At 43.5% G+C, this 57,671-nt stretch carries 54 protein-coding genes, 1 tRNA gene and 1 riboswitch (2 of these 56 cut by a window edge); of the genes, 24 read left to right on the forward strand and 31 right to left on the reverse strand.

The features are described from left to right. Window positions 1-1,248, reverse strand: the 5' portion of a protein-coding gene (locus EMP01_RS10745) for a competence/damage-inducible protein A (protein WP_129021517.1). It extends 9 nt beyond the left edge of the window; the window shows 1,248 of its 1,257 coding nt (coding positions 1-1,248); the start codon lies at window positions 1,246-1,248; its stop codon lies beyond the left edge, outside the window. Window positions 1,249-1,340: 92 nt separating this feature from the next. Further along, complete coding sequence (locus EMP01_RS10750; protein ID WP_129021518.1) at window positions 1,341-2,576, reverse strand: DUF4465 domain-containing protein; 1,236 nt, start codon at window positions 2,574-2,576, stop codon at window positions 1,341-1,343. 53 nt (window positions 2,577-2,629) lie between these two features. After that, window positions 2,630-2,832: riboswitch (cobalamin riboswitch) on the reverse strand. A 145-nt stretch (window positions 2,833-2,977) separates the two neighbouring features. Here EMP01_RS10750 and EMP01_RS10755 point away from each other — a divergent pair. Together EMP01_RS10755 and EMP01_RS10760 are read left to right on the forward strand one after the other, a co-directional pair. Next, a complete protein-coding gene (locus tag EMP01_RS10755) occupies window positions 2,978-4,051 on the forward strand; it encodes an anhydro-N-acetylmuramic acid kinase (protein WP_129021519.1) in 1,074 nt (357 codons plus the stop codon). A 196-nt stretch (window positions 4,052-4,247) separates the two neighbouring features. Further along, window positions 4,248-4,868 carry a porin family protein gene (locus tag EMP01_RS10760; RefSeq protein ID WP_129021520.1) on the forward strand — a complete coding sequence of 207 codons (621 nt, stop codon included), beginning with the start codon at window positions 4,248-4,250 and terminating at the stop codon, window positions 4,866-4,868. 70 nt (window positions 4,869-4,938) lie between these two features. On the opposite strand, the gene EMP01_RS10765 is transcribed toward EMP01_RS10760, so the two are convergent. From EMP01_RS10765 to EMP01_RS10780, 4 genes are all read right to left on the reverse strand, one after another. Continuing rightward, window positions 4,939-5,502 carry a GNAT family N-acetyltransferase gene (locus EMP01_RS10765; protein WP_129021521.1) on the reverse strand — a complete coding sequence of 188 codons (564 nt, stop codon included), beginning with the start codon at window positions 5,500-5,502 and terminating at the stop codon, window positions 4,939-4,941. A gap of 12 nt (window positions 5,503-5,514) precedes the next feature. After that, a complete protein-coding gene (locus EMP01_RS10770) occupies window positions 5,515-5,805 on the reverse strand; it encodes an NIL domain-containing protein (protein WP_129021522.1) in 291 nt (96 codons plus the stop codon). A gap of 35 nt (window positions 5,806-5,840) precedes the next feature. After that, on the reverse strand, window positions 5,841-6,314 hold the full coding sequence (locus tag EMP01_RS10775; RefSeq protein WP_129021523.1) for a DUF4395 domain-containing protein: 474 nt from the start codon (window positions 6,312-6,314) through the stop codon (window positions 5,841-5,843). 26 nt (window positions 6,315-6,340) lie between these two features. Continuing rightward, a tRNA-Cys gene (locus tag EMP01_RS10780) sits at window positions 6,341-6,412 on the reverse strand. Between the two features lie 577 nt (window positions 6,413-6,989). Between EMP01_RS10780 and EMP01_RS10785 the strand changes: the two genes are divergently transcribed. The 3 genes from EMP01_RS10785 to leuS all read left to right on the forward strand — a co-directional run bounded on the left by EMP01_RS10785 (window position 6,990) and on the right by leuS (window position 11,207). After that, window positions 6,990-7,433, forward strand: a complete 444-nt coding sequence (locus tag EMP01_RS10785) for a GNAT family N-acetyltransferase (RefSeq protein WP_129021524.1) — start codon at window positions 6,990-6,992, stop codon at window positions 7,431-7,433. 114 nt (window positions 7,434-7,547) lie between these two features. Beyond that, window positions 7,548-8,246 (forward strand): outer membrane beta-barrel protein, encoded by a 699-nt coding sequence (locus EMP01_RS10790; protein ID WP_129021525.1) that lies wholly within the window; start codon window positions 7,548-7,550, stop codon window positions 8,244-8,246. A gap of 159 nt (window positions 8,247-8,405) precedes the next feature. Continuing rightward, window positions 8,406-11,207 carry a leucine--tRNA ligase gene (gene leuS, locus EMP01_RS10795; protein ID WP_129021526.1) on the forward strand — a complete coding sequence of 934 codons (2,802 nt, stop codon included), beginning with the start codon at window positions 8,406-8,408 and terminating at the stop codon, window positions 11,205-11,207. A gap of 235 nt (window positions 11,208-11,442) precedes the next feature. Here the strand turns inward: leuS and EMP01_RS10800 are convergent, their stop codons facing one another. From EMP01_RS10800 to EMP01_RS10830, 7 genes are all read right to left on the reverse strand, one after another. Further along, entirely contained in the window at window positions 11,443-12,186 is a 744-nt protein-coding gene (locus EMP01_RS10800; protein ID WP_129021527.1) for a hypothetical protein, read from the reverse strand. Between the two features lie 134 nt (window positions 12,187-12,320). Further along, window positions 12,321-12,941 carry a class I SAM-dependent methyltransferase gene (locus EMP01_RS10805; protein ID WP_129021528.1) on the reverse strand — a complete coding sequence of 207 codons (621 nt, stop codon included), beginning with the start codon at window positions 12,939-12,941 and terminating at the stop codon, window positions 12,321-12,323. Window positions 12,942-13,105: 164 nt separating this feature from the next. Then, on the reverse strand, window positions 13,106-13,435 hold the full coding sequence (locus tag EMP01_RS10810; protein WP_129021529.1) for an ArsR/SmtB family transcription factor: 330 nt from the start codon (window positions 13,433-13,435) through the stop codon (window positions 13,106-13,108). A 50-nt stretch (window positions 13,436-13,485) separates the two neighbouring features. Then, entirely contained in the window at window positions 13,486-18,192 is a 4,707-nt protein-coding gene (locus EMP01_RS10815; protein WP_129021530.1) for a translocation/assembly module TamB domain-containing protein, read from the reverse strand. Between the two features lie 161 nt (window positions 18,193-18,353). Next, window positions 18,354-18,851 (reverse strand): hypothetical protein, encoded by a 498-nt coding sequence (locus EMP01_RS10820; protein ID WP_129021531.1) that lies wholly within the window; start codon window positions 18,849-18,851, stop codon window positions 18,354-18,356. A gap of 87 nt (window positions 18,852-18,938) precedes the next feature. Beyond that, window positions 18,939-20,228: a phosphopyruvate hydratase gene (gene eno / locus EMP01_RS10825; protein WP_129021532.1), complete on the reverse strand. Its 1,290-nt coding sequence runs from the start codon at window positions 20,226-20,228 to the stop codon at window positions 18,939-18,941. Window positions 20,229-20,351: 123 nt separating this feature from the next. Further along, window positions 20,352-21,314 carry a beta-1,6-N-acetylglucosaminyltransferase gene (locus tag EMP01_RS10830; RefSeq protein ID WP_202616053.1) on the reverse strand — a complete coding sequence of 321 codons (963 nt, stop codon included), beginning with the start codon at window positions 21,312-21,314 and terminating at the stop codon, window positions 20,352-20,354. Window positions 21,315-21,478: 164 nt separating this feature from the next. Between EMP01_RS10830 and EMP01_RS10835 the strand changes: the two genes are divergently transcribed. From EMP01_RS10835 to EMP01_RS10855, 5 genes are all read left to right on the forward strand, one after another. Beyond that, window positions 21,479-22,207, forward strand: a complete 729-nt coding sequence (locus EMP01_RS10835; protein ID WP_129021533.1) for an NYN domain-containing protein — start codon at window positions 21,479-21,481, stop codon at window positions 22,205-22,207. 169 nt (window positions 22,208-22,376) lie between these two features. Continuing rightward, window positions 22,377-22,955, forward strand: coding sequence for a nitroreductase family protein (locus EMP01_RS10840; protein WP_129021534.1), 579 nt, complete (start codon window positions 22,377-22,379; stop codon window positions 22,953-22,955). Window positions 22,956-23,002: 47 nt separating this feature from the next. Beyond that, complete coding sequence (locus EMP01_RS10845; protein ID WP_129021535.1) at window positions 23,003-24,364, forward strand: dipeptidase; 1,362 nt, start codon at window positions 23,003-23,005, stop codon at window positions 24,362-24,364. 191 nt (window positions 24,365-24,555) lie between these two features. Further along, the gene (locus tag EMP01_RS10850) at window positions 24,556-24,729 is read left to right on the forward strand and encodes a lmo0937 family membrane protein (RefSeq protein ID WP_129021536.1); all 174 of its coding nucleotides are present in this window, start codon (window positions 24,556-24,558) and stop codon (window positions 24,727-24,729) included. A gap of 54 nt (window positions 24,730-24,783) precedes the next feature. Then, the gene (locus EMP01_RS10855; protein WP_129021537.1) at window positions 24,784-24,984 is read left to right on the forward strand and encodes a CsbD family protein; all 201 of its coding nucleotides are present in this window, start codon (window positions 24,784-24,786) and stop codon (window positions 24,982-24,984) included. Window positions 24,985-25,137: 153 nt separating this feature from the next. Here EMP01_RS10855 and EMP01_RS10860 read toward each other — a convergent pair whose 3' ends face one another. Both EMP01_RS10860 and EMP01_RS10865 read right to left on the reverse strand, forming a co-directional pair. Then, window positions 25,138-25,434, reverse strand: a complete 297-nt coding sequence (locus EMP01_RS10860; RefSeq protein WP_129021538.1) for a YciI family protein — start codon at window positions 25,432-25,434, stop codon at window positions 25,138-25,140. A 50-nt stretch (window positions 25,435-25,484) separates the two neighbouring features. Next, window positions 25,485-26,138, reverse strand: a complete 654-nt coding sequence (locus tag EMP01_RS10865) for a DsbA family protein (protein ID WP_129021539.1) — start codon at window positions 26,136-26,138, stop codon at window positions 25,485-25,487. A gap of 59 nt (window positions 26,139-26,197) precedes the next feature. Here EMP01_RS10865 and EMP01_RS10870 point away from each other — a divergent pair, with 59 nt between their 5' ends. The 5 genes from EMP01_RS10870 (at window position 26,198) to EMP01_RS10890 (ending at window position 29,511) form a co-directional block, all read left to right on the forward strand. Beyond that, the gene (locus EMP01_RS10870) at window positions 26,198-26,434 is read left to right on the forward strand and encodes a DUF3820 family protein (protein ID WP_129021540.1); all 237 of its coding nucleotides are present in this window, start codon (window positions 26,198-26,200) and stop codon (window positions 26,432-26,434) included. 41 nt (window positions 26,435-26,475) lie between these two features. Next, window positions 26,476-27,183: a hypothetical protein gene (locus EMP01_RS10875; protein WP_129021541.1), complete on the forward strand. Its 708-nt coding sequence runs from the start codon at window positions 26,476-26,478 to the stop codon at window positions 27,181-27,183. 6 nt (window positions 27,184-27,189) lie between these two features. Beyond that, window positions 27,190-27,687: a hypothetical protein gene (locus EMP01_RS10880; RefSeq protein ID WP_129021542.1), complete on the forward strand. Its 498-nt coding sequence runs from the start codon at window positions 27,190-27,192 to the stop codon at window positions 27,685-27,687. Window positions 27,688-27,763: 76 nt separating this feature from the next. Then, the gene (gene metK, locus EMP01_RS10885) at window positions 27,764-29,017 is read left to right on the forward strand and encodes a methionine adenosyltransferase (protein WP_129021543.1); all 1,254 of its coding nucleotides are present in this window, start codon (window positions 27,764-27,766) and stop codon (window positions 29,015-29,017) included. A gap of 53 nt (window positions 29,018-29,070) precedes the next feature. Beyond that, window positions 29,071-29,511: a hypothetical protein gene (locus tag EMP01_RS10890; RefSeq protein WP_129021544.1), complete on the forward strand. Its 441-nt coding sequence runs from the start codon at window positions 29,071-29,073 to the stop codon at window positions 29,509-29,511. Window positions 29,512-29,604: 93 nt separating this feature from the next. Here the strand turns inward: EMP01_RS10890 and EMP01_RS10895 are convergent, their stop codons facing one another. The 5 genes from EMP01_RS10895 to EMP01_RS10915 form a co-directional block, all read right to left on the reverse strand. Then, complete coding sequence (locus EMP01_RS10895; protein ID WP_129021545.1) at window positions 29,605-31,569, reverse strand: transglutaminase domain-containing protein; 1,965 nt, start codon at window positions 31,567-31,569, stop codon at window positions 29,605-29,607. A gap of 141 nt (window positions 31,570-31,710) precedes the next feature. After that, entirely contained in the window at window positions 31,711-32,511 is an 801-nt protein-coding gene (locus EMP01_RS10900; protein WP_129021546.1) for a class I SAM-dependent methyltransferase, read from the reverse strand. Beyond that, entirely contained in the window at window positions 32,508-33,017 is a 510-nt protein-coding gene (locus tag EMP01_RS10905; protein WP_129021547.1) for a GNAT family N-acetyltransferase, read from the reverse strand. The genes EMP01_RS10900 and EMP01_RS10905 overlap by 4 nt, the downstream gene beginning before the upstream one ends. 548 nt (window positions 33,018-33,565) lie before the next feature. Next, window positions 33,566-35,386, reverse strand: coding sequence for a helix-turn-helix transcriptional regulator (locus EMP01_RS10910; protein ID WP_129021548.1), 1,821 nt, complete (start codon window positions 35,384-35,386; stop codon window positions 33,566-33,568). A 286-nt stretch (window positions 35,387-35,672) separates the two neighbouring features. Further along, a complete protein-coding gene (locus tag EMP01_RS10915; RefSeq protein WP_129021549.1) occupies window positions 35,673-36,095 on the reverse strand; it encodes a type II 3-dehydroquinate dehydratase in 423 nt (140 codons plus the stop codon). 115 nt (window positions 36,096-36,210) lie between these two features. Between EMP01_RS10915 and EMP01_RS10920 the strand changes: the two genes are divergently transcribed. Further along, window positions 36,211-38,268: a M13 family metallopeptidase gene (locus EMP01_RS10920; protein WP_129021550.1), complete on the forward strand. Its 2,058-nt coding sequence runs from the start codon at window positions 36,211-36,213 to the stop codon at window positions 38,266-38,268. Window positions 38,269-38,354: 86 nt separating this feature from the next. On the opposite strand, the gene lipA is transcribed toward EMP01_RS10920, so the two are convergent. After that, on the reverse strand, window positions 38,355-39,320 hold the full coding sequence (lipA, locus tag EMP01_RS10925; RefSeq protein WP_129021551.1) for a lipoyl synthase: 966 nt from the start codon (window positions 39,318-39,320) through the stop codon (window positions 38,355-38,357). 139 nt (window positions 39,321-39,459) lie between these two features. After that, on the reverse strand, window positions 39,460-40,323 hold the full coding sequence (locus EMP01_RS10930; protein WP_129021552.1) for a hypothetical protein: 864 nt from the start codon (window positions 40,321-40,323) through the stop codon (window positions 39,460-39,462). 41 nt (window positions 40,324-40,364) lie between these two features. On the opposite strand from EMP01_RS10930, the gene EMP01_RS10935 reads away from it, so the two are divergent. Both EMP01_RS10935 and EMP01_RS10940 read left to right on the forward strand, forming a co-directional pair. Next, the gene (locus tag EMP01_RS10935; RefSeq protein ID WP_129021553.1) at window positions 40,365-40,787 is read left to right on the forward strand and encodes an OsmC family protein; all 423 of its coding nucleotides are present in this window, start codon (window positions 40,365-40,367) and stop codon (window positions 40,785-40,787) included. Window positions 40,788-40,794: 7 nt separating this feature from the next. Next, window positions 40,795-42,948 carry an FUSC family protein gene (locus EMP01_RS10940; RefSeq protein WP_161971317.1) on the forward strand — a complete coding sequence of 718 codons (2,154 nt, stop codon included), beginning with the start codon at window positions 40,795-40,797 and terminating at the stop codon, window positions 42,946-42,948. A 6-nt stretch (window positions 42,949-42,954) separates the two neighbouring features. Here the strand turns inward: EMP01_RS10940 and EMP01_RS10945 are convergent, their stop codons facing one another. After that, complete coding sequence (locus EMP01_RS10945) at window positions 42,955-43,227, reverse strand: YtxH domain-containing protein (RefSeq protein WP_161971318.1); 273 nt, start codon at window positions 43,225-43,227, stop codon at window positions 42,955-42,957. Window positions 43,228-43,384: 157 nt separating this feature from the next. Here EMP01_RS10945 and EMP01_RS10950 point away from each other — a divergent pair, with 157 nt between their 5' ends. From EMP01_RS10950 to EMP01_RS10965, 4 genes are read left to right on the forward strand one after another with little or no spacing between them, the layout of a single operon-like run. Then, window positions 43,385-43,702 carry a rhodanese-like domain-containing protein gene (locus tag EMP01_RS10950; protein ID WP_129021556.1) on the forward strand — a complete coding sequence of 106 codons (318 nt, stop codon included), beginning with the start codon at window positions 43,385-43,387 and terminating at the stop codon, window positions 43,700-43,702. Between the two features lies 1 nt (window position 43,703). Next, the gene (locus EMP01_RS10955) at window positions 43,704-44,267 is read left to right on the forward strand and encodes a hypothetical protein (RefSeq protein WP_129021557.1); all 564 of its coding nucleotides are present in this window, start codon (window positions 43,704-43,706) and stop codon (window positions 44,265-44,267) included. Then, window positions 44,268-45,002 (forward strand): (Fe-S)-binding protein, encoded by a 735-nt coding sequence (locus tag EMP01_RS10960; RefSeq protein ID WP_129021558.1) that lies wholly within the window; start codon window positions 44,268-44,270, stop codon window positions 45,000-45,002. It begins immediately after the preceding gene. A 21-nt stretch (window positions 45,003-45,023) separates the two neighbouring features. Continuing rightward, window positions 45,024-45,563 carry a peroxiredoxin family protein gene (locus EMP01_RS10965; RefSeq protein ID WP_129021559.1) on the forward strand — a complete coding sequence of 180 codons (540 nt, stop codon included), beginning with the start codon at window positions 45,024-45,026 and terminating at the stop codon, window positions 45,561-45,563. Between the two features lie 86 nt (window positions 45,564-45,649). Here the strand turns inward: EMP01_RS10965 and EMP01_RS10970 are convergent, their stop codons facing one another. From EMP01_RS10970 to EMP01_RS10980, 3 genes are all read right to left on the reverse strand, one after another. After that, window positions 45,650-46,684: an LLM class flavin-dependent oxidoreductase gene (locus EMP01_RS10970; protein ID WP_129021560.1), complete on the reverse strand. Its 1,035-nt coding sequence runs from the start codon at window positions 46,682-46,684 to the stop codon at window positions 45,650-45,652. Between the two features lie 205 nt (window positions 46,685-46,889). After that, the gene (bshC, locus tag EMP01_RS10975; RefSeq protein WP_161971320.1) at window positions 46,890-48,503 is read right to left on the reverse strand and encodes a bacillithiol biosynthesis cysteine-adding enzyme BshC; all 1,614 of its coding nucleotides are present in this window, start codon (window positions 48,501-48,503) and stop codon (window positions 46,890-46,892) included. Between the two features lie 122 nt (window positions 48,504-48,625). Beyond that, a complete protein-coding gene (locus EMP01_RS10980; RefSeq protein WP_129021562.1) occupies window positions 48,626-49,501 on the reverse strand; it encodes an NmrA family NAD(P)-binding protein in 876 nt (291 codons plus the stop codon). An 87-nt stretch (window positions 49,502-49,588) separates the two neighbouring features. Between EMP01_RS10980 and EMP01_RS10985 the strand changes: the two genes are divergently transcribed. After that, window positions 49,589-49,936 carry a winged helix-turn-helix transcriptional regulator gene (locus tag EMP01_RS10985; protein WP_129021563.1) on the forward strand — a complete coding sequence of 116 codons (348 nt, stop codon included), beginning with the start codon at window positions 49,589-49,591 and terminating at the stop codon, window positions 49,934-49,936. Window positions 49,937-49,942: 6 nt separating this feature from the next. On the opposite strand, the gene EMP01_RS10990 is transcribed toward EMP01_RS10985, so the two are convergent. Continuing rightward, complete coding sequence (locus tag EMP01_RS10990; protein WP_129021564.1) at window positions 49,943-50,830, reverse strand: AraC family transcriptional regulator; 888 nt, start codon at window positions 50,828-50,830, stop codon at window positions 49,943-49,945. A 248-nt stretch (window positions 50,831-51,078) separates the two neighbouring features. On the opposite strand from EMP01_RS10990, the gene EMP01_RS10995 reads away from it, so the two are divergent. Beyond that, a complete protein-coding gene (locus EMP01_RS10995; protein WP_129021565.1) occupies window positions 51,079-52,125 on the forward strand; it encodes an NAD(P)-dependent alcohol dehydrogenase in 1,047 nt (348 codons plus the stop codon). Between the two features lie 64 nt (window positions 52,126-52,189). Here EMP01_RS10995 and EMP01_RS11000 read toward each other — a convergent pair whose 3' ends face one another. The 4 genes from EMP01_RS11000 to EMP01_RS11015 all read right to left on the reverse strand — a co-directional run. Continuing rightward, window positions 52,190-53,407, reverse strand: a complete 1,218-nt coding sequence (locus EMP01_RS11000) for an MFS transporter (RefSeq protein WP_129021566.1) — start codon at window positions 53,405-53,407, stop codon at window positions 52,190-52,192. A gap of 51 nt (window positions 53,408-53,458) precedes the next feature. After that, complete coding sequence (locus tag EMP01_RS11005) at window positions 53,459-54,112, reverse strand: FadR/GntR family transcriptional regulator (protein ID WP_129021567.1); 654 nt, start codon at window positions 54,110-54,112, stop codon at window positions 53,459-53,461. A 450-nt stretch (window positions 54,113-54,562) separates the two neighbouring features. Further along, on the reverse strand, window positions 54,563-55,885 hold the full coding sequence (locus tag EMP01_RS11010) for a citrate (Si)-synthase, eukaryotic (RefSeq protein WP_129021568.1): 1,323 nt from the start codon (window positions 55,883-55,885) through the stop codon (window positions 54,563-54,565). Between the two features lie 257 nt (window positions 55,886-56,142). Then, window positions 56,143-57,671: the 3' portion of an Ig-like domain-containing protein gene (locus tag EMP01_RS11015; protein ID WP_129021569.1), read on the reverse strand. The gene runs 259 nt beyond the window's last position; the window shows 1,529 of its 1,788 coding nt (coding positions 260-1,788); the start codon falls outside the window, past its right edge; its stop codon occupies window positions 56,143-56,145.

Consider the following 57,671-nt stretch of genomic DNA (forward strand, 5'->3'; position numbering starts at 1 on the left):
ATCCAGTATAAATGAGCGTAAAAATGCCCAGCCTTCATTCACTACCGCCTCTTTATTGACCAGGCGTGTATAGCGCAACTGCATTTTCCGGGTCTCTACTATTCCGGCACTATTGGCTATGGCCAGCCATACCAGTCCTACAGGCTTTTCCGGGGTACCGCCTTCGGGTCCTAAAATACCGGAGAAGGATATAGCAATGTCGGCCTTCAGTTCCTGCACCGCACCAAGGGCCATTTCCCTTACGGTTTCTTCACTCACCGCTCCGTAGGCCATCAGGGTACTCTGCTGCACGCCAATCAGGCTCTGCTTGATGTCATTGGCATAAGAGATCACGCCTCCTTTATAATATTTAGAACTACCGGCTACATTAGTTACCTGGTGTCCGAAATAGCCGCCGGTACAGCTTTCTGCCGTAGCCAGCAATAGATTTTTCTCCAGTAATAAACGGGTTGCATAAATATCCAGCCCTACATCATCAGTACCAATTACATATGCAGGAATGCGCGCTGCAATCTGTTGCATTACCGCATCCATTTCTGCAGATAAAGCTGTAGGATCAGTAGCCTCTGCAGTCAGGCGCAGTTTTACCATTCGCAGCGAGGGAAGGTATGCGAGGTGCATATATTCAGGCAGTGCTGTCTCTATATCTTCGATACGCTCTGCCAGTACACTTTCTGCGATACCGGAGGTAACCAGGTGACGGTGCAGCAGTTGTACGGAAGATTGCAGCCGGGTCTGTACCACAGGCAACAGCTCCCGGTCCAGTATATGCTGCATTTCAAAAGGAACTCCCGGAAGTGAGGCTACCAGCTTACCATCCCGCTCAAACAGCATACCCGGTGCTGTGCCCAACTGGTTAAACAATACAGTACAGACATCCGGCACATCGGCCTGGCGGGCATTACGGTCCAGCATAGGCATATTCCGTTTACTGAAGATCGCCTCTACATGAGCCAATACCTGCTGGTTGCGTACCATAGTACCACCAAAATAATCGCAAAGTACCGGTTTGGTAATATCATCTGCAGTCGGTCCAAGCCCCCCGGTAAATATTACCAGGTCGGCTCTGCTGAGTGCATCATCCAGGGCTTCAATAATGTCTTCTTTTTTATCTCTGATCGCAACTTTACGGATGACTTCAATATTAATTCCACCAAGGGCTTGGGCAATGTATACTGAATTCGTATCCAGGGTCTGACCGATCAGCAGTTCGTCGCCGATAGTAATGATAATAGCTTGACGTGGCATATAGCAGTGTTTAAGGATACCAAAGATAAGTGTCGGACAACAAAAAACGGTTCCTTAAAAAAGAAACCGTTAATGTGTAACCATAAATCACCTTATTTTTTCACAAAAGGTACTATAGCATTTTTACCATTTTCGGCATTCAGTCTGATGAAGTACTGACCAGCAGCCAGATTTCTGGTATCGATTGCATTAACTGCAGTCTGACGCAGAACGATCTGTCCGTTTACATCCATCACCCAAACATTCAACGGGCTGCTGTACTCGAAATACAACATGCCGGAAGTAGGGTTAGGATAAAGCTGTACCGACAATGTATTGATATCTTTGATACTATTTGGCGCTGTAGTAAACTGAATCGTTTTCCAGTCCGTAAAGTCCTGTCCATAATGACAATAAGCTCTTAAGTGCGCGTAATAGCCTGTTAATGGTGTTAAATTACCTTGTGTATATGAGTTCTGACCAACAACCATATTGATAATATCTGAAACACCTACCGTTGGCGACTGGTTGATCACTACCTGGAAAGAATCATTTCCGTCAAATGTGACATCACCAGGGTACGACCAGCTCATATTCACACTAGTTGTTGTTACATTAAAGACTGTAGTGGTTACCGTATCAGGACAGGCGGTACCACTTTCCATAGTAACGAAATTGTCCATTACAAAATAAGATGGGAAGAAATCGTCAGAAGAAGTCACACGGAAAGTAAGGCTATCCACATTGCCTAAAGACTGGAGATTTAACCATTTCCAGCTATCCAGTGTTCCTCTCTGTGCTGCTGGAGTAGTGCTACGGTAGTCGGCCAGGTAGAACTCTACAGAGTCTGTGCTTTGTACATTATTATTAAATCCTTTTACCGTCAGTTTAGCCCATCCGTTTGCTGCTGCATAAGTAGCATTGGAATAAGCATAACCCCAGCTGGTATTGGACAGCATGAAACCCGCTACAGGATGACCCGCTGCGGCACCGCTTAAAGTAGCGATAGCAGGACTGTATGCATAGGCTACAGCATATTTATCAGATCCGTTATATCCTCTACCCTCACGGCCGGCATACATATAATGCAGATCGTAGCAATTATTACATTGTGTGGTATCGAAGATATTAGAATAGCTGAAGCCCTCTGTAAGTGTATAACCCTGGTAGTCCATCATGCTTCCCTTCAGGCCAACCAGACCGGAAGATACGGTGTACCCGTTTGTTGCAAAATCAACATAAAGCGTATCACTGTTGGGCAATGATAAATTCTCAAATGTAGCTACAGTCTGTGCCTGAGCCTGAGCCGACAGCATAATAGCTGAGGCTAATAGTAAACGTTTTACCATAAATATATATTATTATATCAAATACTTGTTCCGTTTTCCTTTTTCCCGAGGAATTGGGTATGATACACCAGGCAGGTCTTCTGACTCGTTCTCTTATCTGTCACCTTCCCGCTATAAAAGCAGTGGTAAGCAGTAATACAGATAAGTAATAAACAGAACTTACAGCAACGGGTATTGTTTTGGATTTGCACCAAATTCCCTTTTAATTCATCCGGATCATGACGATCCGATCGAAACCAAATGCACGGCGAAGGTATAAAAAGTATTTTTAAAATGAATATTTTTTATATAAGGATGCCGCAATACTTCCTTTACGGAACATGATTATACAGCCAAATATATTGAGTAACTTTGCACTGCCGGGCGTTTCCGGCATATAAGTATTATAATAATAGTAAGAAATGATATATAATGTAATCGGATTGATGTCCGGCAGTTCTCTGGACGGGCTGGATATTGCTTTTGTTGAAATTACGGACGTGCGCAATGACTGGAGTTATGAGATCAAGGAAGCAACCTGCATTCCTTTTGAAGACGGACTGAGAGCACAGTTAAAACAGGCTGCGGCACTGCCGGTACCTGAGTTTCTGCGCCTGCATACCCGCCTGGGCAAATGGATGGGTGAACAGGTAAACCTGTTTATCGAAAACAACCAGTTACACCACAAAGTACATTTTATTGCTTCTCACGGACATACTGTATTTCATGAACCGCAAAACGGCACCAGTACTCAGATCGGAGATGGAGCGGGCATTGCTGCTACGACCGGTTTAACAACGATTACCGACCTGCGTAACATGGATGTGGCACTCGGAGGACAAGGTGCGCCTATTGTGCCCCTGGCCGATCGTATGCTGTTTAAAGAGTATCATTATTGCCTCAACATCGGGGGCATTGCTAATATTACCGTCAATACGGAACATCCTGTTGCATTTGACATCAGTCCGGCCAACCAGCTGCTGGATCATTATGCTCAGAAGATGGGCCGCAGCTATGATGAGGGCGGAGACCTGGCCCGTAGCGGCACCGTAAACCAGGAACTATTACAGCAATTGAACGACCAACCTTATTATACCCTGCCGGCTCCTAAATCGCTGAGCAATGATTTTGCCGGCACGCTTCATCAACTGGCCGATGCAAGCGGACTGTCTTCTGTAGATATACTGGCAACCTACACTGCGCATATTGCAGCACAAGCCGCACAAGCGATTGCTGCTTATCCGAAAGATGCCGGTCAGAAAATGCTGATCACCGGTGGTGGCGCATTTAACAGCTACCTGGTAGAGCAATTGCAGCTCGCATTGCCAGAGCTTGAATTAGTTGTGCCGGAACAGGCGCTGATCAAGCATAAAGAGGCACTGGCTATGGGCCTGATCGGAGTACTGCGCTGGAGAGAAGAGTACAATGTGCTGTCCAGCGTTACCGGTGCCAGCCGCAACAGCATTGGCGGTGCGGTATGGTTAGGTAATAACTAGGCCGAGCATTTTAATACAAATAATACCCTTATAAAAAGATTCCCGCCTTACCGGCGGGAATCTTTTTATAAGGGTATTCAAAAATACCGCATTACTCCCTAAGCATCAATCGGTTAACGATTTACTAATTAAGATTTCCTGTTAAAATATTCGTTCTATTTTTGCCTTGTAAAAACAAACAGAAATACTAAGTTTTATGAAAAAAGCAATCTTAAGTATTGCAGCTATTGCCGGCTTTACGGCTGCTGCGCAGGCTCAAATCAAATTCGCACCGGAAGTAGGTCTGAACATTTCTACAATGAAATACAGCACAAACTCTACTTCAAGTGAAAGTAAATCTCTGACCGGCATAAAAGCAGGTGCTTTTGTAGAATTACCTTTCAATAAAGTGGTATCACTGGAACCAGGTGTATTCTACAGCAGAAAAGGCGGTGAGTATTCTAATATCCTGGGCACGACCACGACTACCCTTGATTATGTTGAAGTTCCGGTAAACCTGAAATTCAGCCTGCCACTGGGTATTGGCGGCAGACCATTTGTTTATGCAGGCCCTTACTTCGCATACGGTGTTGGTGGTAAGAACACATTATCCAACAGCTTAGGTACTGTTAGTTCTGATGTAAACTTCGGCTCCGGTTCTGCACAAATGAATCCGCTGGATATCGGTGCACAGGTAGGTCTTGGCTACCAGTTACCGGTGATCGGCTTATACGCCAGAGCACAATACGGTATGGGCTTTACCAACCTGAGCAATGCCAGTAACGTTACCACTACCAATAACAGTAACTTCTCTGTAAGCGTAGGTTGGCAGTTCTAATTCAGAAGAGAAATAATCATCATAATAAAGCCTGCAGCATGCTGCAGGCTTTATTATGATGATATATAAATTACTTGCGTGGTATATACTGCAGATGCTCCAGCATCTTGCCGGCAAACTGTTTTTTACCGACAGGTTCAAAGCCCAGCCTGAGGTACAGGCGTTTCGCAGCAGGATTATCTTTATCGACCAGTAAGCCCAGGGTATGCCCCTGCTGGTGTGCATACTCCTCTATCAGGTGCTGCAACATCGCCGCACCTATGCCCTTACCCTGCAGTACAGGATCCACACCCAGTGAATCGATATAATACTCCCCTGCCGCAGTTTCGGCTCCGGGATTGAAATCTTTCTCCAATACTTCACGGATATACTCCGCTACAGGTTCTCTTAATATATCCAGCATAGCGCCGTCATATACACTGACTGCAGCCTGTACCTTACCTTCTATTTCTGCAACCCTGCAATGCTGGTATGAATACTGGTTGCCCTTTCTTGCCGTAAAATAATGCAGAAAGTTCAGGGCCTTATTCCGGTCTGCCGTTCCGATAAAGTCATACACAATATCTTCCATGGCCAGCAGCAGGTATGCCGCAATATGCGGCGCATCCGATTGTTTAGCGTTCCTGATCATCATATATACTGCAATTTACGCATATCCTTTAAGTGTGTTCTTTAATTTATTCTGATCAAAGTAGCGCAGTGCAATCCCGTTGTCCTTCTTAGAACCTTTCAGGTGCAGCAACAATGTTCCGTAATTGGCCTTACCCATATATTCGATCTCAGCTTTCAGTAATTTATACGGAATATGGTATTTGCGGTCAAGGGTATTGATCAATTGTTCAAAAAGTACCTGTCCTTTCAGTTCTACTTCGATCAGTGGAAATAGCCCCGGTTCATCCTGCTCGGCCTGTGGCTCCAGCGCTTGTGTTGTGCTCATAAAAATATTTTTATTTAATAATGTAAAACCTTGTTTTATTCTGAGATGCGGCTACTCGCGGCCCATCTTCTCTGGTAAATTTTATTACGTACCGGGGCTACTATCCAGCTATGAATATAGCAGCCGGCACATACATTAAAACAGGACTCCAGAATGGCCAGTGTAATGAGGGCTACGCCTGCAATGGTGGCTGCATCAACCGGAACGGTATACCAGAGCACCAGTATTAATGCGGTAAAACCAAACCCCAGTGCAGCGGCAAATTTTTTAGGTGGTGCAAATGTGGGCAGCGCGGGCAAGCCCACCCAATGCACAATAATTCTGGAGACCAGGACCAGTGGCGATGGCCAGTAGGTAAAGGCTCTTAAGGCAAAGTCAGCAAGCAATATCCATAACAATATGCTCCAGTGGCTAAGCAGGAATGCAATAACTAATGCGGCAGTCTGTGCTGCTGTAACCCTTATTACGCGGGCATCGGCGTATAACTGTGTTTGCAGGGGCGTGTTCATAAACGTTTATTTAATTTGTTTTTAAGAGGTGCCGATCGGACTCGAACCGATGTAGCAGCTTTTGCAGAGCTGCACCTAAGCCTCTCGGTCACGGCACCATGATTTTAAAATTGATGATAAAAAAAGAAGGGCCTCACGATGTGTCGTAAAGCCCTTCCTGTTATAGAAAAATCCTTTAATTCAGACACAAATAGTTACCACACATCCATACATGACAACAGCACATCACCTTCGCCACATTATTAAAATAATGTACCGGCTTAGTAGACATAATATGTGTAAATGTTGTATTCATTTTGTTTGATTTGTGATGGTATGCTGCTAAAAAAAACTCCCCCGAAACAGTATCGGGGGAGTTGGTTGTATAAAGATTATTTTATGATCCTGATATTATCCAATGGAACCGATACAATGATATGCCACAGGCACACAACACCAGATCATCTTAGATGACTGATTGGCGTTAAAGTATGTATGGATATTTGTATTCATGTTCTGTTGAATCTGCGTTTCGTTTTTGAACCGCATGACTGCAAATGTAGGAGGAAATTTTAATTGACCAAATATTTATAAAAATATTTTTTTGTTAAAAATGGATAAATTCCAGAGCACTGCCCGGAAAAGCATGGCACAAAATTGTTTATCTTTATATCACTGACCAGCAATTATCTATCTATGAATAAAGAAAATATAAACATCCGAAAAGCAATACCAACTGACCTTGAAGCGATTTACGGATTTATATGTACGCTTGAAAATGAGGTACTGGATAAAGAACGCTTTGCACAGATATTTGAGTCCAATTTACTGCATAACGACATCCTGTATCTCGTCGCAGAATTTGATCAGAAACCAGCTGGGTTTATCAGTTTTCACGCACAGCAGTTATTACATCATTGCGATTTCGTGGGTGAGATCCAGGAATTTTTCATAGCGCAGGAATACCGAAACAAGGGTATCGGTCGCCTGCTGATAGAAGAGGTAAAGGCATACGCAGCAGCAAATAATATCCGTTATATAGAGGTGACCACGAATAAGCGCAGAGTAGAAAATGTGCCCGTTTATGAAGCACTGGGATTTCAACTGACGCACCATAAATTTACCCTGCCAAAGCCTTAAGAAAGTTCTTTTGCAGACAATTGAAAATTGATTTCTTTTTTTCACATAAGTTTATACCTTTGTAATCATCCCGAAAACCGGGAAGGCATATCGTATTTATTACAACATACGTACATGAAGAAACGTTTATTATTACTGACTGCAGCTGCAGGTATTACATTACAGACACAGGCGCAGGTTACCGTAACTCCGGAATTCGGTTTTTTACTAACCAAGCCTACAGGCTATACTACAGATAACGGTATGAGAAATACGACCAATTACGATTGGAGTATGGGCGTACGCGGAGGATTTTCATTCGATATTCCTATCGGTAGCAAAGGGTTTTCATTTGAACCAGGTCTGTTTTATAACTCTAAAAACAGACACCAGGTGGAGAACAGTGATATCTCTGCGATAGATATGCGCTTCTCTGTAAATAATGCAGAGCTGCCAATCAATCTGAAATACAGCTGGGAAGTGGGACAATACAAAGGCAAATTATTTGTGCATGTAAGCCCATATGTGTCTTATTCTTTCTCCGGAAGAAAAAACGGCGACATTACCATTAAGAAGCCAATTGCGATGACCACAACAATTGATCAACCGATTAATTTTAAAAGTGGCACCTCACAGGAAATGAAACCCCTGGACTATGGTGTGTATGCAGCCTTCGGTTACCAGTTCCAAATGGGACTGCAACTTAAAATGTTCTACGGCACCGGCTTGGCTAACACTTCTGTAATCGACGGAATGGGCTACAGAAACGGGGCGATGTTCGGTATCAGTGCAGGATTTGTACTGGGTCGCAAATTGCCGGGCAGATTCTACTAATCAGGTAATCAACTCATAAGCATATTGTCAGCGTGTATCCTTCATTCATGAGGTACACGCTGATTTATTTTACGCAGGATTACCGGATGGATAAGTGCCCGCGAATGCTTACTTTTGCGATTATTTTTCAGCAAACAGAATACGATATATACTTTAAAGATGAAATATAATTTTTCAGAAATAGAACAAAAATGGAAACAGTACTGGAAAGATCAGAACACCTATGCTGTATCTAATGATATTGATAAGCCGAAGCATTATGTACTCGACATGTTTCCCTACCCCAGCGGTGCGGGTCTGCATGTGGGTCACCCACTAGGGTATATTGCTTCTGATATATATTCACGTTTCAAAAGAATGCAGGGCTATAATGTACTGCACCCTATGGGCTTTGATGCCTTTGGTTTACCGGCAGAGCAATACGCACTGGATACGGGTCAGCACCCTGCGGTAACTACAGAAAAAAACATTGCCCGTTACAAGGAGCAACTGGATAATATCGGATTCAGCTATGACTGGAGCCGCGAAGTACAGACCTGCGATCCTAAATATTACAAATGGACACAATGGATCTTTACCCAATTATTCCATAGCTGGTATAATACCGCAACGGGAAAAGCAGCACCTATCGCAGCACTGATCGCGATCTTCGAAGCAGAGGGTAATGCGCAGTATCCTGCACCTAAAGGTACCGTACAGTTCACGGCTGCTGAGTGGGCATCTTATGATGAAACGACCCAGCGCAATGTGCTGATGCAGTACCGCCTGGCGTATCTCGACCATGCTGAAGTATGGTGGTGTGAAGCCCTGGCAACGGTGCTGGCCAATGACGAAGTAGTCAATGGTGTATCGGAGCGCGGTGGCCATCCGGTTGAAAAACGTAAAATGCGTCAGTGGTTCCTGCGCATTACTTCTTATGCAGACAATCTGCTGCACAGCCTGGATAAGCTGGAGTGGAGCGAGGCGATGAAGGAAATGCAACGCAACTGGATCGGAAAGAGTGAGGGTGCACAGATTACGTTTGGTATAGACAATAGCGATGCACAGATCGAGGTATTTACAACCAGACCGGATACTATTTTCGGTGTAGACTTTATGGTACTGGCGCCAGAACATGAGCTGGTATTGTCCATTACTACTGAAGAGCAAAAAGCGGCTGTGGAGACCTATATTGCTTACGTTAAGAGCCGTTCTGAGCGTGAGCGTATGGCAGAGAAAAAAATCAGTGGTTGCTTTACCGGCGCCTATGCCATCCATCCGCTGAGTAAAAAGCTGATCCCTGTATGGATTTCTGAATATGTGCTGGCCGGTTACGGTACCGGCGCGATCATGGCAGTACCATCTGGTGATGAGCGTGACTTTGCCTTTGCACAGCATTTCAATATTGAGATTACCAATATCTTCGGCACACACTTTACCGGTGAGAAAGCCTATACAGATAAGAATGTAACCATTGAGAACAGTGAATTTGTAAGTGGTATGAGCATTGCTGATGCTACACAAGCGGTACTGAAATCAGTAGAAGAAAGCAATAGCGGCCGTCGCACGACAAATTTCCGTTTGCGTGATGCCGGTTTCAGCCGCCAGCGCTACTGGGGTGAGCCCTTCCCTATCGTGTACAAAAACAATATACCTTATACCATCGACGAGCCTGCGCTGGATCTGAAAGAAGCCGACCGCAGCCTGCCGGTATTATTGCCGCATGTGGATACGTATAAACCGGGTCCTAACGGCGAAGGCCCTCTGGCTAATATCGACAGCTTCGTAAATGTTACGAATAATAAAGGAGAAGTATTGCGCCGCGAAACCAATACCATGCCTGGTTATGCCGGTTCTTCATGGTACTTCCTGCGCTATATGGATCCTAATAACGAACACCTGTTCGTACAACCGGAACTGGCACAGTACTGGAACCAGGTAGACCTGTACGTGGGTGGTACGGAGCACGCTGTAGGGCACTTGCTGTACAGCCGTTTCTGGACTAAAGCATTACATGATCTGGGCTTCATCACTTTCGATGAGCCATTCAGAAAATTGCTCAACCAGGGTATGATCCAGGGTAGCTCCAGGTTTGTATATCGCATTGCCGGTACAAACCAGTTTGTATCCAGTGGGTTGAAAAATGAATATACTACCAATGCGCTGCATGTGGATGTAAGTATGGTAGATGGTACAGAGCTGGATATGGAAGCTTTCAAAAACTGGAGAGCAGAGTATGCTGATGCGACATTTATCCTGGAAGATGGTAAATATATCTGCGGCAGCGAGGTGGAAAAAATGTCCAAATCGAAATACAATGTCGTGAATCCGGATGAGATCGTGTCACAATATGGTGCAGACACCTTCCGTCTTTACGAAATGTTCCTGGGGCCAATTGAAATGAGTAAACCCTGGGACACTAAAGGTATTGAAGGGGTACATCGCTTCCTGAAAAAACTGTGGAGATTATTCTTCGACGAGCAGACGGAGCAATGGCTGGTAACTGATGAGGATGCCACAAAAGATGAGCTTAAGGCATTGCATAAAACGATCAAAAAGGTATCTGATGATATTGAGAAATTCTCTTTCAATACTACCGTGAGCCAGTTTATGATCGTAACAAACGAATTGCATGATCTGAAATGCCATAAGAAAGCCGTACTGGAGCCGCTGGTATGCCTGCTGGCCCCTTTTGCACCGCATCTGGCAGAGGAGCTGTGGCATAAACTGGGTAATGAGTACAGCATTGCACATGCTTCCTTCCCGGTATATGACGAACAATACCTGATAGAAAGCAGTAAATTATACCCTGTTGCCATCAACGGTAAGCACCGTACAAATATGGAGTTTGCCATGGAAGCAGCACAGGACGATATCGAAAAAGAAGTGCTGGCTAACGAGGTTGTACAAAAATGGATGGAGGGCAAGCCTCATAAAAAAATCATTTTTGTAAAGGGCCGTATGATCAATGTAATTGTATAATATATTTTTTTCGTGTACACAAAATACAATACATAATTATATTTCAAATACAAACACCTTGCTTTTCAGACAAATGTACATTGAAATATTTTCGTTTTTTTCAATACAAGGATTTCCCCGGATAAAAATTATCCAGAATTACGAGAATATACATCTAAATAAAGTCACGTAGAAGGATTGGGTAATGATACAAATTGAATTATAAATAAAAAATGACCGGCTTGCCGGTCATTTTTTATTTATAATATTTACTGTATAAAGTAACTGACATACCTGCTCTCAATACCCATGCTGGTGCAGCTGCAGTATAGCTATGATTAACAAAAAGACCAATACCTGTACCAAGGTCAACCGCTATAGGAATTGGGGTATGATAAATTTCTCTCTGGAAACCTGCAACTAATGTATATTTTGTTGTAGGTAAGACTAATAGGTCGGCGTTAGTACCATAAGAACTTCCACTATGAACTGAAGGCAACCATTTTAATTCCTTTCCTGTAACTCGTATACCAAACCCTACATAGAGACCGGAATTGGTATATGGATAGTTTTTAAACTGGTATTTACTTCGTGTTTTAAAATAATACCTATACTCCGCACCAGCATAAAAAGTTGACCATATTTCCAGATAGTTAAGATAAGCCGCTCGATTATATGCTCCGTACGGAACACCTGCACCATATCCGTTAAAACGATTGAAATTATTATGTATACTAATGTCCACAAAATTAATACCAAGTCCAAGATTGCCAGATATGGATTGATTCTTACTCAATCTGAACTCTCCCTTTAATTCACCGAATAAGAAGCCTATTCCCGCACTTAATCGTACAGGTTTCAACTCTGTAGGATATACACCAGTAGATTTAGGGGTTTCATAACCTGGTGGAAGACGATGCGGCCTGAGAGGGCGTAATTGCGCGTTTGAAGCGCTTGCAATAACAATGGCAAAAGAAGTAAAGAATAGTCTTTTTTGCATAATATAGGACTTTTAGGGTTTATAACTTAAAGATAAATATTTTTTTTATCGTTAATGTGAATAATAATTTTTATAAAAAGAATAGGGATCGGCTTAAGCCGATCCCTATTCTTTTTATAAAACCATTCCTTAAATTATTTTTTCCGGAAGCAGCTGAATATAAAATGCTGTAATGTATCGAATGGCGTAGGATGATGTACCGAACGGCTTTTGACCTGTTCGAAATCAGCTTTCAGGCAATTGTTCAATGTCTCTTCAGAATATTGCCTAATGTCTATACCACTACACTTGGCCGGGCCATCCAGGGCAAATGTTCCTATGAGCACATTACCGGTTACTGCCAGTCCATCATTGGCAATCTGTACATATCGTTTTACATCTTCATCATCAATCAGGAAGTGAAAAGCGGCACGATCATGCCAAAGGTCATATTGTCTGCCGGGTACAAAATCCAAAATGTCACTGACAATCCATTTCACCTTGTCTGCTCTATGCTCCAGGCGCTCCCTTGCCCGTTGAATCGCCTGTTCGGAAATATCCAATACAGTAATATCTTCATAACCTAAATCCAGCAAATGCTCTGCCAGGAAACTATCACCGCCTCCTATATCAATAATACGGGCATCCAGCGGCACTTCCAGCTCATTAATGAACTCCAGGGAGGTTACCGGTATCGGCTGATACCAGCTCACCTGCTCTAAGGGCTTGGTGTGGTATATTTTTTCCCAATGGGCTTTCCGATCGAATGATTCCATAAAATAATGTTAAAAACTTGTTACAAATGTATAACACTAATTGCTAATTAGTTCATTTATAAGGCAGAAATAAAACGGAATTGTATAGTTTATTTAAATTTTCGGGTCAGAAACCATCAATTGCAACATTGCATTATTGCGATAAATAGTGAAACAAAAAAATGCTAGCAGCATTGTTCTGTACCGCTCCATTCTATGAAGAAGCCTGCAAGCTCTTTTCGTATATTATTCCAGACAAGACTATTTACACAGTAGCAAATACTGGTTCCGTCAAGCGTTCCTTTAATAATACCTATTGCTTTCAATTCTTTAAGGTGTTGCGAAATGGTGGCCTGAGCTAAGCCCAATTCCTCTACAAGATCATTGCAGATACACGCTTCCTGGCGTATAATATGCTGCAGGATTGCAATACGTGCAGGATGCGCTAATGCTTTCAGCAATGTAGCCAGCCTGTTCTGTTCCGGTGTAAATATCTCTGTTTTAGTAATACCCATAACCCTCAGTTTCTATCGCAATATTATGATTGATTGTTTATATGAACAAATTATTGTTTGACCGGGGTATCTACAAGCACCTCCTTAACCGGTTCTGCTGTAGAATCTGCTATAGTCAGTTGGGCCCGGGTAAACAGGTCTTTAAGGTTGCTGAATGATTTACGGTAAGAAATCCCTACGCCCTGCCGTGCAATATTCTGCTGGAATAAGGCATCGTAATTGCTGGTACGGAAAATATTGAAGCGGATATGTCCATCAGGAGTAATCAGGTATTGCACCCTGAAGTCTCCGGCAAGATTGGAGGAGTAAGCTTTGGCACCAGCCGTAGCCGGTCTGCCCCAGTCATAGACACCACCGACATCTACAAAAAGACGGTTATTGAGGAAATTCTTACGCACATTCAGTTTGGCCTCATTACGATTCAGATAAGATAATGAAGTGGGGTCGCTGCTGTTGCTCAGGTTATAGTTTTTATACCCTACACCCACATGCAAATCCTGTACCTTAAACAACTTATTGGCCATATTAGTCAACTGCGAGGAGGCTACTGAAGAGAAGATATCGGTCATGTTATTGATCGTACCCGAAGAAACCGCAGCAGTATTGTTCATAAATCCTTCCGGCGGTGCAAACTGGTCGAGCAGCAGCAATGAAGCTACCTGGTTCAGTAACTGCTTTTCATCATTATTGATCCGTTCCAGCTTCTGGTAAGCATAAGTACCAATTGAGCGGTTTTCTGAAAGCTCTATTTTAAAATTCACTTCCGGGTTCTGCAGGGTCCCCGATGCATTCAGGCGTACATTCACCATCTGGGCCAGTTGGGCATCCCTGATTTCCTGGTTGGAAAGATTGATCCGGTTGATCTCATTACTGATCAGGTCATACAGTCTGGCTTTAACACTAGTCACCCCGGTTACATCAAGGTGGGCATCATACAGATCTCCGTTCCAGACGATGGTACTACCTTGTGCGATAGAGAAAAGCCTGTTGTAGTTCAGAATCTGCATCTTACGGAACGCGAAATTATATGTCCCCTCATCAATTTTGTAAATACCATTCAGGCGTATATCGCCATCAGACGGTATTTCCAGCACGATGTTACCGGTGCCTTTTGAGATCAGCTGATCTCCTGTTTTAGGATCGAGAATGATGGTGCTGACCAGGTTATTGTTTATGGTCGCATCAATGCGCACATTATATTTATTGGACAACTTCAGTTTTTTCTTTTGCTGCGCTACATCTGTTTCAGGTTTTTTGAAGCGGATAAAGTTATACTCCCCCAGATCACTGGAAAAATCGATCGGAATAATGAGATTGGATTGCTCAAGCGGTATGGCAGAGATCACGACATTCAGGTTCTGTGCCGGTCCGAATATACGGGCCCGAGTCTTTGCAAATACAGTACCATAAAAGCGCTCCCCTTCCATACGGTTCAGGTTCAGCACCCGAAGCTTATCACTGTTCATCTCTATATTCAGCAGGAAAGACTTGAGCTTATTATGCGTGATATTACCGGTAATGCGCCCTATGTTTTTATCCTGGTCTTTGATAAACATGGTACCCATCTCAATGGTATTTTCATTGACCGCAATGACAGCATCATCTACCGTATACGTTTCCCCGTTTATTTCCGGGCGCACCACAACCTCTTTCAGTGATAATTGTCCCAGGGTGAGCGGGTGCGCTGCATTGCCACTGATTGTAACCGCACCATTTACCTTACCGTTGAGGTTATTGACAAAGCCTCTCAGGAAAGGGCTGAGCCAGGAAAGCTGTGCATTATTAAAATTCAACACCCCGTCAATAGATTGTACGGAATTGGTATCAAGCGAAAAACGCCCGCTGAGTGTTGCACTCCCACCTGCGGCAGATACACCTGTATTCGATAAGAGCTCTACTACCCCATCGGCCACATCATAGTTACCCTGCAGGGATATTTTCTGAAGTGTATCATCATTGAAACGGGTGTCGTTGGAATAGAGATTGAAATCAATTTTCTGATTGCTCCATAAAGAACGGATCTGGATACCGCCATTAATCGTGCCACCCCTTATCATGTCCTCAACATCCAGAAGGCGTGCCAGTGGCGCATGAGAGAGATTTTTAAGATCAATGTACGCGGTATTGTGCTCTACATCATTTTTACTGATATAGATCTGCTGGTTACCAGAGCTGATGGATAGGTTCTCTATATCCAATGCACCGTTTTCATACACAATACGGTTACCGGAGGCAATATTCCATTTATTATTGTTCAGGAAAAACTGCGAAGGCAGGATATTCAGTGTAAAGCGATCATCCTGTAAAAATCCTTTGCCTCTCAATTTGGCGGTACCCAATTCTTCAAACGTAGAGGTCGTCATATTAAACTCCAGGGAGTCGCGGTACCATTTGGAATCCAGGCTCAGATTACGTAAAAATACATTACTCCCTGCTCCGATCTGTGTTACAGCTGCATTTACAGACAGGTCTTTATAATCGCCCTGACCATTAACCAGAATGGTATCCAGCACTACTCCATCAAAAATGACTTTGGGCAATGAGGCCTGAAGCACCAGCTGGTCATTCTGCGTATTTAGTGTACCATGTACGGTTCCACCCTGAGGCAAAGACAGATCACGGTTAAAAATCGACAGCAGATCAGAAATATCTTCTGTCTGCATATCAAAATGGATCAGCTGATTCCGGTTATATACTGCAGGTGCATCAAAATAAGTAGGCAGGTAGTTGGACAGTACATGCTGCACTGCGCCGGGAAGATCAAATAATTTATAATTACCCCAGATGCGGGCGTTCACATTATTGGTTCCGGCATAAAGATACTTTTGACCATCCTCTATAGCAGAACGCAGGTAGATAGAATCTATATCGAGAACGGTAGAATCGCGGAAGATCTTCATTTGCTGCAATACTGCAGCACCGGTAAAATTTTCAATACCCGTGCCCGTAAAATGTCCTTCCAGTAAGCCTTGTGCCCGTACCGATTCGGTAAGGATATGCAGTTTCTGCAGGTCTATATATCCAATATTGGCCTTAAAGTCAGTCTGCGTAATATTCTTCGTAAACTGTACTTTACCATCAAAGTCCAGTTTTGCATTCGGATCGTTGAGCTGTGCCACTCCCTGGAAATAAGTAGGTGTGACCTCACCCATTACTTTCATACCGGTGTATACATAATCTTCAAACCCAAAGCGGCTGAACTGCCCTTCGGTGTAGATACTCATTTTATCCAGATCGAAATGCTTACCCTTGAATGTAAAGGCGCCATCAGCTTCATGAATACTGGATTGTGTCAGGAAAGTACCCAGGTTAAAACGGGTAAGATTTAGCGTCCCTGCATATACAGGTTCAGGGCTCATGATTTGCTGAATGCCCATATTAGTTTGGACTTTACCCAGGCCGGTAAGTGCATCGGCATTGAAATGGAAATCATGAATCGTTCCTTTGAAATCAAATGGCACCCTGATCTGGCCCAGTGCCATAAAGTTCAGTTCTTTAGTATCTTTCAGAAACGGGAAATAGTGATACAAATTAGCCCCGGAAGTCTGCAGCAGAGATTGCTCCAGGACAATAGTAGACATATCTACATCCGGCAGGTTATTCATGGTAAACTTACCTACATTCAACTGGCTCTTACCATCGTTCAATACGGCATTGTTTGCATAAAGGTTGTCTACCGTGCCCCCGCACTGCCCATTCACCTTTACTTCCATATGCTCAAACAATTTCATTTCAGGAGCAAAGAAAATGATGTCATCAACAGCGACATGTGCCTCCTTTAAATGGCCCTGCATGCGTACTTTAGCAATATAGTCGAGAAAGTCGGGGAAACGATTGTAATGCATGGCATAGTAATCGCGAATGATACTGTTATTCGTCTCCAGGTAAAGATCGGCACATTCAGAGATGCGCGGGGAAACCCTTACGCGGGCTTTCATCTTTTTAATTTTCAGGCCGCAACGCTCATCAGCAGAAAGATTTTCCAGGTTGGCACGCAGGGTATCTCCTTTAATCCTAAGGTCTGTGATGTTTATCTGCACATTGCGCACATCCATTTTCCATTCGTCAAACAATCCGGCAGGTGCTGCTTTCACATCCGGATTATCCATGAAATAGCGGGCATCTTTCAGCTCAATCTTTTTAATGCTTACGGTCCATTTATCAGGATTAAATGCGGTAGTATCTATGTAGTCCGTTTTACGGCGGCGCAGGCTATCAGGGCGGCCCCCCTTATAATCTCTTAACCCAAAAGTGGTACGGGTACCGGTAATGCTCTGCACCCCGATATGTTTGCGGTCGAAATCAACACCGTCCATGTTTATGTTCAGCTCCCGCAAATCCATGACCATATCATTCCCGATCCATTTATCGACCGAAGAGAAACGGATATTTTTTAACCGGACTTTCTTCAGGTCAAACTGTATGGGTTGCGCATCCTTTTTCTTTGCTGCCGGCTGTTCTGATGCAAAGGCATCTTCCAGGAATCTGTAGTTCCATACAGAATCATTTACCGGTCTTTGCAGGTTGATAAATGCACCGTCCAACCCCACATAATGCAGTACGGGCTTCTGTTTGAAGATAAACCAATCGGTAATATTCAGTTCGAGATGGCGTGTATACAACAGGGTATCTCCATTCTGATCTGCCATGAATACCCCGTCAAGCGTCACTTTATCCAGTAAACGCAGACTAAAACCTTCAATAGAAACGCGGGTATGCAGGCGATCGGAGAGGTAAGATGCAGCAGTTCGTGCCACATATCTTTGTACTCCGGGAATATTAATGAGCACTACTATGATCAATAGCAGCGACAAAAATATACCCAGCACATATTTTGATATTTTGAGAAACCTTTTCAGCCTGTGAAATTAGAATGCAAATATACTGCTATTCGGACAATTGAATGACAATAGAAGCCTTAGAAATAACCGAGATAGGTCATGGAGTGTTTGGCAAATTCTACACTCACAACTTCTCCGGCCTGAAAGGCCATAAAGTCTTCCTGGCTGACCTCTATACTGAGCAGTCCCGGAAAGTTGAGGTGAAAGTGAAAGGTATTGTTTTGCGATACAAATTGCTTCTGCTGTATCGGGATGCCGATGATTAGTTTGCGCCCGTCTTTAAGATCGTCTTTATACTTGCGGGAGAATCGCTTTTTGCCATAGATGGCCAGACTGTAGATCAGTATAAAAAAACATGCTGATGCAAAGATGTATTGCGGCAGCGAGAATTTTTTCTCCAGCTCATTTTCAGGCTTTGCCAGGCTTGCCAGCAGGCCTACCACCACAACCAGCACAGCACCGATGATACCGATCAGTCTTAAGGTCTTGAAGTAACCGATCGATTCAGCATCCAGTAAAGCACGGATGTATTGTTTTTCTCTTTCGGTCATGGGTTCTTCATAAGAAGCAAGCATGGGCAATTCTATTTTTTCAAACAAGGTACAAAAAAAGCGTTATACCGAAGTATAACGCTCTTTTGATATTTGTAAAATACAATTGGATTAGAATCCGAATTTCAGGTCTTTACCCGGATAGTAAGCCAGGGCACCCAGTTGCTCCTCGATACGGATCAGTTGGTTGTACTTAGCCATACGATCACTACGTGATGCAGAACCCGTTTTTATTTGTCCGCAATTCAGTGCTACAGCCAGATCTGCAATAGTTGCATCTTCTGTCTCACCGCTTCTGTGGCTCATAATGGTATTGTATTTAGCACGTTGTGCCATAGTTACCGCATCAATAGTTTCGGTCAGGGAACCGATCTGGTTTACTTTAACCAGCAGGCCATTTGCCGTATTTTCTTTAATACCTTTTTCCAGACGCAGAACGTTGGTAACAAACAGGTCATCACCTACCAGCTGTACGTTTTTACCGATGGCATCAGTCAGGGCTTTCCATCCTTTCCAGTCATCTTCATCCATACCGTCTTCGATACTTACGATAGGGTATTTTTTAACCCATTTCTGCCAGTATTCCACCATTTCTTCGCTGGACAATTTCTTGCCGTCGGATTTATGGAAGTGGTATTTCTTAGATTTAGCATCATATAATTCGCTGATAGCAGCATCCATAGCAATCATTACATCTACACCTGGTTTGTAACCGGCTTTCTCGATTGCTTTTAATACTGTTTCAATTGCTTCTTCATTGCTTTGGATATCCGGTGCAAAACCACCTTCATCACCTACGTTGGTGCTGTATCCTTTATCGTGTAATACTTTTTTCAGAGAGTGGAAGATCTCTACACCCCAGCGTAAACCTTCGCTGAACGTATCGGCACCTACCGGCATTACCATGAATTCCTGGAAGTCGATTTTGTTATCGGCATGCGCACCACCATTCAGGATGTTCATCATCGGTACCGGCAGCGTTTTAGCATTAGTACCACCTACATAACGGTATAAAGGCAGACCAGCTTCTTCAGCACCCGCTTTGGCTACCGCAATACTTACGGCCAGGATTGCATTAGCACCCAGTTTAGCTTTGTTGCTGGTACCATCCAGATCAATCATGTACTGATCAATACCAGCCTGATCAGCTACGTCAAAGCCATACAACTCGTCGGCCAGCATTTCATTAATGTTCTTTACGGCTTTCAATACCCCTTTGCCCAGGTATTTTTTCTTGTCACCATCACGTAATTCTACCGCTTCATGCTTACCGGTAGATGCTCCCGATGGAACAGCAGCACGACCCATAGCGCCTGAATTGGTATAAACATCAACTTCAACCGTAGGATTGCCACGAGAATCCAGGATTTGACGAGCGTGGACTTGAGTAATTATGCTCATAAGATTGTTTGGAATTTGGATGCAAAGATAATTTTTTTGTTATATAAAATTGCGAATAACAATAAAAATCCGCATCCGGCAGATATTCCATGCTGCAGGATGCGGATTCAGAACAGTATATCCCTAATTAGCGCTGGTCATTTTTAAAATCCCCGTTTTGTGCATACTGAGTGCTGTTCTGAGGGGTATATGAAAATATGCATTCAGGGCACTGATTACGTCTGCATCTACATTATCATCAAACTTACGGGCAAAAAGGTTACTGCCTTCTTTCAAGAAGCTGAGATCCGCTTTGGTAAATGTTTTGGGCCTTAATTTTATATCACCGTCCGGCACCCAGATAATGGCCCTCAAATCGTCATTGACCAGTGTACCTTTGAAAGAACTGTTCATTAATACCGTTTGAAAAAAGGACTCATCGGGGATCAATGTATTTTTATAATAATCCATGAATTTATCCACTTCTTTATTATGACATAAGAAGTTACAACACTCCCGTGTCAATATCATCCATTGCCCTCCGATATAGGGTGTTATCCCTTTCATATACTCTCTTTTGTGGGTGTCGTCAGATATAGCGCCGTCTTCTTCACTAAAATAATTTTCAATCCGGTTTAAAGTCTCCGGTCGGGTCTGCACCTGGTCAGCAAATTTCAGGAAGCTCGTCCCCCTGTTTGCAGCCAGAAAATTGCTGATGATATGTTGAGATTTAAGGGGATAATCCTGTCCGCTCAGGTTAATGAAGTAGTCCCATTTTTGCTCCAGTTTCAGTAAATACTGCATCCCGCTCAGTTCTGCCTGCACCATACTGTAACCACCCCATACCACTGTTTGATTTTCGAGTATGTGAATGCCCGGAAACTTGTTTAGAAAAGACCAAATTTGCTGTTTGGTCAGGCGGTCGGCTTTTTTATCAATATTGATAAGATAAATATTATCGGGATGATATATGGCCCGAAACAAGCGCCTGAATTGCTTAGACAAGCGGTGCACCATAACAAGGTAGGCAATTTTAACGGTCGGTTTCTGTGGTGTCTTAAGTATTGAAAGATTGGCTCTGGAGGGTAACTGAAGTGATTTCATCATCTGAAATGTATTAGGAATATTTAATATATTGTATCCCTTCCTTGTAAGGTACGACTATTAATCGGCTAGAGGGTCACCTCATTTTGCAAAGCCCGTATTTAAAACCACAGAAATGCCAGAATACTTTGCTTTTATAGTTTATCTTCATGGCACAATTTCTTAAAATGAAAGATCTACGACTTGCGGTGCTTATTGATGCAGATAATGTGCCCTATGCCAATATTAAAGAAATGCTTGAAGAGGTCTCTAAAAACGGGACTCCGACCATAAAAAGAATATATGCTGACTGGACGAAGCCTTCCCTTTCCGGATGGAAAAATGTGTTGCTGGAACATGCCATTACGCCGATCCAGCAGTATAGTTATACCACAGGCAAAAATTCCAGCGACAGTGCGCTCATTATTGATGCTATGGATATCCTGTATTCCAATAAAGTAGACGGATTTTGCATTGTATCTTCCGATAGTGACTTCACCCGCCTGGCGACAAGATTAAGAGAAGCGGGCATGAAAGTAATTGGTATCGGAGAGCAAAAGACGCCCTACCCTTTTATTACAGCCTGCGATAAATTTATCTATATCGAAATCCTGAAATCTTCTGTGCCGGAAATTCCGGAAACAACCCCGGATAAGAAGAAAGTGAGTTTGTCTAAAATCGACAAAAAACTGATCAGTTTATTGTCAGATAGTGTGAGTGACCTGGCTGATGAAAGCGGATGGACTTACCTGGGTGATCTGGGCAACTTTATCCTGAAAAAGAAACCGGATTTTGACCCGAGAAACTATGGCTTCTCTAAACTTTTACTATTGATCAAAAGTACTGACACCTTCCTGATCGAAGAACGGGAAACGAGTACCAAAACGGTGAAGCATATTTATGTGAAAATAAAGTAGTGTTTTTCGTAAAACGATGGGAATGGAGCTACTATAACCGGCACTGAAACACTGTTTTGGTAACAAAATAAGAAATCCGGTTAAGAATCAATATTTCTGTATAATTTTGGCAGGCATATCCTGCACCGGTATTTTACCTAACCATATATACATATTTACAGCAATAGTAATGAACGCATTTGACACGTTAAAACAAGTTATTGAAGGCCGCAGAACAACCAAACCGGCACAGATGAATGGTCAGAAAATATCTGATGAAGATGTAAAAGAAATTCTGGCACTGGCAGACTGGGCGCCTACACATGCCCGCACTGAGCCCTGGCGCTTTTTTGTACTGAGCGGCGATAACCTGCAGAAATTCTGCGAGCACCATGCCGACCTGTACTGGGCCAATACATCACCTGAAACCCGCACTGAGACTAAAAGAGATGCCTTACTGAATATGGGTAGCAAAGCCTCTCACCTGGTTATCTCCCTGATGCGCCGCACACCGGAAGCTAAGATCATTACAGAAGAAGAGTATGCTGCTGTAGCAGCGGCTACGCAGAATATACTCCTGGGTGCAACTGCCAAAGGCATTGCTTCCTTCTGGAGTACCGGTGGTATGACCCACCACCCGGCTATGAAACTGTACCTGGAACTGAAAGACGAGGACCTGCTGATGGGCCTGCTTTACCTGGGTTACAGCGATGAGCAGAAAGAAGGTATGCGCAAAATTCCGCTGGATGATAAAATCATCTGGGTATAAAAAACATTTCATTTAATTACATAATACTCTATAAAAAATTACAAATTATGGAAGCCTGGAAAGCATATTTGGAAGAACATAAAGATCGTTTCCTGGAAGAATTACTGGACCTGCTGCGTATACCGTCTGTAAGTGCAGACAGTACTTACAAAGAAGATGTGGCCCGCTGTGCGGAAGCCGTAAAAAAAGCTATGCTGGATGCCGGCTGTGATACTGCCGAGGTATGCCCTACCGATGGACATCCGATCGTATATGGCGAGAAAATGGTAGACCCTGCATTACCTACGGTGCTGGTATACGGACACTATGATGTGCAACCTGCCGATCCTCTGGACCTTTGGACCAGTGGACCTTTTGAGCCGGTGATCAAAGATGGTAAGATCTATGCACGTGGTGCATGCGATGATAAAGGACAGTTCTATATGCACATTAAAGCATTCGAGGTAATGGCCAAAACCAATACCCTGCAATGTAATGTGAAGATGATGATCGAAGGTGAGGAAGAAGTAGGTTCTTCAAACCTGGGCAAATTCCTGGAAACACATGTTGATAAGCTGAAAGCAGATATCGTACTGGTTTCTGATACTTCTATGATCAGTATGGAGCACCCGTCTATCGAGACTGGTCTGCGCGGACTGGCTTACCTGGAAGTGGAAGTAACCGGCCCTAACCGTGACCTGCACAGTGGTGTGTATGGCGGTGGTGTGGCTAACCCTATCAACGAGCTGTGTAAGATGATTGCTTCTCTGCACGACGAAAACAAACATATTACGATTCCCGGCTTTTACGATAAAGTACAGGAGCTGACTGATGCAGAGCGTAAAGCCCTGAACGATGCTCCGTTTGACCTGGATGAATATAAGCAAGACCTTAAGGTAAATGATGTAGCTGGTGAAAAAGGTTACAGTACGATCGAACGTACCGGTATTCGTCCTACTCTGGATGTGAACGGTATCTGGGGCGGTTATATCGGTGAGGGTGCCAAAACAGTATTGCCTTCTAAAGCATACGCTAAAATCTCTATGCGCCTGGTGCCTAACCAGGTTTCTGATGAGATCACGGCCATGTTCCAGAAACACTTCGAAAGTCTTGCTACGCCGGGTACTACTGTAAAAGTAACTCCGCATCATGGTGGTGAGCCGGTGGTTACACCTACCGATGGTAAAGCATACCAGGCTGCTGCAAAAGCGATCAAAACAACATTTGGTAAAGATCCGATCCCTACACGTGGTGGTGGAAGTATTCCGATCATTGCTTTGTTTGAACGCATTCTGGGCCTTAAAACAGTATTACTGGGCTTTGGCCTGGATAATGACAACATCCACTCTCCTAACGAGAAATACGATGTAGCTAACTATTATAAAGGAATTGAAACCATCCCTTACTTCCACAAGTATTTTGCGGAGTAATAATATTTTATAAGATAAAAAAAGCTGCCCTCGGGGCAGCTTTTTTTATGCCAGGCCCTTCAAATGTAAATGATTTGCTAACGGGATTGTATAGCGGCGTTAAAAAGCACTCATTTCGATACAAATGTTGTTCTTTAACTTTTTATACATAGCTAATATGCCTAATTTTAATTCAAACAAAACCAAATATTATGAGAAGCATTCTATGGTTAGTGGCCGTAATCTGTATTATCATCTGGATCCTGGGATTGATTGGTGTTGGAGGCGGAATGGGCTTAGGAAATTTGATTCACATATTACTGGTTATTGCGATTATCGTTATCCTGTATAACATCATTTCAGGCAGAAAACCATTAGATTCTTAATCTGCCGTTTTTTATTGTATCCACCCTTTTTTATAACCTTAAAATTTATTCCACATGAGCACATTACAAGACAAGCTGAAAGGCAACTGGAACATCGTAAAAGGAAACCTGAAACAACAATGGGCAAATCTGACAGATGATGATTTGCTTTATGAAGAAGGAAAAGAAGATGAACTGATCGGTCGTCTGCAACAGAAAACCGGTGAAACAAAAGAGAAGATCAATGAATTCATCGATCGCATGAAATTTGAATAATCCGCGAAAGGTGATCAGACGAGACCATATTTCTAAGTATGCCACGGTCTCATTTATACGGGCAACTCCTCCCGAATAAGGCAGATGATCTATCCGGATTAATAAAAAAGCACCCGAAACCGGGTGCTTTTTATATGTAATGTTGCAATCCTATTATTGCGCAGGCACTACAGCCATCATCGGAAAATATTCATAACGGTTAATTGTAGCAGCGGGGTCGCCGGCAATAAATGCCTTTACTTCCTCCTCATCTTCTACGGCAATAATACCCAGGCCATATACTGCAGCAGGATCCAGCACCGGCCCGAATGCCAGCACTTTTCCCTGGTTCATTAATGCGGTCCAGTAAGCGACATGCTCCGTCATTATAGCTCTTTCCCCGGCACTCATTGTTTGTGCAAAATCCGGTCTTGACGGAAGCAGGTGCAATACAAAATACTTTTTGTCCATGTATAAATCAGTTCGTTGTTATCAGTAATTATATACCGCATTATTATTTTTTAGTTCTGTGCAGACTGTATCTGTATCAGTACAGATGAAATAGTCTGATGAAAGGTCTCATAATCGGTATACCCCTTAGCCAGCAGGTAAAACTTGGATTCTGATACCTGCAACAGCACCTGCGGATAGCTTTCTACCTTAAGTTGCTTTACCAGCTGAAACTCATAATAGGCTTTTTCCTTGTACGTTTCACTGCGCAACCTGGTATAAAACTCGTCGGCATCAATATTATATTCGTGTAATAAGTGCCTGTATGCCTCATCATCAGTCAGGTCGCGACCTTCGTAGTAAAGAGCATATTGCAGATCGGCAGCGATCTGTACGGCCTTATCCGGCATGTATTCTTTCAGGACACATAAGGCAATAGCAGGTTTTTCTGAATTGGGAAACCAATCGCTGTCCTCTGCCCTATTGAGATGAAACATAAAGTCAGGACCAAACTGTGCTCCTGTCAGCTCTTCTACTCTTTTACAATTATCCTTCATGAAATCGGCAATCACCGTAATCGGCTGCGGTTGCTCGGGCAGGATCATTCCTCCGCTCAGCACCTCAAACCGAAACTCTTTCTGAAACTCTTCTGCAATCTTTTTGATTACCGGGCTAAAACCATAACACCATCCACAATACGCATCGTAACAATATATAATAGTCATATTGCAAAATAAACTGTTTTTGCAATATTTAAATATAGATCTTTGTAAAAAAAACTTAAATGGGACCACAGGCGGAGCTACTTACAGAACTTTTTGAACTAAAAATGCCTTTCGGTAAGTACAAGGGTACCTATATCGGCGACCTGCCGGAACACTACATTCTATGGTTCAGCCAGCAGGGCTTCCCTAAGGGTAAACTGGGTTTGCTTCTGCAAACTATGTACGAAATCAAGCTTAATGGCCTGAGCTATCTGCTGGAGCCGATCCGCAAACAAAAACTGGGCACCGCAAGATAAGCTGTTAATTTCCTAAATTTGCCCCTGTTACACAACAATTCATGGCAGGACATTCGCATACACATCCTCAAAAACGCACTTTGCAGACAACATTGCTCTTTACAATGTTGCTGCTGTTTGTTATTGTGTATAACCGTAACCTGATCGCGAAAGAAATCTACCCGGATTATGTAACACAGAAGGTCAGTAATGAAAAGCTGAATCGACCGGTAAATGTGCAATACATCAATGCGGCTATGGATACGCTGAAAAACGGTTACCTGGTGACTATATCCGGTAAGGATACTAAAAGCGAACTGTTCAGTAGTGTGAACCAGAAGGACAAAACCTATGCTTATGCGGGGCTGGTATTTATCGAAAACAATTATCCGTTCATTTACCATATTGCGCTGCCTTCAGGCAACCATCCCGGCGGACTGGTCAGGGATTCATTTGAAACGTACATCGGATCCAGGAATGTATCCGGATTCGGTATATACAAACTACCATTAACCCAGTCTCAGGTGGGCTCTATGCAGCAGATCATCAAAGAGTTGTACCAACAGGGTGTATCGTATGACAGTCATTACAGACTGGATACCGATAAAGAGATGTACCCGGCCGAATTTGTATATAAGGCACTGACCCGTGCCACCAAAAACGATAAATTTATTGCCTATACCAAAGCAGGACCCTACACATTTATTTCTGTAGACAACCTGTTTCTGAGGCCCAAAAATCAAGAAATCTATACAGCCGTTTTTCAATAATCTATCATGCGTTCAAAAATCAACACCTCCCTCAGCCTGCTCTTATTTTGTGTATTGCTGTTTTCCTGCAAAAGCACAAACTCTCCCAAAGCCGTAACCGAAACCTTTCTGGTAAGTGTTGCTCGCCTGGACATGAATATGGCCAGAAACTACTCCACAAAGACTACATGGGACTTTCTTAAGGTACTGGAACGATCGACAAAAGATCTCTCACCGGAGCAGAAAGAAAGTTATCTTGAAGGATTTAAGGTGACTATTCTGAACGAGAAAAAGCTGAATGACAGTACCTATATGGTTAGCTTCAATACCACACCGGAACTGTTCCCCTTTCATGAGCTGGAACTCAAAGCAGAAAAGAATCTGGAAGGAAATATCAAATGGAAAGTGAACTACTCTGCCCTTGCATTTGCACAGGCAGATACTACCATACAGGAGGTAATGGCACCCGGTATAGATTCGCTGGAAGATCAGCTGCTGCAGCTCGATTCTTTTAAGTCTAAATAAAATTATTGATTTAAATATTGTTTAGTACTTTTGATCCTCCTATTTATTTACTTCGTAAAACACATATAATAAAGTAATGCCTTATTTATTCACTTCTGAGTCCGTTTCTGAAGGACACCCGGACAAAATTGCCGATCAGATTTCTGATGCATTAATCGACAACTTCCTTGCATTTGATAAAAACAGTAAAGTAGCTTGTGAAACACTGGTTACAACAGGACAGGTAGTTCTGGCTGGTGAAGTAAAGTCTAATGCTTATCTTGATGTACAGGAAATCGCCAGAAATGTTATCCGTAAAATCGGATACACAAAGAGCGAGTATATGTTCGAAGCTAATAGTTGTGGTATCTTATCTGCTATTCACGAACAGTCTCCTGATATTAACCAGGGTGTAGACAGAAAAAATAAAGAAGAACAGGGTGCTGGTGACCAGGGTATGATGTTTGGTTATGCAACCAACGAAACGCAGAACTATATGCCTCTGGCTTTAGACCTGGCCAATAGTTTACTGATTGAGCTGGCTGCACTGCGCAGAGAGAATAAAGATATCAAATACCTGAGACCGGATGCTAAAAGCCAGGTAACACTGGAATACAGCGACGACCATAAACCGCAACGCATTGATGCTATCGTAATCTCTACACAGCACGATGATTTCGATTCAGAAAAAAGCATGCTGAAGAAGATCGAAAAGGATATGAAAGAAATCCTGATCCCGCGTGTAATCAAGAAATATCCTGAATACAAGCACTTCTTCAATAATAAAATCAAATACCACATCAACCCGACCGGTAAGTTTGTAATCGGCGGTCCGCATGGTGATACAGGTCTTACCGGAAGAAAAATTATCGTAGATACTTACGGTGGTAAAGGTGCACATGGTGGTGGTGCCTTCAGTGGTAAAGATCCTAGTAAAGTAGACCGTAGTGCGGCTTACGCAACCCGTCACATCGCTAAAAACATGGTTGCTGCCGGTTTATGTGATGAGGTTCTGGTGCAGGTTTCTTACGCTATCGGTGTAGCGCAGCCAATGGGTATCTTTGTGGATACAAAAGGTACTGCAAAAGTGGATATGAATGATGGTGAGATCGCCAAAATAATCTCTTCTGTATTTGATATGAGACCATATGCGATCGAGACCCGTCTGAAATTAAGAAACCCGATCTACAGTGCTACTGCTGCTTACGGACACATGGGACGTGTTAACGAGGTGAAAGAAGTTGTGTTCTACGACCATAACAAAAAACCTAAAACGATGAAGGTAGAATTATTTACCTGGGAGAAGCTGGATTACGTTGCTAAAGTGAAGAAAGCTTTCGGTCTGAAATAGTAATTTTCGAAATCTTTTGTATATCTTTATAGAAATTATAACAAATTTCGGATATGAGAAAAACCCTGTTTCTCCTGATGCTTGGCGTAAGCACACTTACGGCTTGTAATAAAAATGAAGGTAAAGCCACTTCTGATAATGTAGGCAAAGTGCTGCAACAGAAAACATGGCGCATGACCATTTATTTCGATAATGGTGATGATAAACTGTCTAACTATACAGGTTATGCTTTCAAATTTTACCAAGACGGAAAAGTGGAAGCAGTAAGGAATGACGTGTATAAATATGGTACCTGGAAAGACACAGTGCTCACTGATAGTGCAACCAAAACCGATATGGCTTCATTCAAAATGGACTTCGGCAATGACAAACCATTCCGTGACCTGAATAAAAACTGGGAGATCGTTAGTAAAACGACCAAAACAGTGCATCTGCGCCTGAAAGACAGACCTGTTGATGCATATGATGAAATTTATTTCAACCTGAATTATTAATTCAAGAATTATATTACATAAAAAAGCTGCTCTTATTAAGAGCAGCTTTTTTATGTCTTTTGAAACAGGATCGCAATCAGAATCGACCATACTCTACTTCATGGCAACCTTCATCTTTTCCACTTTCTGGCCGATCTGTTTCAATTGTCCTTTTTGATGCGTGTTTTCCTTTTTATCAAAGGCTTCTTTCTCTTTCAGGTTCTTATCCTCCAGTTCCTTTCTTTTCTTTTCCGACTGCTCCATGTAAGTCACCAGTTTATCCTGGCGATTGTATAGTTTAATCAGTTGTCTGTACAGTTCTTTATGCCGGCTTACATAATCGAAGTGGTCTGCCAGCGTCTGTGCACAGGCTTTACGATAAGATTCGTATTGGGCCATCTGACTGCCATACTGAGACAGGAAAGCAGCATTATCTCCCTTACGCTTATATCGCTCTATATCTTTCAGGTTCTGATGACATTTGGTCGCCAGCTCTGACTGCATTCTACGCATGCGTTCGTAGTAAATACCAATAGAGTCATTAGTGGAAAGGTATCTTTTCTGTATGCTATCTACATCCTGCAACCTAACTGTTTTGACAAGGCGGGTCCATTTGAGTACCTCTTCATCATAGTTATCATACATGCGAATACGGCTACGCGTCTCTTCGACCAGGGCAGAATCTGCCAGTGTAAATATTCCCGCCAGTGTATCCAGTCTGAGGTCATTCATTTCCTGCACGGCAGACAGCATTGCCTGGTGCGCAGTTAAAGATTCCTGCAGTACTTCCATACGCTCCATACGCCTGTTTACAGAATCCTCGAGCATCTGCATCATAGCAGGATCTGTCTTTACTGCTGTAGTAATCGTATTGAGTTTGCCGGCATCTACATCCTTACCCATCTCCCTCAGTTTAATCCTGTTCTTTTTTATGGTGGTAATGCGGGTATCTGCTTTTTTAAGATAGCCTTCGCACTTGTTCACCATGCGCTTATTATTGCTGTGCAGGCTACGCATATATTGTGTGGCCTGGGTATTTTTAGTTTTATTTTTGGATTTGAGGCTTATATACTCTGCATTAATGGCCTTGGTCTGTTTATTCACTTCGGCCTCTGCACTTTTAATTTTCTCTTTAGCGGTAACAAGTGTACCAGAAACGGTTGCCGGTGTGCTGTTTTCAATAGCTTCTTTTGCATCAGCAATGTATTTTGCAGCCATTACTACGTGAAAACGGGGATTATATTTCGAGATACGTTCGGCAGAGACCTGTAGCTGCTCATCTTCACTCAGCGCACTTAATTTACGCTGCAGGGCACTATTCTGTTCCAGTGATGGATTCTCTCTGTTAAAGTCAATAATCGCCTGATCGCCAGCCTCGAATACGGCTACCGGCATAAAGGAATCGGTAAGTTGCCATACAGGATCGGAGGGCAGGTGTTTGAGGCGAAAGTCCAGCGGATTGCTGAGAAAGTATGCCGGGTCATATTTAAAGCGGAACTTCAGCTTTCCGGAAGTCGCCGTTACTGCTTTTTTCGATGTTTTATTCAGCTGTCGTTTCAGCCATCCGGGTTCCTGTGCAAGATAGCCTGCACCCCAGGTAGCATCTACGAGTTGCCATTTCTGATCTACATACACAATATTCCAAGCATGTCTCGGGATATATAGCTTATCACCATCATCAAACATCCAGTCTTTGGAATAACCGCCTACAGTTACGGCAGAGATACCTACCTCTTTACACATTGCTGCAAACAATACAGAGTATCCACCACATAGCCCTTTACGTTGCTGAAATACTTTTTTAGGATCATCTTCCTTAAGCTTGCCTTGCTGCAGGGCTTTTACATCATACTTTATATTATGGGTGATCCAGTTGTAAATAGCATTGGCCTTGGCGGTTTCTGTAGGCAGATGATCGCAGAGGGCATGTGCCAGGCGCTCGTATGACTTATCGGCACCGGAAGGAGTGCTGACACCGATGATGGTGTTTACCTGCACCTGGGCATTTGAAGAAGTGGTAAACAAGCTACCGGAAACCAGTAGTATGCTTAAAAAATTTCGTGTACAGAATATTCCCATAGATTTGTTAAAATAAAGCGTAAATATATCAATTTATCTCTATTTTACGTTGTGTAAACATAATATCTCCATCATACAAATAAACAGGTCCGGAACAATGTTCCGGACCTGTTTATATTTACCTGTATCTTACTATTCTTCTTAGGGTTTTGTCGCACGAAGGGCATATACCATAGGTATTGCCTTCTCCAGGTGTGCAATACGATACCTGCCGGGAGCAATTTCCTTTACATTGCGGAAGCAGGGATAAGGGGAATAATCATACTCCCTGAAGGCATCCAGCACCAATCCGCTGTGCAGCAAGCTGGTGAAGACCTCTGCAAGGCCGTGATTCCAGTTTACATTTGCCAGCTCCAGTTCAGCATCAGGCTGCGCATAAGTACCTTCTGTAGTCTCTACAATGGTCTCATAATTGAAATAATCATAAGCCACTTTGGTAAAATCATCATCAAACATCCATACAACGGGATGAAACTCTGCAAATATGAAAGCACCACCGGGTTTAAGGTAGCGATGAATCAATGCCGCCCAGCGATCTGTATCGGGTAACCAGCCTATGGTACCATAACTGGTAAATACTATATCAAACTGTTCGTCTAAGTGCTGAGGCAGATCATAAAGATCACAGCAAACGAAAGTTGCATCCTGACCTGTCTGTTCAGCCAGTTCGCGGGCAAGGGCAATTGCTTTGTCTGAAAGGTCTACACCGGTCACACTGGCGCCCATGCGTGCAAGAGATATACTATCCTGCCCGAAATGACACTGTAAATGCAGCACTTTCTTACCACGGATATCGCCCAGCAAGTCCAGCTCTATTTCCTTTAAGGTTTGCTTCCCATCCAGAAAGCCCTGCTGATCATAAAAGTCAGAGGCCAGGTGTGCTGCTACCCTATCATTCCAGGAAGCTCTGTTGATGTCTATATATTTCTTATCTGTATTCATAGGTTATCTCTTCTTATTCCGTAAATCAATTCATCTTCAAATATTCCGTCCTTATAGATCACCTTAGGGATATTAGATTCCAATACAAAACCATTTTTAAGTAACACGTGCTGGGAAGCGGTGTTACTACCGAAAACACGTCCATATAAGCGTTCAATATCAAACGTTTTAAATGCATAAGGCAATATTGCAGCAATAACACTGCCCATAACCCCTTTACCCCAATACTGTTCTCCCAGCCAGTACCCCAGCTCAGCATTCTTGCACATAATGTCGGTCTGCGGGTGAATACCTACACCCCCTACTGCTTTGCCATTTATTTCAATAGCAAAGATCCGGAATGGTTCAGCAAGATTGGCAAATTCGATAAAAGCAAGCCCGTTTTCGCGGGAGTAAGGGTGAGGAAACATATTGGTCATGTACCGGGCGATGTGCTGATTATTGGCCTGTTCTACCAGGCTGTCCAGGTCGTCGGCATGCCAGGGCCTTAGTTTGAAATCGGTCATGGGATGATGTGATTAGCGACGGATTCAAATATACTGCAAAATGTCCTAAAAAGTGAAAGAGCGGGTAAAAACCCGCTCACACTCAATCCTTCATGCACCACTAGCAATGAAGCAAAAAATGAAACACTCTTTTACACCAGTTATAGTCCATTATCCTCTAACGGTGCCTAATACTTAAATTAGAATATATACATTATTTTAGCATAAATATTAAAACCGGCAATTACTTATACTTAAAGAAGTTTAATAATTTGAGATAAGGAACGTACTCCCAATGTCTATGATGCAAAGTAGCCGAAACATTTACGGAATACCAATAAATCGGGGGTTACAAATGGATTACAGTGCCGGAAATAATGGTATACAAATGGGCTACATCAATATAAATAAATAACAATCAGCCAATTATAAATAAACTATTTACACAAAACAGTGAAGTATATGATCAGAAAACAGTATACACCTTGCGTTTTGATAGTGCAATCAGTCTAATTTTCGCAAATATGTAGCCCGGAAAATCTCCTGCAACTTATTAATACTAAAGCTTTTTAAGCTGCAGGATATATGTTATGAATAAATTCTACCAAATCAGTCTCTGGTTCAAGATTCAATTTTTTCTTAATGCGATAGCGAGACATCTTCACACTATTATAATCGATGTTAAGCAGATTGGCCGTCTCTTTAATGCTCATATTCATTTTAATATAGGCACAATGTTTTAGCTCATTAGGCGTAAGCTGCGGACAAATCTCGGTCAGACGGGCAAAAAAATCGGGATGTACTTTTTCGAAATGTAGCTTCACCTTATCCCAGTCATTATCAAAATTGATCGAGTGCCTGATGTTTTGCTGTAGTTTCTGTAATCCGGCTTTTTGAGTACCATCTGAATGTATAATGGCCTGCTCCAGCTGCGACTTCAGTTCTTCCAGCATTTTGTTCTTTTCCTGCAGAAATAAAGTTATGGTGGTGAGCTCTCTTTGAGTGGAGGCCATCTCCCGCTCCAGGGCCAGCCGCTCCTCTTTATGCAATTGCTGCTCCAGCAGCGCACGCTCTTTATGATCCTTCTCCAGCTCCCTTTCGTAAATAGCATTTGCTTTTTCCTGCTCCAGCAGGCGCTCTTTACTTTTAAAATACAACTGACGCAGGCGCAGCGTCTTACGGGCACTGCAAAAAAGGTATAATCCGAGTACTGCCAATAACAGCATCATTACAATAAGGCCATTTTTCAACCGCGATTTAGATTGATATCCCTTTAATAATGTTTCCTTTTCGAGATCCTTATACTTATACTCAATCTCTTTAAGTGCAATGGCACTGCGCGTATTGGCAATAGAATCCTTAATATCATTGACCATAACAATCTGCTCTGCAGCCTTTCCAAACATATTTACCTGTTTGTAATAATCAGCCAGCAGGTTGCGGATGCTATATTCCATATATTTATTCTGGCTGCGGGTCACTTCGGCCAATGCGGTCATAAACAACTGTTCCACTTCAGGATTGAATGTCTTATTTCCGTCGCTGAGCAATTTGGCTTTACTACCCAGATACTGGGCATAATCAAAGCCTTTCTGTTTAGCCAGCTCAATTGCAGAGTCGACATACTGCATAGCCAGCCGGTCATTGCCCATAGCATACTGAACACTGGCCATATTGAAATAGAAATCGCATAACTCCTGCAACAAACCGTTCTTACGGGCCAGATCTATACCCAACAGGTTGTATCGGTATGCTTCCTTTACATTACCCTCTACCTGCAGTAATACGGCATAGTGATTGTAATAATCAGATATCAGGAGCGGAATCTTCTTATCCCTGATTTTTTCGTAACCCTGGTTATAATAGCGCTTTGCCGTTTTGAAATCGTTGGCAATAAAGTACAGGCGTCCGATATTTCCTTCCAGCTGGCCGACAAAACGTTCATCATTAAGCGACCTATAAATCTTTATCGCTTCAAAATAGTGCTTCATCGCCTTATCCGGCAGATTCATACGATCATAGGCTAACCCTACCTGGTGCAGCAGCATAGCTTTTGCGCGAGGCTCCTTCACATGCGCTATCCTTTTCAGACCTTTTTCCGCAAATTCAACCGCCAGGGGAAAGTTATAATCATCGATCAATACCCAACCCATTGTAGCATTGGCATGCGCAATAGCCAGATCATCGTGGGCACGCACAGCAATGCTCGTGGCGCTATCGGCAAGTGCCATAGCCTGCAGAAAATTCTTTTCTTTACTGAGGTGCATTGCACTGTCACACAAATCATTGACAGTGCCATTCTTCGAAGTGAAGATGGGAGATACCTGTGCTGATGAAGAGGTAAAGACACAACAAAGCAACAGACAATAGACATATCTGGTAAAACACATAATTTGTACAACTCGTCACCTGCATGATACAGGCGCTCTTTTTAATTATGATTATTCACTAATTACAAGTCTGCAGTTAGCAGTTTAGCAGCGTCGCGAAAGCATACTATGCGAGTACGGGCGTTATAAAAATAACAGAATGTAGACTCTATAGATATGTAATAGTGATTATATACTGACAAAGAAATAGTCTTTTATGGTAAACAAATGTAGATATTTTGCAAAATGGATGTTATTTTTTCAACCCCATACAATATATCAACACTTTATCTATACACAAATTATATCATTTGTTCAATAATAGATTGATGGCTTCTTTATAACCGTCTAATCCCTTGCCGGTGATCATGTGCAGTGCATGAACAGCTGTGTAGGTATGGTGGCGAAAGGACTCCCGTTTAGAGATGTCAGAAATATGCACTTCAATTATAGGTATACTGAGGCAGGCTAAGGCATCGGCAATGGCAATGCTGGTGTGACCATAAGCAGCAGGATTAAGGATGAGCGCATCATATCCTCCCTCTGTCAGCGACTGGATCTCATCAATCAGCGCGCCCTCATGATTACTCTGAAAGTAAGACAATACAACCGGCTTAAAGTCTGCCTCCAGCTGCAAAAGATAATCTTCAAACCGCACGTTTCCATAGATATGCGGTTGCCGGGTCCCCAGCATATTTAAGTTGGGGCCATTAATGATTTTTATTTTCATATACAAAACAAGAATAATGCACAACCTTGGAAAATCCCCCGATTTTTACCCCCGTCAGGGTATGCACTTATCTTACAAATAAACTACTTTTACACTTAAAATAAAAACGTTAAAGATGAAGTTTTCAAAATTAGTTATTGCAACTTACATCATGTGTGGCAGCGCAGCACTGAACAATTTGCACGCTCAGGCCCAACTGAATACAGCTGCAAAGGACTTTAAATTTATTGATCCGACCAATATGGATAAGTCTGTAAAGCCCGGAGATAACTTTTTTGAATATGCCAACGGAACCTGGCTTCAAAAAACAGAGATCCCGGGAGACAAAACCCGTTGGGGCTCTTTTGATGAGTTGAGAGACCGCACCAATAAAGCAGTGCAAAACCTGCTGGAAAGTGTAAAAAACAATACCACAGCCGCAAAAGGCTCTAAGGAATATAACGTATCTGCTTTTTATAACAGCGGTATGAATGTTCAGGCCATCAATAAATTAGGAATTAAAGCAATCGATCCTGAATTAAAAGCTATCCAGGCGGTTAAAACACCGGCACAATTACTGGATCTGGTGACCAGCCTGAACCGTAAAGGTATTCCTACCATCATCAATGGCTATATCGGACCTGATGATAAGGATGTAACCAAAATCATTACTCAATTCGGACAAGGCGGACTGGGCTTACCTTCTAAAGACTACTATACGGATAAAGATGAAAATGCTGCTAAAAACAGAACTGCTTACATCAAGTATATCACTGATATCCTGATCGCTTCAGGGCAAAATAAAATTGATGCGGCTAAAAATGCTGCGGCAGTATTTGCACTGGAAAACAAGCTGGCAGATGCATCTTTCTTTCCTACTGAAATGCGTGACCCTCAGAAAATGTATAACAAATTCAACATTAATGCATTTTCTAAAGAGACACCAAACATCAACTGGGCCAATGTATTTACTAAACTAGGCATCCACGGCGAAACAGAAATGCTGGTAAGTAATCCTGGTTATTACAAAGCATTATCTAAAGAGCTGACGGCAACACCAATCGCTACCTGGAAACAATATATGCTGTTCCATACGATCAGCCACATGTCTCCGTACCTGAGTGAGCAGTTTGAAAACCTGAGCTTTGAGTTTTATGGTAAAACAATGAGCGGCCAGAAAGAGCAAACTCCGCGTTGGGAGCGCGTTATGGGCGTAATCAATGGCAATATCGGCGATCAGCTGGGCCAACTGTATGTAGACAAAAACTTCAAACCGGAAGCTAAAGAAAAAATGCTGGAGCTGGTAAACAACCTGCAGGTTGCATTTGGCGAGCGCATTCAGCAACTGGACTGGATGAGCCCGGTGACCAAAGAAAAAGCGATGACCAAGCTGAATTCTTTCATGAAGAAAATCGGTTACCCGGACAAATGGAAAGACTACAGCAGCCTGACCATCACTAAAGGTAACTATGCACAAAACGTACTGAACGCTGCTGCATTCAATTATAACGAAGAGTTGAAAAAACTGGGTAAAGCCGTAGATCGTATGGAATGGTTTATGACTCCGAATACAGTAAATGCGTATTACAACCCTGCTTTCAACGAGATCGTTTTCCCTGCTGCTATCCTGCAGTATCCGTTCTTTGATTTCAATGCAGATGATGCCGTTAACTATGGTGGTATCGGTGCCGTAATCGGACACGAAATGACTCACGGTTTTGATGACCAGGGCGCACAATATGCTGCGGATGGTAACCTGAAAAACTGGTGGACACCGGAAGACGAAGAGAAATTCAAAGCGAAAACACAGGTTGTTGTAAACCAATTCAACAGCTACAGAGTGCTGGACAGCGTACCTGTAAATGGTGAGCTGACTTTAGGTGAAAACATTGCGGATCTGGGCGGTCTGGCGATTGCTTACCAGGCATTCAAGAAAACAGAACAAGGCCAGAGCAATGAAATGATCGATGGTTTCACACCAGATCAACGTTTCTTCCTCAGCTGGGCACAGATCTGGAGAGGTAAAGCTACCGATAAAAGAACGCTGCAACTGATCAAAATCGATCCGCACTCTCCTGGTGTATGGAGAGCGATCGGACCTCTGAGCAATTTCGAACCATTCTATAAAGCATTCAACATTCAACCTGGCGATAAAATGTACCGCCCTGAGAATGAGCGTGCAAAAATCTGGTAATAAAAGCTCTATATAAAAAGTAATGCCCCGGTCAATGACCGGGGCATTACTTTTTATATAATTTAAAATCTGTTTATGCTTAATGCTTAGACAGTATGCATTTTTTGCTCCTGCTCCCATTGTGCTTTACCATATCCTGGTATAACATGCTTTTCGCTATGGTAAGAAGAACGTACCAGCGGACCGCTTTCTACATAATCAATACCCATTTTATATCCTTCTTCGCGATAGAAAGCAAACTCATCAGGGTGCACAAAACGTACTACCGGCAAGTGTTTCGGAGTGGGTTGCAGGTATTGACCTATTGTTACAACATCCACACCATTCTCTTTCAGATCATGCATGGTCTGTAATACTTCATCTTTTTCTTCACCGATACCGAGCATAATACCACTCTTCGTACGTACACCAGCTTCGTGCAGGCGACGAATCACTTCAAGACTGCGGTGATATTTGGCCTGTATACGCACTTTACGGGTCATGCGTTCTACGGTTTCTACATTATGAGAGATTACCTCAGGGGCAACATCAATTACATTTTGCAGGTTATCCCATATCCCTCTGAAATCAGGAATCAGGGTTTCAAGTGTAGTATCAGGATTTAATGCTTTTACTGCTTTAATCGTATTGGCCCAGATAATAGAACCACCATCTTTCAGCTCATCACGGTCTACAGAAGTAATTACCGCATGCTTTACTTTCATCAGGTGAATCGCTTCCGCTACACGTTGTGGCTCATCCCAGTCTACAGCTTCCGGACGGCCGGTAGCTACAGCACAGAAGCCGCAGCTGCGGGTACAGATATTACCAAGGATCATAAAGGTAGCCGTACCTTCGCCCCAGCATTCTCCCATATTAGGACAGTTACCACTCTCACAGATCGTGTGCAGCTTATGGTTATCTACCAGTCCGCGCACATGCTTATATCCCTCTCCGGTAGGCAACTTCACCCGTAACCAGTTCGGTTTTTTAGGCTTTCCGTTTACATAGGTCACTTCCTCTTCTTTGTTTCTTGCTGCCGTAACAGTAGAAATCACCGGTAATTCTATCATGTACTATATGTTAATTCAATAAAATGCCTGGCAAAGTTCCTAAAATTTTAGTCGCAAACCAAGTCCGTTTTCATAGGGGGCCATCTTCGGTTGTTTAGTCAGACCAGGTATCCCTCCTGAAGTTGCTTATGATATTGTTTTACTTCTTCCAGCCCAGCTCAAATGAAGCATAAGCGTTAAAGAAGAATGATTTCGGATCCTGAAAAGCCATCTGGTGTATTTTCTGGAAATATACTTCAGCATTCACCCCCACTTCCAATCCTGCCAGTCTTTGTCTCCTGTCGGCATAGTCAAACTTTAGGCCGGAGCGCAGGTGCAAACCCGGAACGATCTTTATCTCATCCCAACCTTTTCGGAATCCATACCCACCCAGAAACTGCCTTGAGCCCAACTGTTGGGCCACACTATCCGGATTCAATTTTATAGAACCACCGGCATCCGTCAGGAAGTAATAAGGCTTCAGCAGCCCTAAACTCACCCCACCCACTGTAGACCAGTGTATAGATACGGTATGTGGTTCCGGTTTACCCGCAATCAGTTTCTTATAGCCCACTCCGACCTTGGCCTGGTAAAAGGTATTAATCTTACCAAATCGGAACATTTCGGTGCTGAATATAGATAACAATGGGTTCTGAAAAGAAGATCCTCCATCATAGCGAAAGTCACGCACCTCTTTAGGGTGGCGCTTCTCGCCTATCTCCAGCTGGAAAAACAACACATCAAAATAACGATCTATTTCGTACTTGGGTCCATCATTTTTCTTGATAATACCATAATTATAATAAGCATTCCAGCCATCCGTATTGGCACGGAACCCGATAGCATGCTCGCGGCGCAGGGGTTTAGGCCCCTTTACCTTGGCTTCCGCTTCCTGGGTATTGACCAGTACAACAGTATCTGCTATCCGGTTACGGTACTGCATTTTCTTCAATTGCGCCTGAGCCGCAATATTTCCGGAGACAACAGCTGCAAATATTATGGAGAATTTTACAAACAAGTTCATTGATAGAGATTTATCTTTGTAAATTTATACAAAATTCTGCAATGACCTCGAAAATTATTTACACCGGAAACTTAAGAACAGAGGCGTCCCATCTGCAATCAGGACACACGATTGAAACAGATGCGCCAGTTGACAATAAAGGCAAAGGAGAGCGTTTTTCCCCTACAGATCTCGTAGCTACCGCACTGGGTTCCTGTATGCTCACCATCATGGGCATTGCTGCAGAAAATCACCAGATCAATATCGTAGGTACGACCTGCGATATTACAAAGCGCATGGCTGAAAGTCCGAGACGTATCGGAGGCATTACCGTTGCCCTGAATGTAACCGGACAGGACAACTATTCCAGCAAGGAAAAAATGATCCTGGAGCGTGCCGCAATGACCTGCCCGGTAATGGAAAGTATACATCCGGAAATCGAAAAAATCGTAACCTTCTCCTGGAATGGTGTAGCAGAAAACTAATATAGAATTGCCGAATACATTGACGATAAATAAACAATTACAATCACTTAAAGACAGGTTGGCTAATGAAATCGTAGAACCCGCATGGGGCTGGGGTTTTCGTGTAGCCATATCCGTTATTGTGCCTGTAATAGCCAGTATTGTATCGGCCAATCCGAATTATTTCTGGATGGTGATCGCTGCAGAAACAGTATCCATTGTAGAACTGAAGGGATCGGCCGGTTTCCGTTCCCGACTGCTGGTCGCCGCTATTATATTTTCCATACTGTTTACATTTATCGGCAGTATTGCCGCAGCAAATATCTGGCTGGCGGTACTGCTTATGTTCCCCATAGCATTGGGTTGCGGCCTCATGAAAAACCTGGGCGACTGGGGTTTGGGTCTGGCAATTAATATCTATTTATTTTACCTGATTGCATCTGCCCATGAAGTACCCTTCCCTGTCGTAAAGGAAAGGATGTATTTTGTAGCCCTGGGTGGCCTCTGGGCCATGTGCATAGGGGTTTTCAGCTTTTCCTTCCTGCCACAGGGCAAACCTTACCGGAGAACCATTGGTAACATATGGAAGGCCGTCGAAAACCTAATGATCCTGGTCGCCAATGACTGGGACCCCAATAGTAAAAAGAGTTCTATACGTGCCTTGTATCTTAAAGAAAAAGAGATCAGGACGGCAATTGATGCTTCTCTGGCACTGTACGGTCAGCTGTATGATGAAAAAAGACAGCAACCAGATCAGGAAAAGAAACTGAGCTATGCCCGCAGATGCGCTTCTATGGCCAGCCTGCAGATCATCAGCATTGCCAATAATGCCGTACTGCTATTTAAAAAACCACTGAGTGAAGCATTTATATTACAGATGCACACTATACTTAAGGTGGTAGAGCAGGTATCAAACCGTATGGCGTTTTATTTCTATACCCGCAAGGAGGAAGAATTATTACTCATACAATCCCGCCTGGAGCGACTGAGCAAGTTCCGGGAGCAGCTGTATACGTTTGAAGAAAGTCAGCTGCCGGAATGTGAACGTATCATACGGCACATCAACCGGTTTACCAACCTGGTAGAATTATCTATAAAAACGGTATCTACTGAAAAAGAGAAATTAATGTTCAGCCAGTATTCGCTGATGCAGACGCTGAATATCCTGCATCCGAAGCACCTGCAAAACAATATCAGACAATTTCTCAATTTCGATAACCTTACCTTACGCTATGCCCTGCGCATGGCCATCACCGCGACTTTAGGACTGGGTATTGCCCAAATCTGGTTTCCGCATCATGGGTACTGGCTGCCTCTTACCATCATCATTGTAAGTCAGCCGTTCTTTGGGGCAACCTTAAAAAAGGGAATAGAACGAAGTATTGGTACTATTGCAGGGGTTATACTGGGCTCGTTGATCATGTTGCTGCCCTATGCCCACATTACACGGCATTTCATGGTGCTCTTCGGTGCCACCCTCATGATCTATAACCTGCGTAAAAATTACTCCTGGGCAGCATTTTTCATTACCATATTTCTGATTGGCCTGCTCTCTGCAGAGAATCAGGTAAGCACAAATATATTACTGGAGCGGGTTGTGGTAACAGCTCTGGGAGCAGTTATGGCCGTTATCTCAGGATTCCTGTTATTCCCGTCATGGGATAAAAAATTACTGCCCAACTACCTGGGTAAGGCTGTTATTGCAAATTATAAGTACTACCAGTTCCTGATGGGTGTCCGAGAAGCAGAACAGCAGCAAAAACCCTGGGTTATCTATAAGATAGCCGCAGAATCAAGCAACAGCAATGCTTTTGACTCCCTTAACCGCTACCTGACGGAACCTAAGTATCGTGCTAATAAAAATATTGGCGCAGCTTACTTCACCGCCATCACGTACAATATCCGTATTACGCGTGAGCTGAATGCTTATGTAGACGAGAAAGAGGCCGGAGAAGCCAGCCCTACCATAAACCTGCCTTCCGACAAACTGATACGGCAGATAGATGACTTATTTCAGAAAACAATTACCCTGCTTAAGGGTATGCCCGATATCACTATCGATGAAACGGGCATATACCCGGAGATGAGCTATGCAGCCATAATGGTTTCTGCACAGCAAAAGATCAACCTGGAGCGGCTGCATATTGAATTGAGCGCGCTGTATTCCAGCCTGATACACTAATGAATTTTACACGTCCATTTCGCGCAGTACTTTCTGATTATTTTCGATCAGTTGTACCAGCTTTTTCCGATCAGCATCGGTGAGGCTTACAGAATCGTCGGCCAGCAGGCGGCGCAGCTCTTCTAACTCATCTTCTTTTGAGCGGAATATGCTGTCAAATTTAGATTTGATCCCAGAAGCTACATTCGCTACTGTCTTACGCGTTTTAGAACCATTAGTAGGGGCAAATAAAAATCCAAGCACTACTCCGCTGATCACGCCCCATGAAAATTTTGACATAGCCATAGTATTCGATTTTATTCGTAAAAATAGGGATTAATGTGCTGGAGACCATGCCAATTTTTTGCTAAAGAGCGCACGTTTTTTAACCTAATTTTCTCGAAACTTAGCTGTATTTTAATTAGGTTTGCAGCATTACTCAAAACTAATTGATATCATGACCAATACTACTGTACAAGCCGTTAAAGAAAGACTGGACAACGGAGAGCAATTAAACATTATCGATGTAAGAGAGTCTGCAGAATATTACAATGACAATATCGGTGCTATTTTGCTGCCTTTAAGCAAACTGCGCAATTTCGATTCAGAAAACCTGGAAGAAATTCAGGAGCAGGAAATCATTGTACATTGTCAGTCCGGTAAAAGAAGTCTGGAAGCATGCATGTTGCTGGAGCAAATGGGATTCACCCATGTTGTAAATATGGAAGGAGGTATCCTGGCCTGGCGCGAAGCTTTCGGAGACGCAAATATTTAATATGCAGCATATAGAACCCTATTATCAATGGCGACACCTGTATATGTCGGAAGAAGATCCTCTGTCTCCTTTTTACGGAAGAGAGTACAGCGAATTTGAGTTCAGCCAGACGATATACAATTATTATATTCACCCGCAATGGGACGATTTCGGGTCCAATACACTATACCTGAAAATCCTGTTTGCAGACTATGAAGAAGGTTATGCTATCATAGAGCTGCTGGGCGAGTGGAATGATGCGATTAACAATGACATCATGATGCTGAAACGGGAGATTATAGATCTGTTGATCAATGAAGGAATCTATAAGTACATCCTAATTGCAGAAAATGTGCTGAATTTCCATAGCAGCGATGACAGCTATTATGAAGAATGGAATGAAGACATCAGCGATGAAGGTGGCTGGATCGTTATGCTGGGGCTGCCAGGACACCTGTATCAGGAAATGAGACAGGCTGGTATACACCGCTACATATTCTTCCAGGAATATGACGAATGGCGCACCCATCAGCCGCAGATGGTTTTTCAGAAAGTAGAAGAACAACTCTTAAAAAGGATCGGATAAATGAAGCAGCAAGTGCAAGTAGATATTTTTATACCTTGTTTTATAGACCAGCTTTTTCCCGAAACGGGATTGAATATGGTAAAGGTATTGGAGCAGTTAGGTTGTTCGGTAAATTATCCCAAAGGCCAGACCTGTTGCGGACAGCCGGCCTGTAACAGCGGCTTCCAGGATGAAGCCCGTTCTATTGCCAAAAAGTTTTGTAAAGACTTTGGTGGCACGGATCGTTATATTGTAGCGCCATCGGGCTCATGCGTAGGCTATGTGGTAAACCAATATGATCACCTGCTCAAGAATGCTGCCGAATACAATACGTATAAGAAAATCAAACCCAGGATATTTGAATTTGCAGACTTTCTGGTATCCGTTTTGAAAGTGAATGACCTGAATGTATCCTTTCCGGCCAAAGCCACTTACCATGACGGCTGCGGAGCACTCAGAGAATGTCATATCAAAGATCAGCCAAGACAATTATTAGCACAGGTACAGGGACTGGAACTGACCGAGATGAAGGAATGCGAGACCTGTTGTGGTTTCGGCGGAACCTTTGCCGTTAAGTTTGAACCTATATCGATCGGTATGGCTCAGAATAAGGTGGAGAGCGCATTGGCTGCCGGAGCAGAATACATCATCTCCAGCGACATGTCCTGCCTCATGCACCTTGATGCCTACATTCAGAAACAACATATTCCTTTAAAAACAATGCACATTGCCGACGTTCTTGCGGCTGGTATATGATGCAACAATTAATATACATTCATGTCTCGTTTTTTTGTGCTTGCAGCAACCCTGTTTTGCCTGCTTTTTACTAATAATACTGCTTCGGCGCAGCAGAATTCCGATTCTGTGATCCTATCCCAGATGCGCAAACTTTTTTATGGAATGAAGTTTAACGACATCCGTAACGATGCACTGGTGACCATTAAGGATATGCCTAAAGACAGCCCGGTACTGATCATTTATTTCAAGACTGACTGTGGTCACTGCCGCCTGGATGCAGAGCGCATGAACCAGCTGGCACCGGCTTATAAGATACCGATCTGGATGGCCTCGTATATGGACAAAGCAGAGCTGCAGACCTTCTCTAACGAATTTAAACTTGACAAGATTAAGAACCTGCGTGTATTACATGACTTCAGTAAAGGCATGCACAACTGGTTCGATTTTAAATACGTCCCTTTCATTGTACTGGTCGATGGTAAAGGAAACTTCATTAAAGAATTCAATGTATTGCCCAGCCCCGAAGAACTGGAGGAAGTAATCCGTACCAATGACTTCCTGGAAATGTATCAGAAATAAAAGATAACATACTTTATAACAAAAGGCAGCTATACAGCTGCCTTTTGTTATAAAACAAGAAACCAAAACCAACCAGTGCAGGTTTATTATTTTCCCAGTGCTTTGCGCACTTCCGGAGCCACTTTGGTTCCGAATAATTCAATTGATTTCATCATTAAAGCATGATCCGGTGCGCCCACATCCATATGCCCGATAAAACGGGTGATGCCAAACATCTCATGCATAGCCAGTATCTTGTCGGTAACCTGTGCCGGCTCACCGATAAACAGCGCTCCTTTAGGAGAACGTCCGGCATCATACTGTGCTTTAGAGTATGGAGGCCATCCTCTTGATGCTCCGATACGGTTCATCTGTCCGGAATAGTTTTTGAAATACTGATCCGCTACCGCTTCTGTTTCACTCACGAAGGTGTGAGAATGAATACCCACCTGCATTTTAGCAGGATCATGGCCACTTTTCAGATACTCCGCTTTATAGAACATCACCAGGTGTTCAAACTGCTCCGGCATACCGCCGATGATCGCCAGGATCAAAGGCAGACCCAGTCTTGCCGCGCGCAAAATCGACTCCGGTGTGCCACCTACCGCAATCCATATCGGCAACTGACCATTACGGGTTGCACGCGGGTATACCGATTGGTTTTCCAGCGGTGCCCTCAGCTTGCCCGACCAGTTCACCACCTCATTGTTATTAATGTTCAACAACAAATCCAGTTTTTCTTCAAACAGGCGATCATAATCTTTAAGGTCATAACCAAACAAGGGGAATGACTCAATAAAGCTACCACGCCCTACTCCGATTTCGGCACGACCGCCAGAGATCAGATCTATGGTAGAGAAGTCCTGGTATACCTTTACAGGCTCCGCAGAACTCAGTACCGTAACGGTACTCATCAGTTTAATATTTTTAGTAATGCTGGCCGCAGCAGCCAGTACAATTTCCGGTGAGGATACTGCATAATCAGGACGATGATGCTCTCCCATACCAAACACATCCAGTCCTACTTCATCAGCCAGTTTGATCTCTTCCAGTATCTCTTTTAGTTTCACCTGCGCGTCCTGTGGTTTGCCCGTATTGGGATCAAAAGCCAGGTCACCGAACATTCCTATACCTAATTCCATATGATTTTCCTTTTTGTAATTTGTTATTGCAAAAATACGAAGCTTAATTGGCCTCCGACATTGATGTATGATAAGTATTCCTTAAAGGAATCCTTATGTTTAAATGAATAGATTCAAGTGCACGAGTTGCAAACTCGCGCGAGATAAGTATTACATAAAAAAAGCTACCCATTCAGGATAGCTTTCAAATATGTTTTAATACTATTTAGCGGTTATAAGACAATACCAGAAACTCTTTTCCATAAGGATCGGTATACTGGTGCAGGGCTTCAAAGAAAGACTGTCCGTATTGCAGGTAGAATGGCATAAAGGTATCATAACGTTCCTGCAGGCTGTCATTAGGGAAAGTATGTTCCTTCAATTGCTGAATCTGCTGTACCCTGTCGGCCATCTTGCGTTTGGCCGCTTTGCGCACTTTTTTCTCCAGCACCTCTGCCTGCTTTTTTATTTTGGTAAATACAGCTTCCGCACTCAGGTGCAGTTGTCCGTCCAGGTCAGACAACCGGTCTATGGTTTCCTGTTCCAGTGTCTCCAGTTGTTGTTGTAAAGCCGTTACATTCCAGGAGTCATCACCGTACTGTGCTACATAGTTATTGATCAGTGGTTCTGTCTTTATAAATAATTCTTCCAGCGAAAGATTCAGTTTCTGTTGCATTGCCACAGATTTAGGACCTACAATCATTGCAGACTGACGCAGCACTATAGCAGGGAAGAATGCTTTGTAATGGGAAAAGAGGTCTTTTAACTGCATCCAGTAGGCCACTTCACTACCCCCGCCTATAAAAGCCACATCGGGCAGTATGGTTTCCTGGTACATCCCTCTGAGAATCACATTCGGACTGAAACGCTCAGGATGTTTCTCCACTTCCTGCATCAGCTGTGCTTCATTAAAAACAATATCCGTATTCAATACGAACCATTGGTCTCCATTCCGCTCAATACGCTCTCTCAGTCCCTCTTTCATATAGAAAAGGTTGATCGGCCGCACAAATGCCTGGGCAGTGTATTGTGCATTCAGCGCCTCTGATGTCTGCGTCACTATCTGCTGTGCGGTATGCTGCAGCAGCTCTTCTTTCATCACCGGAATAAAAGCCTTTTTCAAACGGGCATCATTGGCATCCAGTACCACAACACCGAGAAAGCCCAGCAATTCATTGACCAGGATGCGGGTAGCCTGCGCAATAGTATGGCCACCACTATAAGCCGTACGGATAATACGTTTGAGCGTTTGCTCCTCCACGCCTACCGGCCCCAGAACACGGAACAAATCTGCAATCAGTTCCTGCAGATCATCGGTATGCATACTGCCTACAGCACCGGTCTGTGTTGTATTCCAACGGTAGCTTTTACCCTCGTAGCGGAATACACTCAGCTCATCCAGGTCATTATCTTCAGAACCGATATAAAATACTGGTACAAACTGCGCCTCAGGATGCTGTGCAGACAAGTGTTGCGCCAGTTTAGCAGCATGAATAATTTTGTAGACGAAATATAAATAGCCGCTCATCAGGTTAGGCTGATGGGCGGTACAGATGGTATAGGTATTACCTTTTGTAAGCAGTTCAATATTCTGCTGTACAGCATCGCTCACCTCCAGGTGTGCATACTGCTCTCGCAACACCGATACCAGGGTATTACGGTCTACCGGACGCGCTGCTCTGCTTTGTATAGCCTCCTTCATACCCGCATCATCCGGCGTAAACACATAAAAGGGTCTCAGGCCAGGTGCTGCTTCAAGATAGTCCTTAATCAGGCTTGAAAAGTAACCGGTATTTTGTATAGGAAGGTATTGAGCAGTACAGTCGGCGATATTGTCCATTAAACAAGATGTTTGCGCAAAAATAAAAGAATATAGCAAATGTGATTGGCAATTTTTTCCTAAAAAAGGAAGCAATACCTTCTGGTATTGCTTCCTGATAACTAAATAGTTACATACAGTCATTAAAAACGGCTGGCATATTCCTTTGCAAAATCAACGATTTTGATCAGACCATCCTGTGGAGCACCCTTGCTTTCAAAATCAGATTGCAGTTTACCTTCGCGGATCGCTACGCCCATTTCCGTATACAGACCAGCCATCTCTTCCGGTAATCCGGCTCCGGTCATACCATCCATGGCCTGCTCATCGGTAAAGGCAACCCAAGGCAGTGTTTTGCCCAGGGCCTTGCCAAATACAGAAGCCACATCGGCTGCCGTTACATAATCACTTACGATATAACGAACTTCATGTCCCGCAGGGTTTTGCTGTAAAGCTTCTGCCGCAGCCTGCGCAATATCAGCCGGGTGTACCAGAGGTATTTTTACATCAGCTGCAAAATTAGAACCCAGTATGCCTGCATGCTGAATCATCGGAATATCGTTGTAATAATTGGTGTAGAAATAGCCTGCACGTAAATAAGTTACCGCGACATCGGCTAATGCACTATACAGCTTTTCGATATGATGCAGTCCTGTAATAGGGCCTGTACCACCGTCAAAATCAGCACCCACACTGCTGAGCATCACGACACGTTTCACTCCGGAATTTTTGATTGCAGTGGCATAAGACCTGCCGGCATTAACGGTGTGCTCAATAATGTTCTGTCCGCCCATATTCGGAGGGGTCATTACAAATACCGCATCGGCACCTGCGAAGGTCTGCTCCAGAAAGGCAGTATCTGTTATGGAACCAATGGCTGCTGTAGCACCCAGTTGCTCGATGGCGGTCTTCCTGTCTGCACTGCTGCTGATCAGGGTTACCTTATGTCCTGCTGCTACCAGGTTTTTTACTAAATGTTGTCCTATGTTCCCCAGGGAACCGGTAAGGGTAATATTCATCAGATAAAATATTTTGGTTAATTGATAATGCAAAAGTACTTTTGTACTTACTTTTATACAAGTACTTACCCTAAAGTATGTATCATTATGACCGCTATTAAATCATCCTCAACCATTCAGCAGAATAAGAAAACGGCACTGGCAATGTGCCCGGTAACCTTTACGATGGAGAAAATAGGAAGTTATTGGAAGCCCATTATTATCTACCATCTATCAGAAGGCAGTAAACGCTATAGTGAATTAAAAAAGGCAATACCTGCTGTTACGGAGAAGATGCTGATACAGCATTTGAAGCAGTTGGAGACAGACGGATTGGTGATACGGGAAGCCAGGCCGGTAGTACCACCCTATGTCACCTACCAGCTCAGCGAATCGGGCAGGCAGCTGCTCCCGGTGATTCATGCCATGGCCACCTGGGCCACGGCGCATATGTAAACATCATTAATTCAAAGGCATTACCTCACGGTAGCTGCTGGGCGTTTGCCCGTGATGTGCTTTAAAAATTCTGGAGAAGTGCGATACATTTTCAAAGCCCAGGGAGAAACAGATATCCGTTACGCTCATCTGTGTATGCTCCAGCATTTCTTTGGCTTTGACCAGGCGTTTCTCGCGGATCCAGCTGGCTGGTGACATATTGTATATGCGCTGAAAGTCGCGCTTAAAGCTGGACAGGCTGCGCCCGGAGAGATAAGCCAGCTCTTCAAGATTGACCGGTGAGGCATAATGCTGTTCTACCACCTGGCTCACATCGGTACGTACCGGTTGGTGTAATTGTAAGATCTGAAAAAATACATTTTTATTATACTCCGCTACATCATACAGCAACTCCATCATCTTTAACCGCAACTGGCCGGGATTCACGCCAGACTGGTTATTGAAGTATGGTTTCAGCGAATGTACAAAGGCAACCAGGTATTCGTTTATAGGATATACTTCGCTCTTTATCTCCCCTTCTGCCTTTAATTTCGGAATCTCAATCTGGGCTGTAGACAGGAATGATTTCAACAGATCATCCTTCAAAGAGAACATCATGCTCTCGTATATATTATCATTGTCGGGATCACCGGCTTTCTCATACTGAACAGCAGTAGCCTTTTTGAGCAGGATCATTTCATTCTTACCTACCACATAGGTCTGCTTTCCGTAAGTCATCTTATTTGTTCCGCCCAGCACGAACAATAACAGGTGTTCCTCGAGGTACATTGTACCACTAGCACCTGTACTATGTACACACTGCTGCACCACAGAACAACCTTCCAGCTCCAGTGTAGCCTGTGCGGCATCGCAATTAACGAGTGCTGTAGGCACCTTAACCATTTTTGTAACCATAAAGTATTTGCTATCAGCAACAAAAGTACGAAATACAGATCCATACACTTTTCTTTTCGGTTCATATAATTATGCTAAAAAGTTCAGATCCGGATACAATGATTTAATACTGGAGTATTAGCTTTGTGGAGTACAACAAATACCCTGACCTAAAAAGAACAAAATATTGAACTGCTGAGTACAAGCAGTTTCCCGAGGACCGCATACTTTTGTATCATCAAAAACAATTAAAAAAACAACAAAGAGATATGATCGCAACAAAAGGCTATGCCGCTATGAATGCCGGCGAGCAATTAACCGAATGGAATTTTGAAAGAAGAGCTGTTGGCCCTAACGATGTACAGTTCGACATACAGTACTGCGGGGTTTGCCACTCTGATCTGCATCAGATCCGCAATGACTGGTTTCCGGGTATCTTCCCGATGGTACCGGGACATGAGATTGTAGGAAGAGTGATCGCTGTAGGCGAAAATGTAAGCAAATTCAAACTGGGCGACCTGGTGGGCACCGGTTGTATGGTAGACTCCTGCGGAGACTGCAGCTCCTGTAAGCATGGTGAAGAACAGTATTGCGAAAATGGCAGTGTATCTACCTACAATGGCCTGAATAAGTACACTGATGGTATGCCTACTTATGGTGGTTATTCTAAAACCATTGTGGTCAAAGAAGATTTCGTACTGAATGTACCGGAAAACCTGCCGCTGTCTGGAGTGGCACCATTATTATGTGCCGGTATTACCACCTACTCTCCTTTAAGACACTGGAAGGTTGGCAAAGGCCATAAACTGGCAGTACTGGGCCTGGGTGGCTTAGGTCATATGGCCGTAAAATTCGGCGTGGCATTCGGTGCTGAAGTAACGGTATTAAGTACTTCTGAAAATAAGCGCGAAGATGCGATGAAGCTGGGTGCACACCAGTTTGTAGTAACCAAAGACGAAGCACAGTTCAATGCGGTTAAAGATTCATTTGACTTTATCCTGGATACCGTAAGTGCTCCACATGATATTGCGGCATACATGGGTCTGCTGAAAACAAACGGGGTACACATCTGTGTGGGCGTACCTTCTGAGCCATCTGTAATTCCTGCATTTGCCCTGATCGGTAACCGCAAAAGCCTTGCAGGCTCTATGATCGGTGGTATCGAAGAGACTCAGGAGATGCTGGATTTCTGCGGTGAAAACAATATCGTATCAGAAGTGGAAGTAATCGATATGGCTTACATTGATAAGGCATATGAGCGCATGGAGAAAAACGATGTGAAATATCGCTTTGTAATAGACATGGCTACTTTATAAGTACAGCTTTAATCACAAAAAGCCCGGGTACATACCCGGGCTTTTGTTTGATAACATGTCAGCGTTATTTCTTTCTTTTATTTCCTTCAATATTCGGCAGGAAACCCGTCACCATGCCTATCAGCGGCAGGAAGGCGCAAACCGAGAAGACATATTGAATGCCCTTCTGATCGGCCAGCCATCCTAATACAGCAGAACCGATACCGCCCATACCGAAAGCAAAACCAAAGAATAATCCGGCAACCATACCTACTTTTCCGGGAATGAGCTCTGTAGCATATACCAGGATGGCAGAAAATGCAGAGGAGATGATGAGCCCTATAATAACCGCCAGTACGATGGTGCCAAACAGGTTTACATGCGGCAGCAGCAGCGTGAATGGAGCTGCACCTAATATAGAGATCCAGATAATCCATTTACGTCCGTAACGGTCGCCCAGCGGACCTCCCAGAATAGTGCCCGCGGCAACGGCAGCCAGGAAGGCAAATAAATAGACCTGAGATTGCTGTACACTTACCCCGAATTTCTCTATAAGGTAGAAGGTGAAGTAACTGGTCATAGAGGCCATATAAAAGTACTTGGAGAAAATCAATACCAGCAGAATTATGATAGAGATGATCACTTTATAGCGGGGCAATGCAACCCGCTCTGTAACTACTTTCTGTGGTTGTGCTGCTTTCAGGGCCATATGCTGCTGATACCATTTACCAATAATGGTCAGGATGATGATCGCCACAATAGCCAGTACACCAAACCAGCCGATATAACGTTGCCCGAATGGAATGATGACTAATGCTGCGAGCAATGGACCGATCGCACCACCGGCATTACCCCCTACCTGGAAGATAGACTGGGCAAGCCCTTTCTTGCCACCGGATGCCAGGTGCGCCACACGTGATGCTTCCGGATGAAACACCGAAGAGCCAATACCAATCAGACTTACAGAAGCCAGTATGGCATAAAGATTGCCTGCAAAAGCCATACAGATCAGTCCCATCAGGGAGAAGAACATGCCTATAGCAAGGGATTTTGGATTGGGTCTTTTATCAGTATACAATCCTACAAAGGGCTGTAGAATAGAGGCAGTAAGCTGAAACACTAAGGTGATAATACCCACCTGGGTAAAGGTGAGTGCATAATTATCTTTGAGCAATGGATAAATGGCAGGAATCAATGACTGCAACAGGTCATTGAGCAAATGGGATAAACTGATGGCAAACAAGATCGGATATACCGTCTGGTTGGCTTGTAATGTGCCGGAAGCGGCAATAGGTTCTTTCATAAAAAAACAAGTCTTAAACATCAGGTCATCTGATGTTTGTTATTAAAAAAATTAAATGATGCCGATAATAGACTGTGCAACGGTTAATGCTTTGTCAGCATTGCGCTCTTTAATATGCTGTAGTAATGCCTCATGCAGCTCCTGAGATTCGATAAAGGAAGTTGTATCCTTGTATACGGTCAGGAAAAACTTGCTTACATGTGTCGAAAGGGTTTTGTACAATTCACACAGGATCATATTGCCGCAACTCTCCGCAACAGTTGTATGAAAGTCAATATCGGCCTGTATACAGGCTGCCATCTCCCCCTTAAGGGCATAACGCTTCCGCTCCTTCAGTGCTTTACCCATCTGGCTGAGCTGCGCTGTAGTCCGATGTGTAGCGGCCTTCTCTACCACCTTTATCTCCAGCAATTGCCTTACTTCAAATATCTCTGCGAACTTGGCATGCTCAATTTTTGCATCCAGTGCACCATTACCGGTATGGCTGATTACAAAGGTACCCAGCCCCTGCTGTACAGATACAAAGCCGGACTGTGCCAGGTACTTGATCGCTTCGCGAACAGTGGAGCGCCCTACCCCAAACTTTTTCATCAGTTCGGGCTCTGTAGGCAAGCGGGAGTCGACGGGAAATACACCCCGTTCTATACTATGCTGCAGCGTATCGGCCAGTTCCTGCGCCAGAGATTTTTTTTGTAATTGCATCATACATCATATCATCAGATGTTTGCAAAAGTAATTAAATTAACGGAGTATCCGCTCTTCGGAAACAATAATAAATATTATTACTCTATTGGTCTTCGACTTTATCGATCGAGCCAATGATATTATGAACGCCGGATGTATAAGGCAATTTGGAGCGATCTGTACTTTTACGGATCGCTTATTGTTTTCATCACAGCGATAGCCATTTTGGAGTGGAGATGCGATCGTTGAGCACCGAATGCATCACACGTTAAGCTCAAACGATCAATGCACGCAACGGTACAAAATGGCGGTGCTCCGCAATCGCCTTGATGAGAACAGGCACTTTTGGTCCTTTTGTTGCCGGACAAAAGGACGAATAAAATAGTCAACTATAATTATATGATATCATCGTTTTGTAAAAAACAAAAGCGCCCATGCATTGCATGGGCGCTTTTTATTAAATAAAGAATTTTAGTCTTCTTTTACGGCTTCACCTTTGATGAAGGCCTTGATCCAGTGTGTATCTACAGACTTAGGACGCTCGATAGGGAATCCTAAAGCTCTGTCCCAACATAATCCTGCCAATACACCCAGTGCACGGCTTACACCGAAGATTACGGTGTAGAACTCTTCTTCAATCAGTCCGAAGTGTTTCAGTAATGCACCACTGTGCGCATCAACATTCGGGAATGGATTTTTGATTTTACCGGTAGCACCCAGGATATCCGGAGCTACTTCATATACATTCCAAACGGTTTGTACCATCGGATCTTCCGGACAGTGTGTTTTTGCAAACTCCATCTGTGCTGTGAAACGTGGATCTGTTTTACGCAATACTGCGTGACCGTAACCCGGAACTACTTTACCTTCAGTTAATGTTTTCTTGATATACTCGCTGATCTGGTCTTTGCTAGGCGCATTTGTATCCAGCTCTTTACACATATCTTCGATCCATTTTACTACTTCCTGGTTAGCCAGGCCATGCAGCGGACCAGCCAGGCCGTTCATACCGGATGCAAAACACAGGTAAGGATCAGACAGTGCAGAACCTACCAGGTGCGTTGCGTGTGCAGATACGTTACCACCCTCGTGATCGGCATGGATCGTTAAATACAGGCGCATTAATGCATAGAAACCTTTGTTATCGTAACCCAGCATGTGTGCGAAGTTACCCGCCCAGTCCAGCATTCCGTTAGGTTGGATATGATCGCCGTTTTTATATTTTCTGCGATAGATATACGCTGCAATGCGCGGCAGGCGTGCAATAAGGTTCATACAGTCTTCAAAAATATAAGACCAGTATTCCTTTTTGTTGATGCCGTTTGCGTATTCTTTAGCGAAGATAGATTCTTTCTGTAATGCAGTAATTGCAATAGAGAACTGCGTCATCGGGTGTGTAGAAATCGGTAATTTTTCAATTACATCAAACACATAATTCGGTACATGAGATTTTCTGGCAAATGTTGCAGATAAATGCTCTACATCTTCTTCAGAAGGTAACTCACCGATCAGCATTAAATAAAATAAGCCCTCCGGTAATGGTTCTGTACCACCTGGGGCCTTAGGTAATTTTTCTCTTAATTCCGGGATCGAATAGCCTCTAAAGCGGATACCATCTTCTGCATCAAGTAAAGATGTCTCGGTGATCAGACCGATAATACCTCTCATACCCTGGTAGGCTTGTGCGATAGTGGTTTCTCCTAAAACTTTATTTCCGTGCTCTGCAATAATTTGTTTGATTTCTGCTGCTACTGAATCAGCTTTGACTTTAAACCTGTCTTTTACGAATCCCATATTTAAAATTTATTTTAATATAAAAAGGGCCCATTTTATTATGAGCGGTACAAAGTTAACTAATTAAAACATAAATAAAAACAGCACTTCCCATTTCTTAACAATATCACTAAATTAAAGATCGGATGGCCTGTAACCCCTTCTACACATATATATAAACGCTATCTATACACTTAAAGGTGTGTTGTTGTTTAAAAGAAAAGAGTTGGTTTACCGTATCGGTAAACCAACTCTTTTTTGTACATAATTGTACACAATTATTTAGTAATACTAAAGCGCCTGTACGCCGTACCTTTATTCGTTTCGATACGCATAAAGTAGTTGCCCGCAGGCTGGTTCGTTACATCAATTTCTTGTCGGGAACCACCTGTATACTGCAGATCTTTCTGTACCTGACCCAGTGTATTACATATAGTGATGTTCATGATTTTTATATCTCCGGTTTCAGACAGGACGGTCAGTTTATTTGCCGCCGGAACCGGGAATACTTTCAGATCATTTTTACCGATCTTGCTTTCATGCACACCCAGTGCCATGTCTACAGTTATCATCAGTGCAGTGTCCATAAACCCGCAATCATTCTTCACTTTCAGGCTTACTATATAATCGCCTTCTGCTGCAAATACGTGAGACGGTTCTTGAAGTTGAGAGGTATTGCCGTCGCCGAAATCCCAGTAAAAGCTATCTACGGCCTGTGCATTGATCGGGGCAAAGTCTACCCTGCCCTGCTGTATTTCAAACTTCGGAATGAAGTTGAACCCGTCAGTAGAGGCTTCCAGTCGCGCACCGATAACAATCTCATCTGTAGTAGTGCAGTCATAATCATTGGTTACCGCTACGGTATAGGTACCACCGGTCAGGGTCGTGATAGACTGTGTCTGCGCACCGGTACTCCAGAGATATGTAGCACCCGGATTGCCCGCATCCAGTGTCAGTGGCGTATTGGAGCAGACAATGGTATCGTTTCCGATATTCACCTGTAGTTTAGGATTTACCGTTACATGCACCGTATCACGCTTAACACAACCATTTGGACTGGTCACCTTAACCCAGAACTGGTTCTGCACACCATTTGTTGGAGCCACATCCAATGCTGCCGCGGTACTGTTATCACTCCACTGATAGATATAAGTTGCAGGGTAGGCAGGGCTGGTGGTTAAGGATAAAACATCATCCACACAATAGGTACCATCTGCCACATCAATACTCAGCGAAACGTTGTCTACAATTATCTGTACCGGAATGCGGGTTGTGGCACAACCATTCCTTCTGCCTTCGACATACACAGTTGTGTTGGCAGTGTATACGGGTGAGGTAACATTATTACCTACCCCGATGATTGTACCACCTGTAGGTGCAGACCACCAGACAAGCGAGCCTCCAGTACCGTCTATACTGGCGACTAACTGCAGACTACCGGTACCGCAACGGGAGATGCTGGGTGCTACGGTTACCACAGGCGTTACACATCCGAAATTGGTTGTCAGCTGTCCTCTTGCAGAGGCTGCCGTCACCGATTGGGATTCGAATAGGTAGGTCTTTGCATTCTCACAAAAAATAGTAGGTTGCAAGATCCATTCCATCTCAGTACGTTCATCGACATTCAGGTTTAATCCCATAGCGGGTGTATTCTGAGATACGATCTTTCCGGCCACATATGTACCACCGGTACCGGTACCCAACTGGTTAGTTGTGTTGGTGCCATGTGGTGCTGCGGCACTGGGCACCAACACAAAGTCATTCGTAGTTGCTTCTGTTATGGGCGTCCAGGTAATGCCGCCGTCTT

This window comes from Edaphocola flava, assembly GCF_004118155.1.
GTDB classification, from domain to species: domain Bacteria; phylum Bacteroidota; class Bacteroidia; order Chitinophagales; family Chitinophagaceae; genus Edaphocola; species Edaphocola flava.

Bases quoted from the DNA above. Each gene is read 5' to 3' on its own strand.
- EMP01_RS10995 (WP_129021565.1), top strand. From the start codon at position 51,079: ATGATCGCAACAAAAGGCTATGCCGCTATGAATGCCGGCGAGCAATTA.
- EMP01_RS10800 (WP_129021527.1), bottom strand. From the start codon at position 12,186: ATGCAAAAAAGACTATTCTTTACTTCTTTTGCCATTGTTATTGCAAGC.
- EMP01_RS10845 (WP_129021535.1), top strand. From the start codon at position 23,003: ATGGAAGCCTGGAAAGCATATTTGGAAGAACATAAAGATCGTTTCCTG.
- EMP01_RS10750 (WP_129021518.1), bottom strand. From the start codon at position 2,576: ATGGTAAAACGTTTACTATTAGCCTCAGCTATTATGCTGTCGGCTCAG.
- EMP01_RS10870 (WP_129021540.1), top strand. From the start codon at position 26,198: ATGGGACCACAGGCGGAGCTACTTACAGAACTTTTTGAACTAAAAATG.
- EMP01_RS10760 (WP_129021520.1), top strand. From the start codon at position 4,248: ATGAAAAAAGCAATCTTAAGTATTGCAGCTATTGCCGGCTTTACGGCT.
- EMP01_RS10810 (WP_129021529.1), bottom strand. From the start codon at position 13,435: ATGGGTATTACTAAAACAGAGATATTTACACCGGAACAGAACAGGCTG.
- EMP01_RS10910 (WP_129021548.1), bottom strand. From the start codon at position 35,386: ATGTGTTTTACCAGATATGTCTATTGTCTGTTGCTTTGTTGTGTCTTT.
- EMP01_RS10765 (WP_129021521.1), bottom strand. From the start codon at position 5,502: ATGATGATCAGGAACGCTAAACAATCGGATGCGCCGCATATTGCGGCA.
- EMP01_RS10960 (WP_129021558.1), top strand. From the start codon at position 44,268: ATGAAGCAGCAAGTGCAAGTAGATATTTTTATACCTTGTTTTATAGAC.
- EMP01_RS10900 (WP_129021546.1), bottom strand. From the start codon at position 32,511: ATGAATACAGATAAGAAATATATAGACATCAACAGAGCTTCCTGGAAT.
- EMP01_RS10785 (WP_129021524.1), top strand. From the start codon at position 6,990: ATGAATAAAGAAAATATAAACATCCGAAAAGCAATACCAACTGACCTT.
- EMP01_RS10895 (WP_129021545.1), bottom strand. From the start codon at position 31,569: ATGGGAATATTCTGTACACGAAATTTTTTAAGCATACTACTGGTTTCC.
- eno (WP_129021532.1), bottom strand. From the start codon at position 20,228: ATGAGCATAATTACTCAAGTCCACGCTCGTCAAATCCTGGATTCTCGT.
- EMP01_RS10805 (WP_129021528.1), bottom strand. From the start codon at position 12,941: ATGGAATCATTCGATCGGAAAGCCCATTGGGAAAAAATATACCACACC.
- EMP01_RS10955 (WP_129021557.1), top strand. From the start codon at position 43,704: ATGCAGCATATAGAACCCTATTATCAATGGCGACACCTGTATATGTCG.
- EMP01_RS10965 (WP_129021559.1), top strand. From the start codon at position 45,024: ATGTCTCGTTTTTTTGTGCTTGCAGCAACCCTGTTTTGCCTGCTTTTT.
- bshC (WP_161971320.1), bottom strand. From the start codon at position 48,503: ATGGACAATATCGCCGACTGTACTGCTCAATACCTTCCTATACAAAAT.
- EMP01_RS10985 (WP_129021563.1), top strand. From the start codon at position 49,589: ATGACCGCTATTAAATCATCCTCAACCATTCAGCAGAATAAGAAAACG.
- EMP01_RS10775 (WP_129021523.1), bottom strand. From the start codon at position 6,314: ATGAACACGCCCCTGCAAACACAGTTATACGCCGATGCCCGCGTAATA.
- EMP01_RS11000 (WP_129021566.1), bottom strand. From the start codon at position 53,407: ATGAAAGAACCTATTGCCGCTTCCGGCACATTACAAGCCAACCAGACG.
- EMP01_RS10950 (WP_129021556.1), top strand. From the start codon at position 43,385: ATGACCAATACTACTGTACAAGCCGTTAAAGAAAGACTGGACAACGGA.
- EMP01_RS10915 (WP_129021549.1), bottom strand. From the start codon at position 36,095: ATGAAAATAAAAATCATTAATGGCCCCAACTTAAATATGCTGGGGACC.
- EMP01_RS11005 (WP_129021567.1), bottom strand. From the start codon at position 54,112: ATGATGCAATTACAAAAAAAATCTCTGGCGCAGGAACTGGCCGATACG.
- EMP01_RS10945 (WP_161971318.1), bottom strand. From the start codon at position 43,227: ATGTCAAAATTTTCATGGGGCGTGATCAGCGGAGTAGTGCTTGGATTT.
- EMP01_RS10820 (WP_129021531.1), bottom strand. From the start codon at position 18,851: ATGCTTGCTTCTTATGAAGAACCCATGACCGAAAGAGAAAAACAATAC.
- EMP01_RS10850 (WP_129021536.1), top strand. From the start codon at position 24,556: ATGAGAAGCATTCTATGGTTAGTGGCCGTAATCTGTATTATCATCTGG.
- EMP01_RS10855 (WP_129021537.1), top strand. From the start codon at position 24,784: ATGAGCACATTACAAGACAAGCTGAAAGGCAACTGGAACATCGTAAAA.
- EMP01_RS10880 (WP_129021542.1), top strand. From the start codon at position 27,190: ATGCGTTCAAAAATCAACACCTCCCTCAGCCTGCTCTTATTTTGTGTA.
- EMP01_RS10770 (WP_129021522.1), bottom strand. From the start codon at position 5,805: ATGAGCACAACACAAGCGCTGGAGCCACAGGCCGAGCAGGATGAACCG.
- EMP01_RS10865 (WP_129021539.1), bottom strand. From the start codon at position 26,138: ATGACTATTATATATTGTTACGATGCGTATTGTGGATGGTGTTATGGT.
- EMP01_RS10935 (WP_129021553.1), top strand. From the start codon at position 40,365: ATGACCTCGAAAATTATTTACACCGGAAACTTAAGAACAGAGGCGTCC.
- EMP01_RS10980 (WP_129021562.1), bottom strand. From the start codon at position 49,501: ATGAATATTACCCTTACCGGTTCCCTGGGGAACATAGGACAACATTTA.
- EMP01_RS10860 (WP_129021538.1), bottom strand. From the start codon at position 25,434: ATGGACAAAAAGTATTTTGTATTGCACCTGCTTCCGTCAAGACCGGAT.
- EMP01_RS10830 (WP_202616053.1), bottom strand. From the start codon at position 21,314: ATGATGAAATCACTTCAGTTACCCTCCAGAGCCAATCTTTCAATACTT.
- EMP01_RS10920 (WP_129021550.1), top strand. From the start codon at position 36,211: ATGAAGTTTTCAAAATTAGTTATTGCAACTTACATCATGTGTGGCAGC.
- EMP01_RS10840 (WP_129021534.1), top strand. From the start codon at position 22,377: ATGAACGCATTTGACACGTTAAAACAAGTTATTGAAGGCCGCAGAACA.
- lipA (WP_129021551.1), bottom strand. From the start codon at position 39,320: ATGATAGAATTACCGGTGATTTCTACTGTTACGGCAGCAAGAAACAAA.
- EMP01_RS10970 (WP_129021560.1), bottom strand. From the start codon at position 46,684: ATGGAATTAGGTATAGGAATGTTCGGTGACCTGGCTTTTGATCCCAAT.
- EMP01_RS10890 (WP_129021544.1), top strand. From the start codon at position 29,071: ATGAGAAAAACCCTGTTTCTCCTGATGCTTGGCGTAAGCACACTTACG.
- EMP01_RS10755 (WP_129021519.1), top strand. From the start codon at position 2,978: ATGATATATAATGTAATCGGATTGATGTCCGGCAGTTCTCTGGACGGG.
- leuS (WP_129021526.1), top strand. From the start codon at position 8,406: ATGAAATATAATTTTTCAGAAATAGAACAAAAATGGAAACAGTACTGG.
- EMP01_RS10905 (WP_129021547.1), bottom strand. From the start codon at position 33,017: ATGACCGATTTCAAACTAAGGCCCTGGCATGCCGACGACCTGGACAGC.
- EMP01_RS11010 (WP_129021568.1), bottom strand. From the start codon at position 55,885: ATGGGATTCGTAAAAGACAGGTTTAAAGTCAAAGCTGATTCAGTAGCA.
- EMP01_RS10835 (WP_129021533.1), top strand. From the start codon at position 21,479: ATGAAAGATCTACGACTTGCGGTGCTTATTGATGCAGATAATGTGCCC.
- EMP01_RS10930 (WP_129021552.1), bottom strand. From the start codon at position 40,323: ATGAACTTGTTTGTAAAATTCTCCATAATATTTGCAGCTGTTGTCTCC.
- EMP01_RS10875 (WP_129021541.1), top strand. From the start codon at position 26,476: ATGGCAGGACATTCGCATACACATCCTCAAAAACGCACTTTGCAGACA.
- EMP01_RS10790 (WP_129021525.1), top strand. From the start codon at position 7,548: ATGAAGAAACGTTTATTATTACTGACTGCAGCTGCAGGTATTACATTA.
- metK (WP_129021543.1), top strand. From the start codon at position 27,764: ATGCCTTATTTATTCACTTCTGAGTCCGTTTCTGAAGGACACCCGGAC.
- EMP01_RS10990 (WP_129021564.1), bottom strand. From the start codon at position 50,830: ATGGTTACAAAAATGGTTAAGGTGCCTACAGCACTCGTTAATTGCGAT.